The organism is Micromonospora sp. RTP1Z1, assembly GCF_033804685.1.
Classification (GTDB): domain Bacteria; phylum Actinomycetota; class Actinomycetes; order Mycobacteriales; family Micromonosporaceae; genus Micromonospora.
On sequence record NZ_JAPFQV010000052.1, the window covers coordinates 1 to 45,916 of the forward strand.

Consider the following 45,916-nt stretch of genomic DNA (forward strand, 5'->3'; position numbering starts at 1 on the left):
GCAGCAGCGCCTCCCGCGCCTGCGCGCAGCGCTGCGGATCAAGGGTGGCGGCGGCGACCTGCGCCCGCAGCCGCAGCCACAGCGGCGACACCGGCCGGGGGTACCGCGTGCCCGCCGCCTCGATGCCGGCGGTCAGGCGTACGGCAGCCTCGTCGTCGCCGCGCTCGGCGGCGGTGATCGCCTGGACCAGCTCGAAGTAGTGGTGATCGGTCGGGTCCAGCCCGGCGAGCAGCGTGTCGATCTCGTCGAACCGGCCCTGCAGCAGCAGCAAGGACCAGCGCAGGTGGTGGCCCATGAAGGCGTGGTCGGAGTGCTCCCACTCGCCGAACCCGGCCAGCTCGCCGAACAGCTCGTCGGCCTTGGCGAAGTCGCCCCGGAAGGCGGCGATGATGCCGCCGTCGATGGTGCCCGCCATCCGGTTCCGGGCGACGTCGCCTTCCCGGCCGGCCGTCACGAACGCGGTGAGCTCCTGGTGGTAGCGCGGGTCGCCGAGTTCCAGCAGCGCGACCCAGCGCAGCGAGGTTGCCCACAGCTCGGTCTCCCGGTCGCCGGTCCGGCGGGCCACGTCGCGGATCTCGGCGGTGAGCGCCGCCCGGTCGGCAGCTGTGCCCAGCCCCCAGGTGGTGTCGTGCCGGGCCCAGAGGCTGAAGGTGAGGGCCTCGTCGTCCTGCCCGCGGCGGGCGAGCGTCTCGGTGGCGGTGATCAGGTCGGCCACCACGGTGGTCACCGGCACGGCGTCGTCGGGCTCGCCGATGAGCCGCCGGTGCGCCTCCCGCAACAGCACCTCCGAGTCCGTCGAGTGACCTGAGGGGGCCCAGAGGTGCCGGTGGACGGTGAGCGCGACGCGGGCCAGCAGCGCCGGGTCGTCGAGCCTGAACGCCAGCTCCGCCGCTTCGGTGAGGAGTCGTCCAGCCTCCTCCCGGCCACCCCGGTGCGACAGCAGTTGGGCCAGCTCGACCATGGTCTTGACCCGCTGCGCCGGGTCCTCGTCGACCTCCAGCGCCCGCCGGAAGTGGACCGCCGACTCCTCCATGGCCAGCCGCCCACCGGCGTCCCGCGCGGCGGCGACCAGCAACTCGGCGGCCCGGGACGGGTCGAGGTCGGTGCCGGCGAGCCAGGCGTGGCGGGCCAGGTCGGCGGGGATCAGCCGCTCGGCGAGCGCCGCCGAGCGGTCGACGGCCCGGACGACCAAGGCGTGTCGGGCCCGCCGGCCGTCGTCGGGCAGCCCGTCGTAGAGGGTCTCGCGGACCAGATCGTGGGCGAAGGCGAACCGGCCGCCGCCGCGGGCCACAACGAGCCGGGCGATCACCGCGCGATCCAGGAGCCGGTCGACCTGCGCGGCCGGGGCGGGTACGCAGGCGGCGAGGACCTGGCGGTGGAAGTCGCGGCCCAGCACGGCGGCGACGGTGAGCGCCTCGACCACCGGGGCGGGCAGTTGGGCGAGGCGCCGGCGTACGGCTTCCCGGACCCCGGGGGCGATCGTGGTGACCAGGCCGTCGGCGCGCCACAGCCGGGCGGTCTGCTCGACGAAGAACGGGTTGCCGCCGGTACGCCGGTGCACCTCGTCGAGGAGGCCCGGATCGGGCTTCCGTCCGGCCGTGCGGGTCATCAACGCGCCCACCTCGTCGCGGGACAGGCCGGTGAGGGTGACGGTGGTCGCCTTCGCCGTCAGTGGCATCAGCAGCGGGCGCAGCCGGTGGTCGCCCGACTCGACCTCCGCGTCCCGGTAGGTGCCGATCAGCAGCAGCCGCTCGAACCAGGTGTGCTGGGCGGCGAACTGCAGCAGCCGCATCGAGGCGGGGTCGGCCCAGTGCAGGTCGTCGAGGACGACCACGACCGGCCGCCGCTGGGCGACCGCGACCAGCGCGGTGGTCACCGCGTCGTAGAGCGCGAACGCCTCCTGGTCGCCGTCGCCCTCGTCGCTCGTGCCGCCGGTCGCCTCGCCGAGCAGGGCCCCGAGACCAGGCTCGGCGACCTCCCGCGCGAGCGCCCAGTCGTCAGGCGAGCGGCGCAGGGCGCGCAGCACCTGCACCCAGGGCCAGTAGCCGGGCGCGCTGTCGGAATCCCAGCAGGCGGCGCCGAGCACCAGCGCGCCCCGCTGCCGGGCCTCCCCGGCCACGGCCGTGACGAGCGTCGTCTTGCCGATGCCGGCCTCGCCGGTGACGAGCACCAGGCCGCCGTGGCTCGCGGTCGCGCGGTCCACCTCGGCGCGCAGCAGGCCCGCGGGATGCTCCCGCCCGATGATGGTCTCGCCGAACCGCGGCTGCATGGCCCACCGACCGTAACGGAACGGGCCGACATGATGAGGGCAGCGGCCGCCTGGCCGGTCACGAGGTGCGGGTCGGGCGGGCGGCGGTCCGCCGGCGACCCGTGGGCGCATGACCGGTGCGCGGCGACGAGCGCGACCTGCCGGCGCGGGCGGCACAGGAGCTCAAGGCGGCGGGCTGGTCGTCGCGCCGCCGGGCGGACGTGTCCGGGTGGGAGAGCGCGCCGGCCTGGGGCAGAAGACGTGGTTCGACAGTCTCGGCGGGTCGACGGCCGGCCAGCTCTATCCGGTCGGGGAAGAGTACGACGGGCACGCCAGCCTGGCGATCGACGCGGCCGGCACCGTCCACATGCTGTTCAACGACCAGATCAAACGGATTGGCCCCGGCGCGACCGGCCTGGCCCGGCTGCTGGAGGGCGAGGAGGCCCCGGACGGGTCGTGAGCCGCCCCGCTCCACTAAAACTCAACCAATCGGTTTACTAACGGCCCGAGGCCGGCTATTGTCAACCTCATGGTTGAGGATCCGGTGGGGATGGACGCGGTGTTCCACGCCCTCGCGCACGGGGCGCGGCGCACGATGCTGCGCCGGCTCGCCGAACGGGAGCTGACCGTCGGCGAGCTGGCCGAACCCCTGGATATGTCCCTGGCCGCGGCGTCCAAGCACCTGCGGGTGCTCGAACGCGCCGGCCTGGTCCGACGCACCATCACCGGCCGCCGGCACGTCTGCGCCCTGGAACCGGCCCCGCTCGCCACCGCCTCCGCCTGGCTGGACTTCTACCGGCGCCACTGGGCCGACCGCCTCGACGCCCTGGAGGCGCTCCTCACCGACGACGAAGGGACCGACCGATGAGCACCGCCGTACGGCTGCACCGCGACCTGCCCGCCCCACCCGAAAAGGTCTACCGGGCCTGGCTCGACCCCGACCTGCTGCGCCGCTGGCTCGCCCCCGGCGGGCTGGAGGTGGCCCGCGCCGAGGTCGAGCCCCGAATCGGCGGCCGGTACCGGATCTGGCACACCGACGCCGGCGCCGACGTCGGCGGCTTCGACTGCGAGCTGGTCGATTTGGAGCAGGACCGGCGCATCGTCTGGCGCTGGGGTTTCGTCGGTCCGCAGCGCGCCGCCGGCCCGACCTTCGACTCGCTGCTGACCGTCACCCTCGACGGGAAACCGGACGGCGGGACGGCGCTCACCCTCGTACACGAACGGTTGGATGACCTGGCGGCGGCGATGCCGCAGGTGGCCGACGGCGTCGCGCCCGGCTGGACGTCGGTGCTGGACAAGCTCGCGGAGGTGGCGGCGTGAAGCTCGTGGTGGTCGAGTGGATGAGCCTGGACGGGGTGGTGCAGGCACCCGGCGCGCCCGACGAGGACCTCAGCGGCGGCTTCGCGCACGGCGGCTGGCACCTGCGCTGGTTCGACGACACCTCCCGACAGTGGGTGGTCGACGGGTTGAACGACGCCTCGGCCTTCCTCTTCGGACGGTTGACGTATGAGAGGTTCGCCGCGCACTGGCCGCACGTCACCGGGCCCGAGAAGGTCGTCGCCGACCCGCTGAACAACAAGCCGAAGTACGTGGTGTCGTCGACGCTGTCGTCGCCCGCCTGGGCGCACACGTCAGTGCTGCCCGACGTGCCCGCGGTGGCCGGGCTCAAGGAGTCGGGTGACGGCGAACTGCACGTGATCGGCAGCGCCCGGCTGGCCGCGTCCCTGCTGGCGCACGACCTGGTGGACGAGCTGCGGCTGATGGTCGACCCGGTGCTGCTCGGCGGCGGGAAGCGGATCTGGCCGGAGGACGGGCGGCTGGCGGAGCTCGGGCTGGTTGCCAGCCGGCCGACCAGCACGGGGGCACTGCTGCTCACGTACGCCCGCTGAGCGATCGGCCGGACCGGGACGCCTCGGCGGTGGCAGAGTCGAGGGGTGGGCAGCGGGCCGGCTCCGCTGCCCCGGCGAAGGTGAGGAGCGATGCCGCCACCCATCCTGGTCACCGGCGGGACGGGCACCCTCGGCCGGCACGTCGTGGCACGACTGCACGACGCCGGGCGTGACGTGCGCGTGCTGACCCGACACGCCCGCCCCGGCGAGAGCGGAATCGAGTTCATCAGCGGTGATCTGCTCAGCGGTCGGGGCGTCGACGCTGCGGTGGCCGGCGTTGAGACCATCGTGCACTGCGCGAGCAGTTTCAAGGGCGACCCCGAAGCGGCCCGCAATCTCGTCCGGGCCGCGCTGCGGGCGGGGCGACCACATCTGGTCTACATCTCGATCGTCGGCGTCGACCGCATCCCGATGGCCAGCCCGATCGGCCGCACCATGTTCGGCTACCTCGCGTCGAAGCTGGCGACGGAGCGGGTGGTGGCCGAGTCCGGCCTGCCGTGGACGACCCTGCGGTCGACTCAGTTCCATGACCTGATCCTGATGGTGGCCCGGAAGCTCGCGCGGCTGCCGGTGGTGCCGGCGCCCGCCGGCTTCCGGTTCCACCCGGTCGACGCCGACGACGTGGCGGCCCGGCTCGTCGAGATCACCCTGCGGACCCCGGCCGGCCGGGTGCCGGACATCGGCGGCCCGCGGGTGTACGGCGCGGCCGACCTGCTCCGCGGCTACCTCGGGGCCGCTCGGCGACGCCGGCCCGTCGTGCCGGTGCCGGTGCCGGGCAAGGGCGCCCGTGCGTTCCACGCCGGCGCGAACCTGGCACCCGACCACGCCGTGAGCGGGCGTACCTGGGAGGAGTTCCTCGCCGACCAGGTCGGGGATGCGCCGGCCGGCGGATGACTAGCCACCCGCGTACCGGGTACGCGCGGGCCATGGGTAGCCACAAGCCAAACAAGCACGATCCCGGCGGCGAATCGACACGGGGCCGGCGGCATCCGGGCAGCGGCCCCCGGGGCCGGCAGGGCTCGGAGGTGGAGCACTCGCCGGACCGCCGGCACCTGCGCGCGGCGACCGGGACCTCGGGCACCGAGCGCGACCACGGCCGGGCGAGAGTCGAGGGCAGCGAACGGGTCCAACGCCAGGGTGGGGCCTGAGCAGCACGGCCCCGATCCTGGTGGCCAGCCGGCACATTGGGAGGTGATGTGGAGGTGCCGAGATTCCTGTTGACGTCGAACTACTCCGTAAGCGGGCTCCAAGGGCTGATCAGTGACGGTGGCACCAAGCGCGCCGAGGTCGTCCGACACACGATCGAGGCTCACGGCGGGCGGATGGAGTCCATGCACTTCTCATTCGCTCAGCACGACACCTATGTGTTGTGTGAACTGCCGGACCACAAGACCGCGGCCGCACTGGCCATCACGTTCCGGGCGGCGGCCGGCGTGGACACCCGAGTCACGCCGGTGCTGACCGCCGAGGAGATCGACCAGGCGACTCGGCAGAAGGCCGAGTACGAGCCTCCGGGCAGGTAACCAACCGCCCGCGCCACGATGATGCGGGCGTGCCGGTGGCGGGAGTGAACACGCAGAGCCGCCCCGACTGGTGATGCCTGCTCCCGTCTGATCCCGCCCGCTGCCGGCGCCATGCACGGCCAATGGAACAACGCCTTGGACGCCGTCCACACGCGGCGATGGTCGTCGTGTGCGCCGGTTCAGGCGTACGCCAGGGCGTGCCTGCGGGGTCGTCGGTGCGCTCGGCCAGCGCGCGCAACTCCGCTCAAGCGGTGGCGGGGTTGCGTGCGCACCAGGCATAGGGGGTAAGTGGGGCGGCAGTGCCGTCCTTCTCGATCGCGCCGAGCCTGGCCAGTTGGTCGAGCAGGCGGTCGGTGTCGTTGTCGGCGAGCTGGCGCCAGCCCCGCTCCTGCTCGTCGCTGCCGGGGCCGAACGCCAGTCCGTCGCATGCCGCCTGGTAGGCGAGCTGCCGCAACTCGCCGGTTCCGACCGGTTCCGGGGCGATGAGCAGCGCCATGGGCACGGCGAACACGGCCTCGTCGAACCGCCACCGCAGCACCGACTCGGCCCACCCGGCGCCGCAAACCGCCTCGCCGAGTTCGAACAATCCGGTGAACGCCCGCGGGGACAGCGCCAGCGGGTCCGCCAGCACCTTCGCCGCGCTCTGGACCGGCACCAGCCGCCCCTTCACCACCCGTACCACGCGGGCTGCCCGGGCCCACGCGACCAGCACTTTGAGCTGATACAGCTCGTCGCTGCTGCGGGTCTTGAAGACCCGATCGCCGATCACCGGGTCGAGGACGTCGCCAGTTTCCAGCAGCGCGACCAGTTCCCGCGCGTCGGCCAGCCGCAGCCGGCCAGTCGTGGTGAGGGTCTTCCCGTCACCGAGCCACCGCACCAGCTCCCGCAGCCGGCGTACGACAAGCGACTCGGCGGCCAGCCCGCGGAGCGTGTCGCCGTCCGGCACAGCCATCAGCGGCAGCGGCGGGTGCTGGTCGGGATCCTCGCCGAGCAGGTGGTTGGTCATCACCTGGTTCAGCAGCCCCTTGTCGACGGCGACCCGTCCGGCGTGCAGGTCGGCGATGAACTGCTCGGCGGCGGCCTGATCGGTGGGGTCGATGCCCTCGTTCAGCATCCGCATCGCCCAGAACTTCGCGATGCCGTAGCGGCTCTGGTCGGCCATCGCGTCGGCGAACGGCTGGGCGAGCTTGTCCAGAGCGGCGTGCAACAGTTGCTGGTCGGCGCAGAGCCGGTCGGCGAGGTCCTGGTCGAAGAGGAAGTCGACGAACGCGCGTACGGCCGGTGTGACGGCGGCCCACTGCTCCGGCACCAACGGGACCGGGTTGATCCGGGACATGACCTACCGCGAGGTACGCAGGCTGGACGCGGCGTACCACTTCGTGCCGGGCCAGAACGCCGTGCCCGGGGTGCCGCCGGAGTCGTACCCGTTGCGGGGCATCCGGACCCACGACCGGAAGCCACCACGGGCTACCAGGCCAACGACTTCTCCATCCCGTCGCTGCACCAGGTGCTCACCACGTTCCGAGACGTGCCGATCAGCATCGAGATCAAGGGCACCAACGACGCCGACACCGAGTCCTTCCTGCACAACGCGCGGTTGCTCGCCGAGCTGCTGAAGCAGACCCACCGGACCAAGAACATGATCGTGACCTCGTTCAACGATCTCGCGGTAGCGGAGTTCCACCGGCTGGCGCCGGAGGTTGCGCTGGCGCCCGGCATGGCGGGGCTGACCAACTACTTCCTCGCCGGCGTGCCGCCGATCGACGGCACGGTCGCCCTCCAGGTGCCGGTGCAGTTCCAGGGCATCCCGATCGCCACCCCGGCCTTCATCGCCCGCGCCCACGCCGACGGGTACGCAGTCCATGTCTGGTTCAGCGGCACCGCGCCGGAGGACGAGCCCACCTACAACAAGCTCATCGACGCATGTGCGGACGGGCTGATGTCATCGTGGCCGACCTTCATGGAGCGGATCCTCAACGAGCGTGGCATCGCCCGCCCCGGCACCCCTGGCATCGACCGCTGCGCCACCCGTTGACCACCCCACCAGGCAGGAACCTCGCTACTCGAGCGTGACGGCGGGTGAGGTTGCGGCCGGCTCCACCGTAGGGGCCGGCCGCACCCGTTGTTGACCACGGGGCGTGGCCGCTACCTCATCTGCAGGTGTAGCGGATTTCTCCGGCAGGGCTAACCGGACGTCGTGTCGGCGGGGGTGACGACAGCTCACTCTTTCGTGCATGACCGTGCATCTGTGAGCAACTGTCATCATGGGGCCGTGAAGCTTGCCGAGTGGGCGCGCCGCAACGGGGTGCACCCGCAGACCGCGTACCGGTGGTTCCGTGAGGGAACCATGCCGGTGCCCGCTCGGCGGCTCCCGTCCGGCACGATCCTGGTGGACGTTGCCGACACCGCCCCGCAGGACCAGGTTGTCGTGTACGCCCGGGTCTGCTCGGCGGACCAGAAGGCCGACCTGGACCGGCAGGTCGCGCGGGTGACCGCCTGGGCCACCGCCCAGCATCTGAGCGTGTCCCGGGTGGTGACCGAGGTAGGGTCGGCGCTGAACGGGCGTCGCGAGAAGTTCCTGGCCCTGCTCCGCGATCCGGCCGTGGTGACGGTCGTGGTCGAGCACCGGGACCGGTTCGCCCGGTTCGGCGTCGAGTACGTCGAGGCGGCACTGACCGCGCAGGGCCGCCGGCTGCTGGTGGTGGACCCGGCCGAGGTCGACGACGATCTCGTGCGGGACGTCACGGAGATCCTGGCCTCGCTGTGCGCGCGGCTGTACGGCCGCCGGGCCGCCGCGAACCGGGCCAACCGAGCCGTCGCCGCGGCAACCACCGAGGACGACTCGTGATCGTCAACCAGGCGTACCGGTTCGCGCTGGACCCGAACGCTACCCAGATGGCCGCGCTGGCATCGCACGCCGGGGCCAGCCGCAAGGCGTTCAACTGGGCGCTCGGGTTGGTCAAGGCGCAGATGGACCAGCGCGCCGCGGAGAAGACCTACGGCCTTACCGGCGACCGGCTCACTCCTTGCGTGCCGTGGACGCTGCCGTCGCTGCGTAAGGCATGGAACGAGGCCAAGGGCGACGTAGCGCCGTGGTGGGCGGAGAACTCCAAAGAGGCGTACGCCGCCGGGATCCGCAACCTGGTCCGTGGCCTGGACGCTTGGCGCGACTCCAAGTCCGGCAAACGTAAAGGGCCGAAGGTCAACTTCCCGCGTTTCAAGAACAAGCGGTCGGAGACGAAGTCGTGCACGTTCACGACCGGCGTCATCCGGGTCGAGCCGGACCGCAAGCACGTCACTCTGCCGCGCCTGGGCACGATCAAGCTGCACGAGTCGGCCCGCAAGTTGGCCCGGCGTCTGGAAGCGGGCACCGCCCGGATCCTGTCCGCGACGGTGAAACTGGACGGCGGCCGGTGGTACGTGTCGTTTTCCTGCGAGGTCGACCGGCAGATCGCCGACCACGCCCGGTCGGATGCCGTGGTCGGCGTGGACGTCGGCATCAAGCACCTGGCCGTGTTGTCGACCGGCGACGTGATCGACAACCCGCGGCATCTGGCGGGCGGGGCCAAGCACCTGCGGCGGCTGTCACGGCGGGTGTCCCGCCGGGTCGGCCCGGACCGACGCACCGGCCAGGAGGCATCCAAGCGCTGGCAGAAGGCCAACGCGGACCGGTCCCGGGCATACGCCCGGGTGGCGAACCTGCGCCGCGACGGCCTACACAAGCTCACCTCCGCGCTGACCGCCGACTATGCCACGATCGTGGTGGAAGACCTGAACGTTGCCGGGATGGTCCGCAACCGCAAGCTAGCCATCTCCGACTGCGGGTTCGCCACGATCCGCGGTTTGGCGGGTTACAAGACAACGTGGAACGGTGGTCGGCTGGTCACCGCCGGACGCTGGTTCCCGTCGAGCAAGACCTGTTCGGACTGCGGCGTAGTGAAAGCCAAGCTGCCCCTGCGAGTCCGGACGTTCGAGTGTGACGCCTGCGGGATGGTCCTGGATCGGGACTTGAACGCGGCCAGGAATCTCGCGCGGCTGGTTGAGCGTGAGGCGGGTACCGGAGTGGCCGGAGACCCGGAGCCGCAAGGCTTCAACGGACGTGGAGCCGACCGTAGGACCCCGCTTGCGGGGCAGGTGGCCGTGAAGCGTCCACCCCGACTGGGGACCGTCGGCCGGCAACGGCCGACTGCCGATCGCGAACTCACGTTCGCTCACTGAAAGGCAACGGATTGCGGATCCCCCGATGACCCGTCAGCGGCACCGGCGGGCGTTGAGCCGGGCGGCCTGGCGCGTCAGGTGGTCGCGCTCGGCGAGGTTGGGGGCCTTTTGGGCCGCCTCGGCGTACAGCCGTGCCGCCGTGGCCAGGTCGCCGTCGCGTTCGTGGAGGTACGCCGCCACCGCCGTGTGGCGGGGCAGTGAGTCGTCCAGCGCCGCGAGCGCCGCCAGCCCGGCGCGCGGTCCGTCGGCCTCGCCGACAGCCACTGCGCGGTTGAGCCGGACGATCGGGCTGTCGGTCATGCGCGCGAGCTCGTCGTACCACTCGACGATCTGCACCCAGTCAGTCTCCTCGGCGGTGGGCGCGTCAGCGTGGAGTGCCGCGATGGCGGCCTGGGCCTGGAACTCGCCCAGCCGGTCGCGGGCGAGGGCCGCCTGCAGGATCTCGACGCCCTCGGCGATCGACGTGGTGTCCCACCGGCTGCGGTCCTGCTCGGCGAGCGGCACCAGGCTGCCGTCGGGCGCGGTCCGGGTGGCGCGCCGGGCGTGGTGGAGCAGCATGAGGGCGAGCAGCCCCGCCACCTCGGGGTGGTCGATCGCGGCCGCGAGCTGCCGGGTGAGCCGGATGGCCTCGGCGGCGAGGTCGACGTCGCCGGAGTAGCCCTCGTTGAAGACCAGGTAGAGGACGCGCAGCACGGTGGCGACGTCGCCGGGCTGGTCGAACCGCACTCCGGAGACGGTGCGCTTGGCCCGGCTGATGCGCTGCGCCATGGTCGCCTCGGGCACCAGGTAGGCCTGGGCGATCTGGCGGGTGGTCAGCCCGCCGACGGCGCGCAGCGTGAGCGCGACCGCGGACGACGGCGTCAGCGACGGGTGGGCGCACAGGAAGTAGAGCTGGAGCGTGTCGTCCACCGCGGGCGCGGGCCCGGGCGCCGGCTCCTCGTCGACGAGGTCCTCACGCCGGCGGCGGGCGGCGTCCGCCCGGGTCGCGTCGAGGAACCGGCGCCAGGCCACGGTGACCAGCCAGCCCTTCGGGTCCCGCGGCGGGTCGGCCGGCCAGACGCGGACCGCCTCGACCAGCGCGTCCTGCACGGCGTCCTCGGCCGCCGCGAAGTCGGCTCCGCGGCGGACGAGGATCCCGAGCACGCTCGGTGTGAGGCTCCGGAGCAGGGCCTCGTTCATCTGAGTGAGCGTCCGGGAACTCGGTAGGGCGCGTGGTCACAAGGCGATGAAGCACGGCGTGTAGGGGATCGACGTGAAGCGAGCTCCTGGTAGATCGGCGGTTGTCTAGGCCAACCGTTCACCAGGAGCTCGCTGTGTCATTGTCACCTGCGTGTGTCTGCTCGTCGTGCCCAGCCCATCCGGCAGGCGTGTCAGCGCCGCCGACCTGCGGCTTCTACCCGTCCTCCTCGCTGACCGACGCCCAGTGGGCGATCATCGAGCCGTTGCTGCCCGCGCCGGGCAACACCGGCGGGCGGGGCGGGCGGCCGGAGAAACATCCCCGCCGCCTCGTCCTGGACGCGATCTTCTACCTGGTGCGGGGCGGGATCGCGTGGCGGCAACTACCGGTCGGGTTCCCGCCACCGACCACCGTCTACGACCGGTTCCGCACCTGGGCCAAGGCCGGCGTGTGGCAGGCCATCCATGACGCGCTACGCGACCTGGTCCGCGTGTATGAGGGCCGCGACCCGCAACCGACCGCCGCGATCATCGACTCCCAGTCGGTACGCGGCGCGGACACCGTGCCCCGAGCCAGCCGAGGATACGACGCCGGCAAGAAGATCAACGGAACGAAACGACACCTCGCCGTGGACACCGGCGGCCTGCTGCTGGCCGTGATCGTCACGATGGCCGGACTGCAAGACCGCGACGCCGCCCACCGACTACTAGCCGGACTCCGCGAACGCTTCACCACCATCACCCTGGTCTGGGCCGATGCCGGATACGCCGGACGACTGCTCGTCTGGGCCCGCAACGTCCTGCACCTGACTGTCCAGATCGTCAAACGCACCGAGCCGGGCTTCGTCGTCCTGCCCCGCCGGTGGGTAGTCGAGAGAACGTTCGCCTGGATCAGCAAGCATCGCCGCTGCGTACGCGACTACGAGACCAAGCCCGACCACCACGAGGCCATGATCTACATCGCCATGATCATGACAATGTCACGCCGACTCGCCCGCACCGGCAACTGGTGACCGAAGTTCCCGGACGCTCACTGAGAGGTCACTCCGTGATGGTGGGCGGCGCGCCCAGGAACGGGCGCACCTCGAGCCACTCGTGGATCGGCTTCCCGCCGGCCCCAGGGGCGGCCGACAGGTCCCCTGCCAGCTCGATGGCGCGCTCGTAGCTGTCGACGTCGATCACCATCCAGCCGGCGATGAGGTCCTTGGTCTCGGCGAATGGGCCGTCGGTGACCGGCGAACGCCCCTCACCGTCGTACCGGACGAACGTCCCCTCGGGGGCGAGCGCCTGACCGTCGACGAACTCGCCGGTCCCCTCGAGCCGGGCCGCGAAGTCGTGCATGTACTGCATGTGCGCGGAGATCTCCTCCGGCGTCCACTGGTCCATGGGCACGTCGTTGACCGACGCCGGAGCGCCGCGGTAGTGCTTGAGCAGCAAGTACTTGGCCATCGTGATTCTCCTCGGTGCTGGTGCGACCCATTTTGGTCACGTTCACCGTGGGGACGGAGCCAGTCACCAGTTCTCGACATCGCCGTCCGAATTTTTGGCTCTCGTAGATGAGCCTGGGTGAGCCGTCTCGTGGTGTCCGGGTCCACGGCGTGGCGCGAGGGCGAGACGGAACGAGGCCTTCCAAGATCAACAGCGACCAAGCAACTTCACCAACTACAGGATCCGGATCCTGCTCGGGAAGCGGCGGCAGCGCGGCGAAAACCGCGTGCAATCAGATCGGCGAGCCGTACGTGTGGGCGGCCAACGGTCCGGACTCGTTCGACTGCTCCGGCCTGACCCAGTACGCGTGGGCGTCCGCCGGGGTGCAGCTGGACCATTACACAGGTTCTCAATGGACCGCAGGTGTGGCGGTGAGCAGAGCAAACCTTCGCACGGGTGACCTCGTCTTCTTCTACTCCGATCACCATCACATGGGTATCTACGTCGGCAATGGACTGATTGTCCACGTGCCGCATACCGGGGACGTGGTCCGAATGGCCCAGCTGGCGAACATGCCGTACAGCGGTGCTCGCCGCCCCGGGCTGACCGTCCGGTCCCGAGCCACCGGACACCGCTGACGCTTCTGCCGTAGTCAGGTGACGGTGTGCGCGGCGAGGTGGCTGAGCATCGTCTGGTTGGCCGTCCAGCCGTCCGGGAACTTGACCGGCACGTCCAGGTGCACCCGCTCGGTCGACGGGTGCGCGTCGAGCAGCTCGGCGATCCCCGCCCGCGCCACGACGATGCAGGCGTGCCGGTGCCGCGATGCGAGCACGCAGAGCCGCCCCGACTCCAGGTGGAAGGCGGTCGCGTCCCGCCGCCCCGACAGCGGGTGCAGCACGATCGTCACGTCGTACTCCCGGCCCTGGAGCCGGTTGGCGGTGTCGACGGTGATGCCCGCTCCGGCCTCGCCGAGGTGGGCGCGGATGGCCGCGACCTGGTCGCGGTGCGCGGCCCCGACGGCGATCCGGTCCGCCGTGACCGGCACGCCGTCGGGCGCCTGCTCGGAGACCGCGACCGCGCCGCGCCGCAGCACCCGCAGCGCCAGCTCCGCGCAGGCCGCCGCGGCCTCAACATCGGTACGCACTGTGTGCCGGGCCGGCAGCTCGTACAGCGCCCACCCCGACGCGGCCGCGACGTCCACCGCCGCGTCGTACCCGTCCCCCGGCCCGGCCTCGGTCAACGACAGCGCCCGATCGGCCCACTCCGTGCCGGACCGGAAGCCGGTGAACGGGTAGAACGCCGCCGCCACCACCGGCGCCGCCGTGGCCGGCAGCCGCCACGACACCGGCAACCGGTGTACGGGCAGCTCGGGGTTGTGTCGCAGCAGGGTGGCCACCGCGGCCTGCATCGGATCCCAGGTCAGGCCCGTCCAGCGCGCGGTTTCGACCGTGGAGAACGGATCGAGCTGCCCGGGATCGCCGACGAACAGCGCCCGCTCGAACCTGGCGGCCACGCGCAGCAGGGCGTCCGACCGCATCTGGTACGCCTCGTCGACGATCGCCCACGGCCAGCAGCCCTCGGTGATGGTGGCCCACTTAGCGGCCGTACCGATGATGACGGCCGGACCACCGAGGTCGGTGACCTTCGCGGCCACCCGGACGGTGTCGTGGTCCTTGACCCGGTCGGAGGGCCGGTAGTCGGCGGCGGACAGTCGACCGATGCGCAGCTCGGGGGCCTTGCGGGCGAGGCGGTCGATGAGGTCGTCGACCTGCTCGTTGGTCTGCGCGATGATGATCAGCGGCTCGCCGGCGGCGGCCAGCTCGACGGCGGCGCGGACCACGAGGGTCGACTTGCCGGCACCCGGCGGAGAGTCGACCACCACGCCCCGGTGCGCGCCGGAGCGCAGGTCGGCCAGCACTGCCGTGATCACCCGCTCCGCTTCGACCGCGGGCGGCACCGCCAGCCCAGTAAGCATCGACTACCACCTCCTGACAGGGTCTCCGGGACCCTACCGGCAATCCTCCGGCCACCTCACGCCCGCTCTTGTTCCCGGACGGAACCCGTCGAGGAGTGGAACGTGGCCGAGGACGACGGTGTCCTGACGCCTCGGACACCCTGGACGACCGGGTCGGCGATCCCCTCGACACCGGAATCGTCGCCGGAGAACGCTGGACGGGTGCGAACCGGTTCGGCATGACGCCCGCGGAGGAGCGGGCGGGCGAGTCCCTGGAGCAGCTGTTGGCCCAGGAAGAGTCGGACATCGACCCGTACGCCGAGGCCGCCGACGACGAGGACGAGCTGACCCGGCGTGGGTACGAGCGCGAAACGCGCGCGGGACGCCTGGTCGCCTACGACGAGGGCCTCGGCGAGGACGAGGACGCCGACTCCGTGGCGTGGGATGCCGGGATCGACGGGGGCGCGGCCAGCGCGGAGGAGGCCGCGATGCACCTGGTCGACGACCCCAACGGCCCGGGCGACGGCCCGTTGCGGTGAGTCGGACCAGCTCAGCACTGCGCGGCGCTTAGTAGCGGGAGCTGGCCTGTCTCGGCCGGGCGCAGGCACCCGACCCCGGTCAGGATGAGGGGAGCGGGACCGCCGGGACGTACCCGACGGCCCCGAAAGTCGGCTCAGTGGATGAGGACGGGCGTCTTCCCCTGCTCCCCCTGCTGGTCGTCGAGCAGGTGCGACCGCTCACGCCGGCGGGGCAGGAACGCGGCCGGGATGAATGTGACCAGCACCAGCGCGAACGCCACCCAGAACGTCGTGGCGAAGGAGCTGGCGGCGAAGTCGAGCCCGCGCTCGATGAGCGACGGGTCGACCGGGAACTGCTGGGTCAGTTCCGGCCGCTGCTGGGCGGCGATGGCCAGCCCGGCCTCGGTGATCGGCTTGCCGCTCGGATCGGTCACACCGGGGATCGGCTGGGAGCCGTTCAGCTCGTTGGTGAGGATCACCGACATCACCGCGGCGCCGACGGAGCCGCCGATCTGCTGGAGGATGTTCACCAGCGTGGAGCCGCGGGCCACCTCGGGGCCGGTGAGGCTCTTCAGCGCCGAGGTCATGATCGGCATCATCGTGCCGCCCATGCCCAGGCCCATCACGAACAGCGAGCCGCAAAGCAGCACGTACGAGGTGTTCGGGTCGACCTGGGTGAAGGTGAAGAACCCGGCGACGATCAGCACCAGCGCGAACGGCACCGTGCGGCCGACCGGCACCTTGTCGGCCAGCATGCCGGCGATCGGCATGGTGAGCATCGCGCCGATGCCCTGTGGCGCCATCAGCAGGCCGGCGGCCAGCGTCGACTCGCCGCGCACCTGCAGGAAGTAGCTCGGGAACAGCAGGCCGGCGCCCATGAACGCGATGATGAAGACGAACATGGTCACCGCAGCGATGGTCAGACTGCGGTTGCGGAACAGCCGCAGGTCGAGCAGCGGGTGCTGCGGCTTGAAGGAGTAGAGGACGAACGCCACCACCAGCGCGGCGCCGATCAGCATGGTGACCCACACCTCGGGGTCGGCGAACGTGCCGGCCTCGGGCAGCGAGGAGACGCCGTAGAGGAACAGGGCGAGCCCCGGCGAAAGCATCAGCATGCCGAGGAAGTCGAACGACTCCGACGGCTGGGGGTTGTCTTTCGGCAGGGCCAGCTGCGCGTAGATCAGCGCGATGACGCCGATCGGCAGGTTGATCAGGAAGATCCAGTGCCAGCTCGCCACGTCGATCAGCCAGCCGCCGAGGATCGGGCCGCCGATCGGGCCGAGCAGCATCGGGATGCCGAGCACGGCCATCAACCGGCCGATCCGGTGCGGCCCCGCCGCCCGGGTCATGATCGTCATGCCGATCGGCATGAGCATGCCGCCGCCGAGGCCCTGCAGCACGCGGTAGCCGATCAACTGTCCGATGGTGTCGGCGGTGGCGCACAGACCGGACCCGATTGTGAACAGCGCCAGGGCGATCATGTAGAGGCGTTTGGTGCCGAACCGGTCGGCGGCCCACCCGCTGAGCGGGATGACCGTGGCCAGCGCGAGCGTGTAGCCGGTCATTGTCCACGCGACGCGGGCGTAGGACACATCGAACTCGCTCTGGAACGTCGGCAGCGCGACGCTGACCACCGTCACGTCGAGGATCGACATGATCGCACCTAGCACGACGACGCCGGCCACCTTGAGAACCGCGGCGTCGAGCTTGTCCGATGTCGGGACAGGCTGCGGTGCCGCGACAGCTTGCTGTGTCACGAAGTCTCCTGAAGTCGGATCTGACCGAACGGGTGAGCGGTGGTGGCGGCGCGGCGCCGGCCGATGGGCAGGCGCGACGTGCGGAGGGGTGACGCTCGCAGGCAGATTAGCCGCCGCCGCCGACACTCCGCCCTTGGATTAGCTCCCAGCGCCTCGACTTGTGAGGACGATTACGGCCGGCCCGGTGGCGAGCATGACGACAACGGCAAGCCTTTCCTCGAGCAGGCCTTCATTCGCAACCACGGCCGGGGACGGGAGTTGCTCTCGGCCCTCACCCTCTACAGCCGCAGCGGCGGGGTGTTCGAACGTCTGGACGGGCGGCGCATGCCTCCCTCCTCCCAAGGAAAGCTGCACCGCCTCGGTGACGCGGTCCGGCAGACCGTGGGACTCAGCGCGGGCGCCAAGGACGCGAAGGTCACCCGGAACCGGTCGATCACCCTCGTACGCCGGCTCTCCGATGCGGCGACCGGGACGCGGAACCGCACCCGGGCCCTGGAGGTGTTCGCGGCCGCGCTGGAGATGGACGCCGCCACCGGGCACACGGTCCACCGGAAGCTGACCGACGCGATCCGCGGCGCCTGGCCCAACTACCAGGGGACGGCTCGGTCACCGACCGCCCGCTCGAAGACGCCAAGATCGTTCTCGTGCACCGGTACGGCGACGCCGCCCGGCAGCTCAGGGACCAACCCCGGAGGCCACCGGGCCTCGGGGGCAGCAGCCCGAGCCGCAGTACCGGCAGCTGTTCCAGATGATGGCCGACGAGACCTCGTACCTGCCCCGGCTAAGCGCGGCCCGCGAGATCGCCAGCGGCGGCAACGCGGCCGTCCGCGCGCTGCGCGACCTGCTCGACGAGCCGCCCGAGGCGGCCGACACCACGGGCCGGGAGCGCCTGGAGGAGCTGCGGACCTGGATCGCACCGTCGCTGTTCCTCTTCACCGAGGGCGAGCACGCTCGCGACGAACCAGACTGGCGGGAGGTGGCCCGGGAGACCCTGCGGCGGTGGGTGCACCGCCTGGCCACCGACGCCTCGGACGGGGCCCGCGTCTACGAGCTCACGCTCGCGCAGGGGTTCCGGCTGGCGGCCAACTGCCGCGCGTACCCGGCGCACCGCAGCATCCTGATCGAGGAAGCCGAGAAGGCGCTGCGGTACTCCCGCTTCTGGTACTCGCGCCTGATGCTCATCCAGGCGCTCACCCTGCTGGCCCTACCCCGGGACCCCGGCGAGACGTTGCGCGAGCAGGGTCACGGCTCGGACCCGCGCGGGCTGGTCGCCTTCTGGACCTCGATCGTCGGGGGCGGTCACCGCGCCCCGCAGCCCGGCAGCGGTACCGCCCACCCGCTCGTCCTCCAGGTCGCGGACCTGTGCGTCGAGGCGCTCATCGACCGCCACCCGGAGCGGCACTGCTGGGCGGACGAGCGGGAGATCGTCGGGCGGGTGGGGGCGGTCAGCCCGCAGCCCGCCGTCCGCCGGCTCCAGGACTCCTGGCTGCCGCCGTCGCACGGCTGGGGCGTGCTGCAACCGCGGGCCCAACGGCTGCTGGCCGACGTGATGCTACTGCTCAACCTCGCCGACCGGGGACAGGACAACTCCGAGCGGGCGCGTCGGCTCAGCCGGGCCAGCCGGGCCGAGCTGCCCCCGTGCCTCACCATCGACCGCAGCGCCATGCGGGTCACCCTGAGCCGCCGCCAGGCCCACGACGTCCAACCGGGCTCCACCTGCATCGACGACTGCCCGTTCCGGCTGTGCCCGCTGCCGCCGAAGGGGGACGAGTTGCCGTACCAGATGGACGAGGCCTTCTGCGCCCACCAGATCGACCTGGTCGGGCACTGGTTCCGCGCGCCGGGGCGGGCGGACTGGCAGGCGGTCAACCGGGAGGATCTGCGGACGTTCTGGCGCGAGATGTCCGAACGGATGGCCCCCGCCTGGCGGAAGTGACGTTGTTCGCACCGCCGGCCCTGACCCACCCGCTGGCGGCGCCGACACGGCTAGGGCGGCCAATGCCCTGACCGTGTCGTCAGCCGCAGGTGAGCGCGATGGCAAACTCGTAGCGCCCCTCCACCGGCCCCTCGTGCACCTCGCGGTCGACCACCAGCATTCGCATGCCCGCCGCCTACTCAGTTGCACCTGTCGGGCGGACGTGGTTGGGCACCTGCCGGTTGAAGCGCGGTCTCACGGCCAGGATCAGCGTCGTGAGCAAGGGACGCCCGGTCGAGGACGTGATCAGCAAGCTGATAGTTGTGTCCTCGCCACTGCATCGTCCGGCTGGCGAGCAGCGGCATGGCGAGATCACGCGCAGCAGCGGCGAAACGCTCGTCCTCAAAGGCCGGAATCATCTCGTCGTGCCAGCCCCAGATCCTGATCTGGTCAGCGGTGGCGTCCCGGTAGTCCGATTCGTCGGCGTCAAGGCCGGGAAACGCCTCGTCCAGGGCTTCGACTGCCTTCCAGTGCTGTTCCAGGACTGACCTCCGGACGATCACGAACGCCGCCACGGACCCGTCGGCGTCGTCATCCGGGTTCTCGTGAAGGACAAAGGTCTCCATCGTCTTGATGCTGATCGCCGACAACCTGCCGGGAGTCGTGCTGGGCAGGCAGGAGAGCGCCCAGTGCTCTCGTTCGGTAGTGGCCGCTTCGGGAATAGCAACCTCGAGGTAGGCGCGATTAGCTGCGACGACGGCGTCGAAGTACCGACTGCGTAGCAGCCGGTCGAACCGCTCCTGCTTGCCGAGGTCGGCGCGCATCGCTGCCTCATCCGTCAGCGACGATCGGACGTCTCCCAACCTGTTCCTCCCTGGGACATCGAGTCGGTCGATGGGAACCTATCGCCCAACCGCAACCCGCCGCTGCCCACTCACTCCGTGCCGTTCGCGAGGACGCCATGAAGCAGGTCGAAGTTGCTGACGAAACGTACGACCGCCTGGTCTTCGCCGCCAAGGTGTTCGGAGTACCGGTCGCCGAGGTCGTCGATCGCCTCATGAACGCAGGACGAGCCACAGCCGAGATCGAGGCTCGGCGAGCCCGCCACTGCGCCCGCCCTGGATGCTGATCCACGGCCATGGTGGACGATGGTGGCGGTGCAGGTGATAACCGCGGCCCGCCCGGAGCGGATCCCCCCGTTCACAGGGTTGCAGCCAGCCCAGTTGTGCCGGCTGGTCCGCCTCGATGACTGATTCCCAGGTGATCAGTGGTCGTAGGCGATCAGGGACCGTTTGACCGGTGCGTCGATTAGCCAGTTGTGCCAGATCGCGGCCGCGAGGGCGAGGATGCGTTGCGCGACGCGGGCGAACACGGCGGTTGGTGTGCGTGCGCCGTGTTGTTCGAGGCTGAGCTGGCCTTTCATGGTGTCGAAGATCGACTCGATGCGTTGCCGCAGACCGGCGAGGTTGCCATGCCGGCGGGCCTCGTCACGGCGGTCCGGGCGCACGAATGTGATGCCCAGGTTCCGGGCGTGACGTTCGAAGTCCTTCCCGGCGAAGCCCTTGTCACCGATCAGCAGGACACCGCTGTCGAGCAGGGCGTGGTCGTGGGCATGTTCGAGCAATTCGGCGGCGACGTCACGCTCGCCGAGTTTGGGGTCGGCCAGACACCACATGGTCGGCATCCCGTCCGCGGTAGTGATCAGGTAGAGCTTCAGTCCCCAGTACCAGCGGGAGTGCGAGGCGCAGTAGCCGTAGCCGGCCCATCCGGCCAGCGCGGAACGCTTCACGGTCTCGCGGGACGTGCCGAAATGGCACCGGGGTGGCGTCGATGAGGCGCAGGTCGTCGGCGGTCGAGGGAACCTGGGCGGCGAGCATACGGGCCGCGGCGAGCAGCAACGGCGCGGCAGCGGTCAGGCGTTTGTGGTAGCCGGGCTGGTGGGGCAGATAGGGGAACAGGTGCCCGAGCCGGGTACGGCAGAACCTGAGCCAGTGGTGCTGGGACGGGTAGCCCAGCAGGACCTGGGCCACGGCCAGGCAGACCAGCTCTGAATCAGACAGGCGCTTCGGCCGGCCAGGCCGGCGGCGCGGCCGTAGCGGGATGACGTGATCGTCGAGGAACACGTACAGTGCGGTCAGAAGGGTATCGAGGTCTGTCTTCACAAACTGACCATCGATACCCTTCACCCTTTCCTGAGCAACCCGCCACGCCGCGCCACCAACGATTTGGAATCACTCATCTAGTCGCCGAACGCGGCGGTGATGGCACCGCGGAAGGCCGACCGGGCCGGCAGTTGGCCCTCTACCTGCCCGACCGAGTGCTGCAGGTGGCGGCGTGCTGGCGTACCAACCTGACGATGCGGCAAATCGGCCGGCTGTTCGGGGTCTCGCACTCCGCCGACTCCCCTGCTCGCTGAGAAGCCCTTTCAAGCGAGCGGCACCGACAGAGGCCGTCTCGTTTCAGCGGCGTGGCTGGGGTATGCGCCGGTTGAAGCAGGGCACCAGCGCCAGGACCAGTGCGTCCTTCGTGCCTTCTGGGTTGTCCGTCTCACACCAGCTCACCGTGCATCGGCCCAGCCACTCGGCGATCTCCGCCGCCGAGGCGGCAGGCTCACTGCTGTCCAGCAGCTGGCCGACCTGGTCGTGCAGCACCGAGGAGCCCCGGTTGCCGGTCAGGTGCTGCCGGAGCCGCCGCCGCAGGTTGCCCGTCGACCCAACGTAGAGGACCACGTCGCCGTCGAGCAGGACGTGCACGCCGGCGGCGGCCGGGGCGGCCGCCGCCGTGTCGGGGGTGAACGGCTGGGGATCGGAGAAGCCGGCCAGGAGGGCTGTCGGGGAGGTCACGGCGGCAGACTAACGGTGATACTCGCCTTGGCGATCATGCGGTCAGGTGAGGCCGACGCGCAGGGCCCGTCGTGGCGGTCGCTGCGCCGGCAGCGGCCGGCGCCGTCGAGCTTGGCATCGCACCAGATTCGGGCACGCCGCCGAGCCCGTGCCAGTAGACGGAACTCGGCAGGCGGGCGAGCTTCCTGCCCGCGGGTCTGGTCGTCGTCGACTTCCAGCCACAAGATCGTTGACAGCCCAGGGTGGAGGTCATCGGTCCGACCAGCGATGGACGTCGCCGGCTTCCGCCACGAGGAAGGCGTCGATGCGCAGCGCTGCGAGACTCCGCCGGGTCTCCGCGAGGAGATTGCGATAGCGGCCGAAATCCGGAAAGGCCATCGCGACGGTGTCGCGGGGATTCGCATCGCGCAGTCGTACCGCCTTGAGCAGCGCATGCGCGTACCAGTGGCCCGCTTGGGTGCTGGCCTGCGTCGGCTTGGTTTCGGCCGACCGGCGATGGTCGGCGTACGACTTCGACGGGTATCCCTTGACCTCGACGTGCAACCGCAGGCTGCCGTGGCGGGCTTCGATGTCGGTGCCCTGCTGCCTGCTGGCGGTGTTCATCACCTGAGTGAGCGACCACCCCTGCTGCGTCAACCAGCTGCACAGACGCGCCTGGACGTTGCCCTCCCAGAACCACTCCCGGGCGGCGTCAGACGGGTAACTGGCGGGAGCCGGTCCCGCGTCGGGTACGACGGTGTCGGCCGGTCCGGTGATGATCCTGTTCACGATCACTCCGGGGGTGGCGTCGCGAACCAACCATCCTTGTTCGGCCAGCACACGGCACCGCTGATTGATCTGCTGGTGCAGCTTCCCGGTGAGCCGGGCCAGCTCGGCGTCGGTCAGTCCGCTCGGGTTCTGCCGCAGCAGTCCGACGATGTCCTCAGCGATGGTCATGTCGCTGGCCCTCCAGGCACCCAACCCGGCTGTGGTGCCAGATGACGATGTCGGCGATCCGGAGGACCGACAGCTGCCGATCGTCGGGCGTCCTGATCCCGTTACCCAACACGCCCAGCCACTCCTGGTTGGCCTTGAGGTCGCTCAACAGGGCCGCGAAGAAGTCCACCGGTCGATTCTCCGCTGTCCCGTAGAAGTCTCGTAGCACGCTGTCGTAGAGCGGAACAAAGTGCGGACGCAGCCGGTGCAGGACCTTGCAGACGGTGACGGCCGTCCACCTACGTACGTCAGCCGTCAATTCGTTTGCCTTTCGTAGTAACTGGAATGCCTCGTCGTCGATCGAGTCGAGCTTGAGGAATGCCGGAGCAGACAGGTCTGAGTCGGCGGGAACCAGATCCAGGACCCGTTGCATCGCCTCACGCAGCTTCGTCGCAGGGCTCGGTCCGGGCTGAAACAGGGGGATGACCTCAGCGTGACTGAGCCGGAGGCTCAGCAGGTTCGCGGCCAAACAGTCCAGGGGCGTCAACTGGATCGGTGGCGTGTACCAGCGGTCGTAGCTGCCGAAGGCAAACCTGGCCGACGGGTCGGTGTAGGCAGCCAGGTGCTGCTCCGCGCAGGGCCGCAGGGAAGCAATCGTCGTCGCGATCCGATCTGTCACAACTGCGCTCCCCCGCTAGCTGGGACTTCCATGGACCGGCATACCTGGCCCGGCATCTCGTCGGATCATTCGGCTCGTGACCCGCTGACGGGACCGCCCGGAGCCACAGTTGAGGACGGTGACGCCCATCCGCGTCCATTGAGGAATTCTGACCCTCAATCAGGAGTCGCGGAAGACCCGAAAGGACCACGATCGCGCTCACCGGCGTCGCGCGGGTCCTCAAGGCAGGGTTCGCACCAGAGATCCATGCAGACCTCAGCCATGGCGCTGGCCTTTCGGCCGTGGCGACCGGCGATCTGGACGGCCTAAGGTCGGTCGGCATGACGAAGCTACGTGTGCTCGGGGTGGACGCGTGCAAGGACGGCTGGGTGGCCATCGAGCTGCACGACGGCGTCTTCTCGACCGCGCACATCGGGGCCAGCCTGCCGGCGCTACTCGCAGAGCACTCGGACATCGATGTGGTGGGTCTCGACATGCCGCTGGGTCTGGTCGAGACCGGATGGCGGCAGGCCGACATCGCAGCGGCTGGTGCTCTCGGCGCCGCACGCAGCACCGTGTTCCGCATACCGCCGCAATCGGTCTGGCTCGAGGAAGATCACGAGTCGGCGGTAAGGCGCTGCCGGGAGCTCACCGGCCAGGGCCTCAGCCGGCAGACGTGGGGGCTGCGCAACAAGTTGCTGGAGGCCAACGCATACCGGGAACACGGGCGGCCCCGACTGCATGAGATCCACCCGGAGGTGTCATTCCGTGCGATGGCACAGGGGCGGATTGTGTTTTCGTCCAAGAAGACCTGGCGGGGCCAGATGCAGCGCCGGGACCTGCTCCAAGAGGCCGGCATCGGGGTGCCGGCCGAGCTTGGCGAGGCGGGACGAGCCGGGCCGGACGATGTGCTCGACGCCGCTGCCGCCGCCTGGACCGCCCACCGCATCGCGACGGACCAAGCCACCAGCTACCCCGACCCTCCGGAGGAGTGCGCAGCCGGAGGCACCATCGCCATCTGGTGCTGATGATTGCGGGCGAGCAGCGATCCCCGATGAGGTACGGCGCCAGCTCGGCGTCCGCCGCGACGAGGCGCAACCAGCGGAGCGCCAGCCGCGTGCGCCAGCCGGGCCGAGCCAGTCGAACGTGAAGGCGGGCGACCAGCTCCGTCGCCCGGACGCTCATGAGTACGGATCATCGGCGGTCACCTGTTCGTCGATCCCGGGAAGGCCGCACCACGCCCCGTAGCAGCACCCGTTCCAAGTACGGGCTTGCGCCCCTGGTAGTCCGAAGGTTCAATCCGGGCAAGCGATTGGCCGAGCGACATCGGCTGTAACGCCCCATATCGTCAGGACACCTTGCAGTAGACGGGTCGATCAGCGGTGGTTAGTCGCGCCGTCGCAACGCCTGTCAGCACTGGGTGGAAGCAACGGCAACGGGGAGGCCGACATGGATGTGCTCTCGGAAGAGCTCCGTCGCGAGCAGAAGTACTTCGACGCGGCGTGGGATCACCGGGAGCGGATGCGGACCACCCTGAGCCTCGCCCCGGGAGCCGCGGCCAACAGCGGCGCCGCTACCCGCATCAAGCGGGACACCCAGGCTCGGCTCGATCGCATCGGTGGGTCGGACGAGCCCGTCGCGTTCGGCCGCATGGATGACGAGGGCGGCGAGCGCTTCTACATCGGCCACCATGCGATCTTCGACGACGACTCCGAGCTCCTCGTCATGAACTGGCAGGCGCCGGCGGCGGCCCGCTACTACGAGGCCAGTCACGCCGAACCCAGGAGTTTGCGCCTCAAGCGCACCTACGACTGCTCGTTGAACCGGATCGTCTCGTTCAGCGACACGGTCTTCGCTCAGCTCGCCGATGCGGTCGAGGAGCTGGAGGCGTACGAGGAGATCAGCGACGCGCTGCTAAGTGATCTGGAGAGCAACCGCACCGGCACGATGCAGGAGATCGTGCGGACGATCCAGGCCTCGCAGTTCGACCTCATCCGCGCCGATGCCGACCAGCTGACGATCATTCAGGGCGGCCCGGGAACCGGCAAGACGGCGATCGCCCTGCACCGGGTCTCCTGGCTGTTGTTCAACAGTCTCGGAAACCTGGCCGCCGACGACATCCTGATGGTGGGGCCCAGCCCGACCTTCACCCGCTATACCCGGCTGGTGCTGCCCAGCCTCGGCGACACCAGCGTCACCCAGGTCGACGTGCACCAGCTGCATCCGCCGGTGAAGCGGGGCCGCCAGGACGATCCGGCCGCCGTCAAGCTCAAGGGGGACGGCCGGATGGCCGGGCTGGTCCGGCGGGCGCTCTATGGCCGGGTGGGCCCGGCAGAGGGTCAGCAGTGGGTCGAGGTGCAGGTCGGGAATCGCACGTTGAACCTCACCGCCGAGGAGCTGAAGCCGCTGGTCGGCCGCGCTCGCGGGAGCGCCGGCACCTACTCGGAGCGGCGGCAGCTCTTCCGGGATCTGTTGACCCAGCTCGTCGGTTCCCGGGCACGGATGGATCGCAGCCGTCTGCGGGTCGCCCTCGATCCGGTGATGGACCGGCTCTGGCCGTCCTTCACTCCGGCGTCGTTCCTGCGTGAGCTCTACGGCTCTCGTGATCGGCTGATCGCCGCAGCCGGGGACGAGTTCACGGCGCGGGAGGTGTCCGTGCTGCACCGACGGCCGGCCGAACGGCTCTCGGACGAGACGTGGAGCGACTCCGACCTTGCCGTACTCGACGAACTCGACCATCTGATCAACGGCGTCAAGGCGGGTTACCTGCACATCGTGGTGGACGAGGCGCAGGACCTCTCTCCCATGCAACTCCGCGCGATCGCCCGCCGGTCCCGCAACGGCTCGATGACGGTAGTCGGGGACATCGCCCAGTCGACCGGGCACTGGGCGCGCGACGACTGGGAAGATCTGCTGGACCACCTGCCGGCTGACCTGCCACACGTGCTGGAAGAGCTGCACTACGGCTACCGGGTCCCCCGGCAGGTCTTCGACCTCGCGGCCAAGCTTCTGCCGATCGCCGCGCCCGACGTCAAAGCGCCTCAGGTCGTGCGGGACGGGCCGGCGGATCCGACCATCCACCGGGTGGAGGACGAGGATGAGCGGGCCTCGACGGCGGTCCGGGTGGCCATGGATCACGCCTCGCACGGTCGGTCCGTGGCCATCATCTGCCCCAAGTCGGGCCGGGCGGACATCGAACGGCAGCTCACCGTCAGGGACGTCGTCTGGCGGGCGGCCTCCGCCGGCGACCTGGGCCCGGGCGTGAACGTCGTCAGTCCGCAGGAGTCCAAGGGACTCGAGTTCGACGCGATCGTGGTCGTGGAACCGGACGACATCATCGCTGAGGATGATCGCGGTCACCGCCTGCTCTATGTCGCCCTCACCCGCACCACGAGATATCTCGACATCGTTTGCATCCGGGTCCCGGTGGAACTGAGCGACGGGCCCGCCGAGACTGGAGCAGAACCAGGCTCAGCGGTGGCCGTAGCAGAGGATCCGGTACGTGAATCCGCTGCCGCACCCGTTGAGATTGATGCTTCCCACAGCCGACTGTCGAACCAGCCTGTCCCCACTTTCTCCGAGCAGAAGACGTCCAACGGCACACAACCGTCATCGCGTCCGGCCTCGCGGCGCTTCGTCGATCTCGGGGCGGAAGAGGTCGTGGCGCTGCTCAAGGAGACAGTCGCACCGAGCCTCTGGCACGCCGTTCTGAACAGGGCCGGTGAGCTGCTTGATCAGGAGTCGGGACAATGATGCGCTGATCCGGCCACTAGGGAGCGGTCGGCCGCAGACCCGGGCGTCGACTCCTGGTCGCCTCACGCGCCTAGGGCCTGTCCTGTCGATCATGGAAGCCAGATGACGGCGGCGATGAGGACGAGGCTGGCCCGGTAGAGGGATGCGCGTTTGGCGTATCGGGTGGCCAGGTCACGCCACTGCTTGAGTCGGTTGAAGCAGCGCTCCACGACGTTGCGCTTCTTGTAGACGACCCGGTCGAATGCTGGTGGTCGCCCGCCGGCGCTCCCCTTGGCCCCCCGGCGGGCAACCTGGTCCGAGCGTTCAGGGATGACGTGTCGGATACCGCGTTGCCGCAGCGCCCGCCGGGTGGAGTCGTGCGCGTAACCCTTGTCCGCGATCAGCACCTCGGGGCGCTTGCGGGGCCGGCCGGGACCGGGTTCGTTGACCCGGATCGCGTCGAGCAGGGCCAGGAGCTGCGGGTTGTCGCCGGCTTGACCCGGGGTGAGCAGGATCGACAGCGGCCGGCCACGTCCGTCGACGGCGAGGTGGATCTTCGTGCTCAGCCCGCCGCGGGATCGGCCGATGGCCTCACCATCTTGCGCACCAGGCGTCGCCGTACTTGTGGGAGAGCCCCCTTTTTGCGGGCGCCAGCGGAATGCTGATGCGCCCGCACGATCGACGAGTCGACGCTGATCGTCCACTGCACCGGTGTCCCGTCGTCGTGGACCTGCGCCCCGGTCAGGATCCGATCCCACGTGCCGTCGGCGGTCCACCGCCGCAGCCGTTCGTGGCAGGTCTTCCACGGCCCATACCGTTCCGGCAGGTCACGCCACGGCGCCCCCGTGCGCAGCTTCCACAAGACCCCGTTGATGACCTGCCGGTGATCCCGCCACCGCCCTCGACTACTACCCGGTTCCGGAAGCAGCGGCGCGATCACCGCCCACGCCTCATCGGTCAACTCACCACGACGCAGCACCGGCACATCGTCAACGACCCACCGCTACAAGATCGACAGGACACGCCCTAGGCGAGAGACGACCGCCGCGCAGAAGACGTGGCGCCGGTCGGCATCAGACAGCTCACCGATCACCTCAAGGACGTCGACGAGGTCAACGCTCAGGGCCGTACGACGCACCGCGGTAGGGCGGCGCAGCCCGGCGGTCTCGACGTCGAGGAGTTCGACCGGCCGATCGATGCGCCGATGGCGCGCCGGTGAACTCGTGCACGGCAGGATCACCACATCCCGCCCCCGGCAGCCCAGGACGATCGCCGGGCGGATCTTGTACTGGACGTTGTCCTCGAACGGCACTCTCGCCCATACAAGCACGCCAGGGAGCAGGCGGTTCCGCGCGACAAGCCGGACAACCGAGAGGTTCGGCAGCGGAGAGCGCTGTTCCGGACGAGGGGCGACTCGCCACCGGCGTACGCCGACAGCGGAAACCTGACGCTTTTGCAGCCTAGTAAGCTTGTTCACGGGCGTAGTCCTTCTGCTCCAACAGCATGAGGTGCGGCATGAGCAGAATTGTTACGCTGCAAGCGTAGTTGGGTCAACAGCTGTGCGGAAAACTACGCCAGAGGGGCAACCGATGGACCAGCAACCAGGCGGACTCGGGCGGGCCATCCAGGTCAGACGCGCCGAGCTTGGACTCAAGCGCAAGGAGGTCGCCGAGCGATCCCTGCTCAGCTACCCGTATCTGTCTGAGCTGGAGAACGGCACGAAGACGCCATCAGCGAAGGCGCTGCGGCAACTCGCCGAAGCCCTCGAGCTATCGCAGGCCGAACTCCTGGACCGGGCCGACTTCAGCCCCGTTCGCCTGGACCACCGCCAGAACACGGGACATGCACGGGCCGGCCTGCGGCCGAGCTCGATCACCACCGGCGCCCCCGGACTCAGCGACACCCACGGCGGTGGCCCGGAGTTCGAACAGCTAGGGCGGTTGGCCGACATCGTTGCCGCAACGGTGAGGGCAGAGCTGGCCGCATGGGCCAGAACCTCCCTGCCCACCCTCATTCGAGACGAGGTTCGTCGCGCTCTCGACGAGGAAGGCCGGAAGTCACGATGATCAACACCCATGGATTCACCCTGGCACCCTGGCAGGCCGAGGCTGTGCGGGCGTGGGACCGCGGCGGCTCCGCGGGCCCGCACCGAGGGACTCTGGAGATCGTCACGGGCGGCGGGAAGACGCTCATCGCACTCGCCTGCGCAGCCCTCGCCGCCACGAAGGACCCCGAGCTACGGATCGCCGTCGTGGTCCCGACCGAGGCACTGGCGCGCCAGTGGCAGGTAGCCCTCCAGCGGTACACCAGCCTGGTGCCATCCGAGATAGGCCTTCTCGGTGCAGGCAAACAAGAGGACTTCGGCAGTCGCCGCGCGATTGTCGCCGTGCTGAATACGGCAGCGAAGCGACTGCCGGCGCTGGCACAAGCGGCCCAACCGCTGATGCTCATCGTTGACGAATGTCACCGTGCCGGCGCGCCTACCTTCGGCAAGGTCCTACGAACGGAGGCGGCATACAAGCTCGGCCTCTCCGCCACCCCGGACCGAGAGGAGGTCGACGACTCAGGGCAGCTGCTCCGGTACGACGAACAGTTGGTGGGCCAGGCGCTAGGAGCGGTGGTTTACCGTTTCACGTTGCGGGACGCACGATTGGCCGGCTGGCTCCCGGATTACGACATTCACCACCACGGCATTCAACTGACACTCGAAGAACAACGCCAATACGACAAGATCAGCCGACAAATCGACGACCTCGGCGACGAGTTGCGGAATCTCGGGTTCGAATCTGGTCGCGCGCAACACCTTCAGAGGCGCCGGGACGAGGTCGGCCAACTCGCCCGACGGTACATTGCCGCGACCTCTCGCCGTAAAGACCTGCTCTATAGGGCCACTGATCGAAGCAGAGTGACCAGCCGGATCTTGGCCGAGACACTTGGGTCGGGCCAGGCGAGACGGGTCCTCCTCTTTCACGAGCGGGTCGGTGAGGCTGCCGCACTACACCGTAGCTTGGTCTCGTCAATGCCGAACGTATCCATCGCGCTTGAACACTCGAAACTTGGGGATCGCGCGAGAATCGAAGCATTGGATTCGTTCCGAACCGGGGCCACGCAAGTGCTCGTGTCCGTCAAGTCCCTGGTCGAGGGAATTGACGTGCCGGAAGCAGACGTGGGCATCTCCGTAGCGTCCACATCGAGCGTGCGTCAACGCATCCAGGCGCTGGGGCGAGTCCTCCGACGTCGCTTCGACGAAAATGCCCCACGCAAACATGCCGACATGCACCTCATCTACGTAGCAAAGACGGTCGACGAGCAGATCTACGCCAAGGAGGACTGGGCTGACCTGACCGGCGAGGGGGCTAATCGATACTGGCTGTGGACGGCCGACGCCACCGCGGCGCCGCGGCAGATGTCCGGACCGCCAGCCTCCCCGCGGCCGACCGAGGAGCAGGAGTGGGAACGGCTGCACCGGCGGCCCCCCGAGACGCCCGTGCCCTGGAGGGGCACTGTCACGGGCCAGGAGTATTCAGTCGACACGCTGGGGACCGTCACCAACGGCGCGGGCACCATGATCCGCAACCCACAGCACGCCGCGACCCTCGTCGAACAGGTCCGCGGCAGGCGTGGCGGCCGGTTCCGCGTGACGCCGACGCATCGGCTCGTGCTGGTGTGGGGTGAGAGCGCAGAAGGACTCGTCCCCTATGTCGCCGGACAGTTGGCGGAACCTTTCGAGGCGGACGTGATTCAGGAAACCCGACCTGGCACAAGAAACGCTGATCCTGTCCTGCTGGAGCCTGGCACCGTGCTCGTTGACTCACCCGACAAGGGTGGCGGTTCGTACCGGCTTCGGCAGAAGCAGGGTGGAGTCATCGAACGTCGCACGCCCGACGGGACCATTGAATTCGCTCTGGTGGACGAGGACGCCCCCGCCGAGTTGGCGACCAACGCTCGACGGGTGCTGGAGAACTGGCGGCGGCTCTTCGATCGTGGCATCGGGTTCTTCCTCAGCGAGGAGGGGCAAGCCTGGTATGTGGAAGGCGGCAAGAAGTTCCATCTTGCCCATGCTCCCGGCGGCTTCGCCTGGCCCTCCTGATCGGCAACACCCAGGCCCCGGCTCGTCAAGGAACAGACGAGGTGTCTCTGATCCGACAGTAAGGCACCAAGCGCACGAAAGCGCATTAGTCTCACGTGCGACCCTCGCCGCATGTCCCGCGACGTGCAACGCTTCCGCCTGACCCCGATCCGGGCCGCCGAAAGGTATAGATGTTTACCTTCTATCCAGGGCTGTCGCCCTCGAATGTGAACAAGGATGCCAAGTACTCGGTCGTGCACAGCCCAGGGGGCGGCATGGAGGTGCGGCTCGTATACCGGATCAGCGCACGAGAGAAGGAACTCCTCACCAACGATCGCCACGAGAGGCTCGTCGCGATGGTCAACGAGGTGAAGGAAAAGATCAACGGCGCACCGGGCGGGGCCTTCTACATCAACGAGTATCGTGACGTTCTCGTTCCTCACCGTGACGGCGGATGCGTTTACGCTGGGACGTACGAGGAGATTCTCGAATTCGACTACGACGGGCAGAGCATCGGCCCCGTCCCACCACCCAGTCTGGGCCCTGGGGATCCATGGCCCGGTCCCCACGCCGGAATTCCGTACGTGCTGCGCGCCGGCGGGACAGACATCAAGTACGACATGACCACCGGTCGGCGCATCAGGGAAGTACATCTGTCCGATGAGGTCGGTCAAGAGCCGGCACGGTTGCTCGCGCGTCGCCTCGCGGCGGTCAAGGGACACGCTGGGGGGCGTGTCTACATCAACGAGGCGTCTCACTTCTTCGCACCACTAAACACAGCCATGGGGAATGCCACCTACGTCTACCTCGGGGCTCTGGACGACGATGCGTGGTTCACCGTCCCTGACGTCCCAGGACGGTTGTAGCGCAAAGGTTCGCCCGCGGAACATCCCGCGCCACCGGCCAAGCCGAACGTCCGGATCGCCTCACCACCCCGCTCGCGACCGGCGCAGGCAAGGGCCGCCCACCAACTGCCTCGATCAACGCCGGTACAGGTGAGTGAACATCGTTTGGTTGGCGACCTAGCCGTCCGGGAACTTCACCGGCACGTCGAGGTGCACCGATTCGGTCGACGGGTGGGCGTCGAGCAGCTCCCCGATGCCGGCCCGGGCCACCACGATGCAGGCGTGCCGGTGCCGTGACGTCAGCACGCACAGTCGTCCCGACTCCAGGTGGAACGTCGTCGCATCGCGCCAGGACCAGGGCTTCCTTCGTACCCTCCGGGTTGTCGGTCTCCTGCCAGCGGCCTCGCGCCGGCCCAGCCAGCCGGCGACGTCCCCGGCCGACGCCGCGTTGCCCGGGGTGTCGAAGAGCTGACAGACCTGCTCGTGGCAGCACAGACGAGCCTGGCTCGGAACTCCTCGGGAGACAGGCCGCCAGTCGTTGCCTCCTGTTGCGCCGCTGCGAGCACCAGCTGGTCCTCTGCGTACTCGCGCATGCTTCCCGCTTCGTGGAAGACGCGATAGCGGCCGAACCCATCGACGCTCTGAAGAATCTGGATGACCGGCCCGACTCGACTGGGGTCGGCTTGAACGGCAACCATGTCACCGACGTTGAATCCCACGCGCGCCCCTCGAACTCGCCCCACGCGGCCGGCCATCAACCGCCGCCTCGCCCGATGCCCAGAGCATAGGCACGCTTCGACATTCTCGACGGGGCCGTTCAGCCGTATGGAGATCGATCTGCACCGAAGGTCCGCGACCAGAGCCGTTCCGGCTTGGGGCAGTCACCCACGCGCCGCTCCGCTATTCGCCACCGCCCGCGTGACGTGGCTTCGGCACCTGCCGGTTGAAGCGCGGCTTGAGGGCCAGGACCAGGGCTTCCTTCGTACCCTTCGGGTTGTCGGTCTCCTGCCAGCGGACCTCGCGCCGACTCAGCCAGCCGGCGATGTCGGCGGCCGACGCCGCGTTGTCCGGGGTGTCGAGGAGCTGCCCGACCTGGTCGTGTAGCACCGATGAGTCGCGGTCGCCGGTCAGGTGCTGCCGGAGGCGATCCCGCAGACCCCGCCTGGTCCGGCCGACGTAGATGACCAGGCCGCCGTCGAGGACCACGTGCACACCGGGCGCGCGGGGAGCGCCGGCGACGGCCTCCATGGTGTACGGCTGGGAGCCGTGAAGCCGGCCAGCAGGTCGTCGTGCGCGGTGTCGGGCATCCCCGGGACGCTACCGGCGTGGACCCTCATCCGTGGCCCCGCACGAGCCGTCGTGGTCGTCGCGGCGTCGGCAGCGGCCGGCCCCGTCGAGCCTGACGTCACACCAGATTCGGGTACGCAGGAACTGCCGATCCTCCTCGCTGAGGGTGGTCTCACCGAAGTCGATGGCGGTGACGTGGCCGAGCGAGTCGCGTAGGGCTGCGGCCAGGGTCATGGCTTCGTCGAGGCTGGTCAGGGTGGTGGGAAGGTGGATGATCCAGCGGGGTGCGGTCATCGCTGCCACCGACTGTTCGGTGAACCTGGATCTGTGTGGCGACAGCCGGTGTACCGGGACTGCCACTGCCGCAGCGCCTGGCGGATGCGGTCGGCCTCGGTGTTCGCCGTGGTCAGCTCGCGGTGCAGTCGTTCGAGTTCGTCGGCTACCCGGTTGAGGTAGTCGTGCACCTGGGCGGGGTCGAGGCCGCGCCAGCGGGTGTCGAAGGAGGCAATGCGGGCGTGGTGCGGGTGCAGGCGCTCTCCGGTCACGTAGATCATCGCTGCGGTGCCTCCTGCTCGGCGATCAGCGCGCGGATCTGACGGTCGGTGAGGCCGCGTTGGTCGAGGACCCGGCGGCCCCAGCGGTGCAGCCGGCACGGGTGGGGTGCGCGGTCGTTGCGGCACCGCGGACCGTCGGGCCACTGCTCGGCGGCGTGCACGGTGACCGCCTTGACGGCGAAGCCGATGTCTTCGGCGGTGACGTAGGGCGGTAGGGGTAGTTCGCCGAGGATCTCTTCGATCGAGTCCATGGCCCTCCTTGAACGGTTGTTGCGGCGCCGAGGCGGGCGGGGTCGGTCAGTACGACCGCGCGTTCGTACCGACCGGAGCCCAGCACCCACCCCGGGCCTGCTGATACGCCGCGACCGGTGCCGCGGCGGTTCTTCCTCCTGCCACACGTGTCGCTGGGTACGCCGCTGGACGCGGCGCGCTTGCTTCGCGTGCCGGGGCAGCGTCGCCGCGCCGCCCCGGCACTGATCGGGCAAAGGTGCCCGGACGAGCCATTCTGGTGCCAACCCGATCGACTCAAGGGCAACCTATGTCACTAGGCGCTATAGGTCAACCATGAGGACGAGGTGAGAGGATCGGACTGAGGTGCCAGCCCGAAAGGATCTACGTGTCCCCGATCCCGCTCAGCTATACCGACATCGCCGCCGACATCGCGGAAAGGATCAAGACTGGCGAGTACGAGGCCGGCGCTAAGTTGCCGTCGTACTCGCAGCTCGCCGACCTCTACTCCGTCTCCTTCTCGACGGCGGCTCGCGCGGTCGCCCTCTTGCGCGACCGCGGAATCGTCGTCGGCGCACCCGGCCGCGGCGTCTTCGTCGCCGATCGAGCCGGCAGATAATCCGAAGGGTTGCGCAAGAGCGCCTCCGGGCTCATGGCTGCCATCAGCTACCTCGAACGGCCGCCGCCCGATTTACGTCGCGAGGACACGCCTCACGTAGCACGCAGGCCCCGCAGTCCGGAACTCCGGCGCCGCACCATTGCCGACCGACCAGCCAGGCGGGGTAGTCGAGTTCGCCCGGTCGCTCGGGGTGCAGGCGTCGGGCTACATCCACGATGTGGTCCAGGTCGTCGTACTCGGCAAGCTGCGTCCGCAGGAACACCCGACGCACGTGTACGTCGAAGGCGATGTCGCTGCCGGACAGGTCGGCGATCGGCACGCCCAGGTCGCGGGCCAGAATCTCCACTGCCATGGCAGCCTTCTTCTGCCCGATGCCAGGGAACCGGCGGAGGCGGGTGGCGAGCTCCGCAGCTCTTGGCCGGCCAGCCCAGATCAAGCTGGCCTGACCGGCGTACTCCTCGTGAACCGTGCGGGCGGTTTCCACCAGCCAGCCGGGGAGGTTGTTCACGTACCGGTGCAACGCCGGAGCCTGCGCCACGGCGGCCCGGACCCGCTCGGGCCCTGCAGCCATTCGCGCCGGTTCCAGATGGCCCAGACGAAGCTTGAGCTCGTAGGGCGCCCGCCAGGCGCGCTCGGCGGGGATGCCCTGGTCGAAGACGACCGCGAGCAGGAAGGCGAACGGATCCTCGACGACGAGGCGGTTAGCCTCGGCGTGCGGGGTGAACTGAGGCGCCTCGCCGACGCGCTCGTCGACGTGCTCGCGGCCGTACCGCAGAAGGGCGCCCACGATGGCGCTCGGGCCCGCGCTCCGCGGCGCGGGCACGCGGGCCGGCGGCGGCTCTGATGCTGGCACCGAAAGGCCGCGGGTGCGGACCGTCTTGCGGGCCAAGGCAAACGCCGCCCAACCGACGATGTCGTCCTCGCTGAGGCGGGCAGCCAGGCCACAGGGGGTATACGGCCCGGTCACTTCATCGGCGAAGGCGACGAGCGGGAAGCCAGCGTAGGCCTCGGGCACGGTCTCACCAGGTCGAACCATCCGCCCGTCGGCGTCCTTGAGGAGTCCGAGAAGCGTCCGCGAGTCTGGGTATTCGTCCGTGGCGACCGCCTCGGCGACCGGCTCTGAGCCCACGAAGACGACGATCCGGCGGCGTACACGTCCGTAGGCTTCGCGGTCGCACGCTGCGACCTGCACCCGGTGGTTCGCCCCGGCGACGGTGACCGTGAGTTCGGTGGCTGACGCGAAGGCCTCCGCCACGTCCGGCCAGCGGTAGGTGAATCCGGGCACCGGGTATGGCCCGCCGGCGACGGTCATATTCGTGAGCCAGCCGGCCGCTGGCTCGGCCGCCGGCGTTTCCGGATGCCGGTCGTACCAGGACAGCTGCTCACCCTGCCGCATCCCGACCGTCGGTTGCGATGCGGTTGCGCCGGCGGCGCGGAGCAACTGCAGCAAGGGACGGGCGTACGCCTCCCCCGCGTGAATCTCGATGACGCGACCGTGAAGGCTGCCCTCGACCCGCCGCAGCTTGGCCACAATCCAATGCGCCCACGCCCGCCGGTAGTCCTCGCTTTGCTCGGCAAGAGCCACGTCGTACGGCTCCAACAAGCTGTCGGGATGCACCAGGCCATGTTCGGCGCTCAACACGTACCAGGTGCGGCCGCGGGTTTCGGCGTACCGACGGCGCCTCTCGAACAGCGGAGACTGGTAGAGGGTCCGGGCGAGGCTTGCCGTGCTCGCCTTCGTCTTGGTGCAGCCCACCAAGACGATGTCAACCTCGCCGCTGTGCGACGCCTCAGGCGCGGGCTGCGGCGGGGTCGGCCGCGAGGCCGTCCAACGGGTCGGCGACCCTTGGGCGATGAGCCGATAGCGGCCGTGGGCGACACGCTCCAGCGGAGTGCCGCACGGGCTTGGCGGACCGCCCGTCGCGTTGATCGTCATGCCCTGGATCACCGGGCCAAGTGACTGCGGAAGCCGGCTTGGGTCACGGCCCATGACCTCGTCGAGCAGTTGCGCCCTGGTGAACTCCGTGTGGCCGCGCCTGGTCAAATCGCGTGCCGCATCCAGCACCAACTCCCATGCAGGTTGGATCACCGCACGCCCCCAGCCGACCGATCAGAACTGTCGATGCCCGCCAACCTACTCACCTGAGGCGAGCTTGACCCCTTTCATCCGTCAGCGGCCCTTGCCGAAACTCGGCAACCCACCGCTAGACCGTCTCTCAGCCATACACCCGCTTGACCCTCTCATCGCGGTGAGCGGCCACCGCATCCTTGTCCGGCCGAGCGTTGACGGCCACCCGGCGGAGGGAGTGACCGTCCAGCTCCGCGTAGTGGGCCAGACCCTCGGCGATTCGCACCCGGCAACTTCCGTCGATCCAGAGGTAACCCCGGTCGAAAAGGTTGTGCAGGTCGGCGCAGAGCAACAGGCCATTGGTGACCCGGTTCGTCGACGGACCGTCGTACGGGGAAATGTGCGCTGCTTAGAGCACGACCTCGACATCGCAGTCGGTGATGGCGCATCGGCCGCCGTACGCCAGGATGAGCCGGCGCCGGAAGTCGGCCTGGCCCTGGCGGGCAGTGATCTGGGCGAGTCGTCGCCGGCGCCCTTCCGGGAGGCCCTCAGGCTCGGGTGCCCGGCGGTCGTCGAGGATGCTCGTCAGGTTCGCTGACTCCTCCTGCCTCATCGGCCGCACGGTCGGCACCCGCCTCGTCAAGACGTCGGCGGAGACAACGACGTTCGCCAAAGGAAGCGCGTGAGCGGGATATCCCTCGGATGTCCAGCCGCCATTCCATCCCGTCTTCACCGACGGATTCGTATGGATCGGACCAGGCGACGCCGGTGCCCACGGGACGCGACCGCCCGGGAGACGACAGGTGCCCGCTTCAGCGATGTCGGCCTAGTGTGGGCAGCCCTCCGCTTACAGCCCAAACACTGACGCGGTCGATCGGCTGCCGATCGGTTGCCTGTTTCGCCGCTGTAGCCCGAGCCCGCGCCTGCCTCATGTCTTCTTGATCTAGAAGCTTTTCTGCTGCTTTTCTCGCAGCCCGAAGGTCGCTGACACCTGTGATCTCATGAATCCTTCGATTCGACGCATTCCCGGGCTGAAGCAATGCCTGGCGCAGGAGTAGCACCAGGCCTGAGTTCAGAGTGCCACCCTTGTTGCGCCGTCTAGGTTTCGGCGCCTTGGCGGACGACCGACCATTGGCCGCCCTACCAGCCCACGTGTGCTCGCACCGCCCCTGAAGCAGATCGCAGCGCTTGCACCGGACTTCCCGGGAAGGCATAGCTCATTCTCTGCCGGCGGGGACCGGCCCACTACCGACCAGCCGGGGATAGAGGATGACCAAAACGGCTACCGGTTTCCCAACGCGGTAGCTCGAGGCTAGCCGTTGAGTGATAGCGCTGTCGCATCTCCGGTGAGCGTTCCATTAGCTAGCAGGCGGTTGATGATCATCGTAAGCCGAGCGGTGATCCCCGAGCCGAGGCGGTTCCACCCGTATAGGCGGGCGGCAGCAGTCATCAGGTCGTCGTGGTTGACCGTGCCGCCGCTCCGGACAAAGTTGGTGATGGCCAGGTCAAGTTCCCGGTCAGCCACGTGTTCCACCTGGCGTTGGACACCGTCGGCAGGGACGCGAACGCTGGCGACAGGCCGGCCGCCGACGTCGATGAAGTCGCCGTCGCGTACGACGTGGGCGGCCCTGATCGCCGCGTCGATGTTGGCGCGGATTTTGCTCCCGACCCGCCCGATGTCCCAGGCATCCCGTAGGCGTTGCAGGATCACATCGATGTGAACTGGACCTTCGGCGGTGGCGATCTCCTCAATGCCGCTCGCCATGTCGAAGCGGCTTGCAGGATCAGACGGGTCGACCCAGCGACGGAGTGGGGTGACGCTGGCTTTACGGTACGGCGACGTCCACTCAGGTATGGCGTCGCGGTCCACCTCGGCCGTCTCGATCACCGGGCGCTCGATGACGTCCAGCAGGGTGGAGAGCCTGCCACGAATGGGCGCGGCGATGGCAGCGGTGATCGCGGCGAGCAGACGCTCTTCCTCTTGCCTGCGGTTGCGGTACCACGCGGTGCCCCAGATCCGGTGCAGGTTCCAACCCAGGCCACGCAGCACCTGCTCGCGCAGCCGGTCGCGGTCGCGCGCGGCCGGCGAGGAGTGGTACATCACGCCGTCGCACTCGACGCCGAGGACGAAGACGCCGGGCTGAGCGGGATGGCGGACGCCCATGTCGATGCGGTAGCCCGCCGCGCCCACCTGAGGCTCCACGAGATAGCCCCAGGAGCGGATGGCACCAATCACCGAGTCCTCGAACGGGCTGTCCGTGCCACGTCCGCTCGGACCGATGTCCAGGGCGAGGGCTTCCATGCCGCGCTCGGCGAAGTCGAGGTACGCGGCGAGGTGACGGACGCTCTCGTTGGCCGTGTGGGGAACGTTGCCCGCCCGGATGGAGGTGATGATCTCGATGCGCTGCCGCGCTCGGGTGATCGCGACGTTGAGGCGCCGCCAACCCTTGGGCTTGTTGAGGGCACCGAAGTTGCTGGTGATCTTGCCGTTTTCGTCCGGGCCGTAGCCGATGGAGAAGATGATGACGTCCCGCTCGTCACCTTGAACGGATTCGAGGCTCTTGATGAAAAAGCCGTGGAGCCGGTCACCGTCGAAGTGACGCTCAAGGTCGGGCCGCTCGATCAGGGCACGGTCCAGGGCCGCTTGGATGGCATCAGCCTGGGCGACGGAGAACGTGACGACGCCCAGGGTCAAGTCGGGCCGGGTGCTGTAGTGGTGCACGACCCGCTCGACGACCTTCGCGGCTTCGACGAGGTTGTCGCGGCTGGTCCCCCGACGGTAGACGCCCGGCACGTGAAGCATCTCCACGCCGACGTCCGGCCCACCACTGCGGGCACCAGGGTAGGTGACCAACTTTCCTTCGTAGAAGGCGTAGTTGGAGAACGCAATCAGGGCCTCGTGACGACTGCGGTAGTGCCATTGCAGGGCGAGGTTCCGGAACGCACCACAGGCCTTGGACAGTTCGAGGATGGACTGGAAGTCGTTGACGTCGGTGGCCGCGTCGTCACCACTGTCGTCCGCCATCCGATCGAAGAAGGAGGTGGGCGGCAACTGGCGGTCGTCGCCGGCCGTGATCAGGGCCCTGCCGCGGTAGATGCAGTTGACGGCGTCGCCGGGGGTCACCTGGGATGCCTCGTCGAAGATCACCGCGTCGAACGGCATGTCGGAGGGCAGGTACTGACTGACCGCCAACGGCGACATCATGAAACACGGTTTGATCGCGAGCGTGGCGTTGCGGGTCGAGCCGATCAGCTCCCGTACCGGGCGGTGACGAGTCTTCTTCATGCCCTCGCGGCGGATCATCGCAGGCTCTCCGACGTCCACCGAGCTCGGCCGGCGGGTGTTGACGGCGCGAATGATGTCGCTGGTCGCGGCCGGGATGAGTTGCCGGTCGAGCCGCCGGTACTCCTCGATCAGGGCGCCGCGGTCCTGTGCGCGTAGCGGCCGCAGGGCACTGTCGTCCCGGATGATGTGATCGGCCCAGGCCCGGAGCAGGGCCCGGTCGACCACCTGCGGTACCTGTGTCGCCGGAACTGCCTGGTTGATGCAGAAGTCCACAGCGGCGTCGAGGTCGTGGACAGCGAGGTCTTCGCGGGCCTGCTGGTAGGAGAACCATTCGTCTTGACCGCTGCTGTCGTGCCGCAGCTCGTCGAGGAACTCCGCCCCGGCAATGTAGTCGTCCAATTCCGTGGCCAGTTCGCTGTGCCGCGTCTCGGCGAAAGCGGCGGCGATGCTGTCCAGCGCACCCTCCCACCTGGCGTACGCATCGGAGAGGTTCCCGGTGGGCTGGGCGTCGGCGACCGCCTTCACCTGCTCCTCGGTCAGCGCCTGATTCGAGCCGGTGCGGGCGCGGCGGGTCGCTTGCGCCCAGGCGAGCGCGCCGGCGAGCGTGGCTTCGTCGGTGTCCGTGCCTCGGTAGGCGGCATCACCCAACGCCGCCCGGTAGGTGTCCGCGCGGTCGTGCAGCGCCGACTCGGCGTCGGCAGCGGACCGCCGGTAGCCCAGCATCTCGTCTGCTTCAGCCAGGCTCAGTGTGCGCCCAGTGGCCAGGCTGACGGCTCCGGCTCGGGTAGCAGCGCTGCGCAGCGGCGGGACGTGGCCGCGTAGCCAGGCGATCACCGCAGTGAGCGGCTCGAGGAGGAGTTCGGGGCGGGCGGCGGGCGCTGGCGCCGGCGCGAGCGTGGTGCGCCACCGGTCGAGGTCGGCGCGGATGTCCACGATCAGGTCGCGTAGTCCAGCGGACGGGTCGGGGGCACAGACATGGCCGGCTACCCCCCCGAGCGCCCCGGGAGGGGTCAGGCGCAGGATCTGGTCGGCGCACCCGATGGCCTCTTCGATGGCGGCAAAGTCGGTGGTGCGCTGCTTCCAGTAGGATCCGAGGATCTTTCCGTTCTCGGTGGCGGCAGCATTGAATCCGGCGCGGGCCTGCTGCCAGGTGACAGCGAGGCTCAGATGTCTGATCGCAGCGTCTGCGGTGACACCGGTGGCGGTGACCGTGGCCAGGGTCTTCTTGTCGCGCCGGTATTGGCCGCGAAGTTTGCGCAGGCCCCGGTGCACGTTGGTGAACCTGTCGTGCAGTTCGGGCAGTGGCGCGTCGAGCGCGGCGTCGGTGAAGTAGGCGCGGGCAGCTGACTCCGCTGCGTCCAGGGCGGCGATGCACTGCCGAAGGCAGGACGTGGCGAGGGTGACGGTCTGCGGAACGGTCGCGGCGAGCCAGGACCGCTCGGGGCGGTAACGCGCGTAGGCCAGGCCGGCGAGGGTGAGGACGTTGGTGGCGTCCTGGATGGTTCGTACCGGCGGCAGGTGCATCAGGTCGGTGAGCCCGGCGAGTGACCGCAGCCGGGCCTCCAGCCGCTCAGCGTCTGCGGTGAACTGGCCGGCCAGGTTCCGTGCGGTCTCGCCGTCCAGTCCGGCGAGAACCAGCGTTGCGGGGGCGAGGTCCGTGACGGTCGGGGATGGTGGCAGCGTCGCCGGGTCAGGCAGCGACGTCCACTCCACGCTGCAATGTGCCCGTGCCGCCTGGGCGGTGTCGCGGATGGCGGCCAGGTCGAGGGCGAGGTAGTCGGCCACCTCGGTGAGCGCGGCGAAGTCGGGCACGGTCAGCCACGCATCGCGCGCCTCGCCTGGGCGGTTCGCGCTCTGCGCGAGCAGGGTGAGCAGCGCCGGTGTGTCACTCGGTCGAGTGATCGCGAATGCGTCGGCGAAGACCTGGTTGAACCCGGTGATCCCTGCGAGTTCTTCGAGCGCCATCTTGGCCTGGTAGAGGCGAGTATCCAGAGACGCCTTGTCGGTGACGTCGCGCCACAGGTAACTGTGGCCCTGGGATGCGGGCCGCCAGGCACGGGCGGCTCGCTGAGAGGCGTCTCGGATGGCGTTGAGGCCCTCGGGGGTCAGACCGACCGGAGGCAGGTCCGGGGTCGGCGCGGCCGGGATATGATCGAGATTCGCGATCAGGCCGAGGACGTCGTGCAGGCTGTATCCGAGGGGCTCTCGGATCTTGTTCATCGCTTCCGCGTACGCGTTGAGTTGTTCACGCCGCTCAATGAGCACCTTGCGGCTGATGGTGCCCATGCCCGGCGGCGGAACCGGAACGTTGTCGAGGGCCTGCGCCAGGGCGGTCGCCACTTCCTTGCGACTGGCCTTGTGGCTGTGCAGTTCGAGTAGGTAGTTGTCCAGCCCGGCCTCGGCGAGGCGGTTGCGCACGACTTCGAGTGCCGCGGCCTTTTCCGAGACGAACAGGACCGTCTTCCCGGCGTGCAGGAGCGCGCCGATGATGTTGGCAATGGTCTGGGACTTGCCTGTGCCGGGCGGGCCGTCCATGACGAAACTGCGGCCGGCTACCGCGGCGGCGACGCAGGCGCGCTGAGAGGAGTCCGCATCGAGCACGAGCGGGGTGTCCTCCGGCGGAGCGTGTCGGTCGATGTCCTGCGGCTTGATTTCGTCGAAGAGGAAGTTCTTGGTCTGGTCGGCGACGCTCTGGCTGGCCAGCGCGCGCACGACCGGGTGGCCGATCACCTGTTCCTCGTTGTCCAGCAGGTCGCGGTACATCGCCTCCTTGTGAAAGGAGAAGCAGGACAGCACCGATGCCTCGGTGACCTTCCACCCGTCGCGGCCACGAACCACCTGCCGGACCTGGGAGAACAATGCGTCGATGCTCAGGTCGGCCAGGTCGTCGATGGTGGGCAGGGTGATCCCGAAGTCCTGCATGCGCAGGGCGAGGGCCGGGTTGAACACGGGATCACCGTCGCCGATCCGGAGGCGGGGCCTGTCTCGTGGACCGGTCGTGGTCAGCTCAACCGGAATGAGCAGTAGGGGACTGGCCAGGGAGATGCCGTCGGTCTCACGCCAGTCGAGCATGCCGAGGGCCAGGTAGAGAACTGATAGGCCGCGGTCGAGGTATTCCTGCCTGGCCTTGCGCATGAGACTGCGCAGCACCGGCCCCAGGTCCTTGTCGGCCTTTGGGCTGTGCAGCACGCTGCCGGAGGGGAGTGCCACCGGTGTGTCCTCGCCCGCGTGGAATGGCTGGTCGTCGTCGTGAGCACCCCGGAAAGACCAGGGGCGACGGCCGCGTAACCCGTCGAGAATTTCTTGCCCTGGCGGATTGGTGATCTGGATGGTGCCGCTCTTGGTGTGCTTGAAGTTAATCAAGCGGTTGACGCCGGTGAGGTTGACGAGGCTGTCACGCCAAACCTTCAATGCGTTCGCGATGCCATTGTGTTGCGCGTCACCGACGAGCGCGCCGTTATCGATCCCCACGCGGGGCATCGTGGCAGAGTCCCCCCACAGCGCCTATCCGCTCCTTGGCTCAATCACTCACCATACTGCCGGTTGAAGCGGGGCTTCTGGGCCAGGACCAGGGCTTCCTTCGTACCCTCCGGGTTGTCGGTTTCCTGCCAGCAGACCTCGCACCGGCCCAGCCAGTCGGCGATGCCCTTGGCCGATGCCACCTGTCCACGCTTGTCGAGTTCCTGGCCGACCTGCTCATGCAGCGCCGACGAGTCCCGGTTACCCGTCAAGTGCTGCCGGAGGCGATTGCGCAGGTTCCCGGTGTGGCCGACGTAGACGACCGTGCCGCGGTCGAGGGCCACGCGCACGCTGGGCGAGCGAGGAGCGCCGGCGGCGGCTTCCATGATGTACGGCTGGGGAGTGGTGAAGCCGGCCAGCAGGTCGCCGTGCGTGGCGTCGGGCAGGACCGGAGGCTACAGGCACGAGCCCTCCCCCGCGGTCCCGCACGATCCCGGGTGCCCGTCGCGTAGCCGGCAGCGCTGGCCGCCATCGAGCCGAGCGTCGCACCAGACCCGGTGGCGTAGGTGCTGCGTGTCCTCCTCGCTGGGCGTGGTCTCGCCGAAGTCGAAGGCGGGGACGTGGCCGAGGGAGTCGCGCAGTGCGGCGGCCAGGTCCGCGGCGGCGTCCAGGCTGGTCAGGGTGGTGGGCAAGTGGATGATCCAGCGGGGTGCGGTCACCGCCGCCACCGGTTGTTGAGTGACCAGTCCGGTGTGGCGGCAGCCGGTGTGGCGGGACTGCCATTGGCGTAGAGCCTGGCGGATGCGCTCGGCCTCCGTGTTCGCGGTGGTCAGTCGCGGTGCAGGCGGTCGGGTTCGTCGGCGAGCTGGTTGGGGTAGGCGTGGACCTGGCCGGGGTCGAGGCCCCGCCATCGGGTGTCGAAGGCGGCGACCCGGACGTGGTGCGGTTGCAGGCGTTCCCCGGTCACGTAGATCATGGCTGCCTCGCTGTCTGTTCGGCGACCAGGGCCTCGATTTCGGGCTCGCTCAGACCACGGAGGATCATGACCCTGCGACCCCAGCGGTGTAGGCGGCAGGGGTGCGGGGCGCGGTCGCTGCGGCAGCGTGGGTCTTCAGGCCACTGCTCGGCGGCGTGCACGGTGACGGCCTTGACGGCGAAGGTGACGTCTTCGGCGGTGGCGTAGGGCGGTAGGGGTAGCTCACCGAGGATGTCGTCGATCGAGTCCATGACCCTCCCTGGTCGGATGGTTGCGGCGCCGAGTTCTACGGCTGTCTGACGGCGCGAGCGGATGCGTTGTTCGACCTGACGGACGCGGTGTTGTACGCCGACGGGCCGGTCCGGTCGTTGGTGGAGTTGTCGCTGGTAGGTGAGCACCGTCGCGGTCACGGAGCGTTGTATGACGCCCTCGCCTGCGGGCGACTGGACATCGACCGGTTGCGTACCGCCCTCGCGGCGGTGCCGTTGCCACCGGCGGCTGATGGTCGTCTCGTCCTGGCAGTCGACATCACCTGCTGGCTGCGGCCGAACGCGCACACCTCACCGCAGCGGATCCTGTGTCACACCTACGGCTGCGGCAAAGACCAGACCATCATGATTCCGGGCTGGCCGTATTCGATGGTCGTGGCCCTGGAATCGGGCCGAAGTTCGTGGACCGCGCCGCTTGACGCGGTGCGGCTGGCGCCTGGTGATGACGCGGCGACGGTCACCGCTGGGCAGCTGCGAGACATTGTGGGGCGGCTGATCGCGGCCGGGCAGTGGCGGCCCGGGGACCTGGACATCCTGGTCGTGGCCGACGCCGGCTACGACGCGCCCCAACTGGCGTTCCTCCTGCGTGACCTGCCCGTGCAGGTCCTCGCGCGGATGCGTTCGGACCGGGTACTACGCCGGGCCGTGCCGCCCCGGCAGCCCGGGACGATCGGCCGGCCGCGCAGGCACGGCGGCGAGTTCGTCTTCGGTGATCCGGCCACGTGGGGTGAGCCGGACGCGGCCACCGTTGCCGACACCCGTCTCTACGGCACGGCGTGGGCCCGAGCCTGGGACCGGTTGCATCCACGGTTGACCCACCGATCCGCCTGGATCGACTCGGCGACGGTGCTGCCGGTCATCGAGGGAACCGTCATTCGTTTGGAGGTTGGGCATCTGCCCAGCGGCGCGACCCCGAAGCCGATGTGGCTGTGGTGGTCCGGCGTCGACGCCACCGCCGCCGACGTCGACCGGCTCTGGCAGACGTTCCTGCGCCGCTTCGACATCGAACACACGTTCCGCCTGTTCAAACAGACCCTCGGTTGGACCTGCCCCAAGATCCGCACCCCACAAGCAGCCGACCGCTGGACCTGGCTGATCCTCGCCGCCTACACCCAGCTCCGTCTCGCCCGCGCCCTCGCCGCCGACCTGCGCCGCCCCTGGGAGAAACCCGCACCACCGCAGCGTCTGTCACCCGCCCGCGTCCGCCGAGGGTTTCGGCACCTCCGCGCGAAGGCCACCTGCCCGGCCGGTGCACCCAACCCTCCCGGCCAGGACCAGGGCGGCCACCCGGCCGCCGCAACAACCACCCCACTCCGCGCTACGACGTCCACACCGCGACCATCACGACCGCCAAGCCTGCGTTCCGCAGGTTCGCGTCGATATAGTCGGCGCCCGGGCCTGAAGGTGCAGGTCAGGGCGTTGCAGACTGGTGGAAACGGCGAAAACCCCTAGTGACACGCCTGACCGTGGATGACTTCGTCT

General features: G+C 69.3%; 42 protein-coding genes and 5 pseudogenes. 21 read left to right on the forward strand and 26 right to left on the reverse strand.

Annotated elements, in window-relative coordinates:
- On the reverse strand, window positions 1–2,269 hold a 2,269-nt coding region (locus SLP03_RS22945), incomplete at its 3' end, for an ATP-binding protein (protein ID WP_319462694.1).
- 208 nt (window positions 2,270–2,477) lie between these two features.
- On the opposite strand from SLP03_RS22945, the gene SLP03_RS22950 reads away from it, so the two are divergent.
- The 6 genes from SLP03_RS22950 to SLP03_RS22975 all read left to right on the forward strand — a co-directional run bounded on the left by SLP03_RS22950 (window position 2,478) and on the right by SLP03_RS22975 (window position 5,660).
- The gene (locus SLP03_RS22950) at window positions 2,478–2,708 is read left to right on the forward strand and encodes an SUKH-3 domain-containing protein (RefSeq protein WP_319462695.1); all 231 of its coding nucleotides are present in this window, start codon (window positions 2,478–2,480) and stop codon (window positions 2,706–2,708) included.
- 69 nt (window positions 2,709–2,777) lie between these two features.
- Entirely contained in the window at window positions 2,778–3,116 is a 339-nt protein-coding gene (locus tag SLP03_RS22955) for a metalloregulator ArsR/SmtB family transcription factor (protein WP_319462696.1), read from the forward strand.
- On the forward strand, window positions 3,113–3,568 hold the full coding sequence (locus tag SLP03_RS22960) for an SRPBCC domain-containing protein (RefSeq protein ID WP_319462697.1): 456 nt from the start codon (window positions 3,113–3,115) through the stop codon (window positions 3,566–3,568). Before SLP03_RS22955 ends, SLP03_RS22960 begins: the two co-directional genes overlap by 4 nt.
- Window positions 3,565–4,137, forward strand: a complete 573-nt coding sequence (locus SLP03_RS22965; protein ID WP_319462698.1) for a dihydrofolate reductase family protein — start codon at window positions 3,565–3,567, stop codon at window positions 4,135–4,137. Before SLP03_RS22960 ends, SLP03_RS22965 begins: the two co-directional genes overlap by 4 nt.
- Window positions 4,138–4,227: 90 nt before the next feature.
- Window positions 4,228–5,031: an SDR family oxidoreductase gene (locus tag SLP03_RS22970; RefSeq protein WP_319462699.1), complete on the forward strand. Its 804-nt coding sequence runs from the start codon at window positions 4,228–4,230 to the stop codon at window positions 5,029–5,031.
- 308 nt (window positions 5,032–5,339) lie between these two features.
- Entirely contained in the window at window positions 5,340–5,660 is a 321-nt protein-coding gene (locus tag SLP03_RS22975; protein ID WP_319462700.1) for a GYD domain-containing protein, read from the forward strand.
- Window positions 5,661–5,904: 244 nt separating this feature from the next.
- Here SLP03_RS22975 and SLP03_RS22980 read toward each other — a convergent pair whose 3' ends face one another.
- Window positions 5,905–6,996, reverse strand: coding sequence for a hypothetical protein (locus SLP03_RS22980; RefSeq protein WP_319462701.1), 1,092 nt, complete (start codon window positions 6,994–6,996; stop codon window positions 5,905–5,907).
- 192 nt (window positions 6,997–7,188) lie between these two features.
- Between SLP03_RS22980 and SLP03_RS22985 the strand changes: the two genes are divergently transcribed.
- From SLP03_RS22985 to tnpB, 3 genes are all read left to right on the forward strand, one after another.
- The gene (locus SLP03_RS22985) at window positions 7,189–7,695 is read left to right on the forward strand and encodes a hypothetical protein (protein WP_319462702.1); all 507 of its coding nucleotides are present in this window, start codon (window positions 7,189–7,191) and stop codon (window positions 7,693–7,695) included.
- A 237-nt stretch (window positions 7,696–7,932) separates the two neighbouring features.
- Window positions 7,933–8,508, forward strand: coding sequence for an IS607 family transposase (locus SLP03_RS22990; protein ID WP_319462703.1), 576 nt, complete (start codon window positions 7,933–7,935; stop codon window positions 8,506–8,508).
- Window positions 8,505–9,878 carry an IS607 family element RNA-guided endonuclease TnpB gene (tnpB, locus tag SLP03_RS22995; protein WP_319462704.1) on the forward strand — a complete coding sequence of 458 codons (1,374 nt, stop codon included), beginning with the start codon at window positions 8,505–8,507 and terminating at the stop codon, window positions 9,876–9,878. Before SLP03_RS22990 ends, tnpB begins: the two co-directional genes overlap by 4 nt.
- Before the next feature lie 33 nt (window positions 9,879–9,911).
- Here the strand turns inward: tnpB and SLP03_RS23000 are convergent, their stop codons facing one another.
- Window positions 9,912–11,057, reverse strand: a complete 1,146-nt coding sequence (locus SLP03_RS23000) for an RNA polymerase sigma factor (protein WP_319462705.1) — start codon at window positions 11,055–11,057, stop codon at window positions 9,912–9,914.
- A gap of 188 nt (window positions 11,058–11,245) precedes the next feature.
- On the opposite strand from SLP03_RS23000, the gene SLP03_RS23005 reads away from it, so the two are divergent.
- Window positions 11,246–12,067: an IS5 family transposase gene (locus tag SLP03_RS23005; RefSeq protein ID WP_319462706.1), complete on the forward strand. Its 822-nt coding sequence runs from the start codon at window positions 11,246–11,248 to the stop codon at window positions 12,065–12,067.
- Between the two features lie 28 nt (window positions 12,068–12,095).
- Here the strand turns inward: SLP03_RS23005 and SLP03_RS23010 are convergent, their stop codons facing one another.
- Entirely contained in the window at window positions 12,096–12,503 is a 408-nt protein-coding gene (locus SLP03_RS23010; protein WP_319462707.1) for a YciI family protein, read from the reverse strand.
- A 107-nt stretch (window positions 12,504–12,610) separates the two neighbouring features.
- Here SLP03_RS23010 and SLP03_RS23015 point away from each other — a divergent pair, with 107 nt between their 5' ends.
- Complete coding sequence (locus SLP03_RS23015) at window positions 12,611–13,120, forward strand: C40 family peptidase (protein ID WP_319462708.1); 510 nt, start codon at window positions 12,611–12,613, stop codon at window positions 13,118–13,120.
- Window positions 13,121–13,134: 14 nt separating this feature from the next.
- On the opposite strand, the gene SLP03_RS23020 is transcribed toward SLP03_RS23015, so the two are convergent.
- Window positions 13,135–14,457, reverse strand: a complete 1,323-nt coding sequence (locus SLP03_RS23020; RefSeq protein WP_319462709.1) for an AAA domain-containing protein — start codon at window positions 14,455–14,457, stop codon at window positions 13,135–13,137.
- A 95-nt stretch (window positions 14,458–14,552) separates the two neighbouring features.
- Here SLP03_RS23020 and SLP03_RS23025 point away from each other — a divergent pair, with 95 nt between their 5' ends.
- Window positions 14,553–14,975, forward strand: coding sequence for a DUF5709 domain-containing protein (locus SLP03_RS23025; RefSeq protein ID WP_319462710.1), 423 nt, complete (start codon window positions 14,553–14,555; stop codon window positions 14,973–14,975).
- Window positions 14,976–15,109: 134 nt separating this feature from the next.
- Here SLP03_RS23025 and SLP03_RS23030 read toward each other — a convergent pair whose 3' ends face one another.
- Entirely contained in the window at window positions 15,110–16,711 is a 1,602-nt protein-coding gene (locus tag SLP03_RS23030; RefSeq protein WP_319462711.1) for a DHA2 family efflux MFS transporter permease subunit, read from the reverse strand.
- 748 nt (window positions 16,712–17,459) lie between these two features.
- Here SLP03_RS23030 and SLP03_RS23035 point away from each other — a divergent pair.
- Window positions 17,460–18,647, forward strand: a complete 1,188-nt coding sequence (locus tag SLP03_RS23035) for a hypothetical protein (protein WP_319462712.1) — start codon at window positions 17,460–17,462, stop codon at window positions 18,645–18,647.
- Between the two features lie 179 nt (window positions 18,648–18,826).
- On the opposite strand, the gene SLP03_RS23040 is transcribed toward SLP03_RS23035, so the two are convergent.
- From SLP03_RS23040 to SLP03_RS23050, 3 genes and pseudogenes are all read right to left on the reverse strand, one after another.
- Window positions 18,827–19,450, reverse strand: a complete 624-nt coding sequence (locus SLP03_RS23040) for a hypothetical protein (protein WP_319462713.1) — start codon at window positions 19,448–19,450, stop codon at window positions 18,827–18,829.
- A gap of 110 nt (window positions 19,451–19,560) precedes the next feature.
- The gene (locus SLP03_RS23045; protein ID WP_319462714.1) at window positions 19,561–19,734 is read right to left on the reverse strand and encodes a hypothetical protein; all 174 of its coding nucleotides are present in this window, start codon (window positions 19,732–19,734) and stop codon (window positions 19,561–19,563) included.
- Between the two features lie 156 nt (window positions 19,735–19,890).
- Window positions 19,891–20,788, reverse strand: a pseudogene (locus tag SLP03_RS23050) (IS982 family transposase).
- A gap of 116 nt (window positions 20,789–20,904) precedes the next feature.
- Here SLP03_RS23050 and SLP03_RS31705 point away from each other — a divergent pair.
- Window positions 20,905–21,024 (forward strand): annotated as a pseudogene (locus tag SLP03_RS31705) (IS5/IS1182 family transposase); the annotation flags it as partial.
- A 61-nt stretch (window positions 21,025–21,085) separates the two neighbouring features.
- On the opposite strand, the gene SLP03_RS23060 reads toward SLP03_RS31705, so the two are convergent.
- From SLP03_RS23060 to SLP03_RS23070, 3 genes are all read right to left on the reverse strand, one after another.
- Window positions 21,086–21,469, reverse strand: coding sequence for a GIY-YIG nuclease family protein (locus SLP03_RS23060; RefSeq protein ID WP_319462715.1), 384 nt, complete (start codon window positions 21,467–21,469; stop codon window positions 21,086–21,088).
- Window positions 21,470–21,718: 249 nt separating this feature from the next.
- Window positions 21,719–22,405 (reverse strand): hypothetical protein, encoded by a 687-nt coding sequence (locus tag SLP03_RS23065; protein WP_319462716.1) that lies wholly within the window; start codon window positions 22,403–22,405, stop codon window positions 21,719–21,721.
- On the reverse strand, window positions 22,392–23,063 hold the full coding sequence (locus tag SLP03_RS23070) for a DUF6308 family protein (protein WP_319462717.1): 672 nt from the start codon (window positions 23,061–23,063) through the stop codon (window positions 22,392–22,394). The genes SLP03_RS23065 and SLP03_RS23070 overlap by 14 nt, the downstream gene beginning before the upstream one ends.
- Window positions 23,064–23,344: 281 nt before the next feature.
- Between SLP03_RS23070 and SLP03_RS23075 the strand changes: the two genes are divergently transcribed.
- On the forward strand, window positions 23,345–24,070 hold the full coding sequence (locus SLP03_RS23075) for a DUF429 domain-containing protein (RefSeq protein WP_319462718.1): 726 nt from the start codon (window positions 23,345–23,347) through the stop codon (window positions 24,068–24,070).
- Between the two features lie 421 nt (window positions 24,071–24,491).
- Window positions 24,492–26,795: a HelD family protein gene (locus SLP03_RS23080; protein ID WP_319462719.1), complete on the forward strand. Its 2,304-nt coding sequence runs from the start codon at window positions 24,492–24,494 to the stop codon at window positions 26,793–26,795.
- An 89-nt stretch (window positions 26,796–26,884) separates the two neighbouring features.
- Here SLP03_RS23080 and SLP03_RS23085 read toward each other — a convergent pair.
- Window positions 26,885–27,750, reverse strand: a protein-coding gene (locus SLP03_RS23085; RefSeq protein ID WP_319462734.1) for an IS5 family transposase whose coding sequence is annotated in 2 segments (ribosomal slippage) — window positions 26,885–27,417 and window positions 27,417–27,750 — 867 coding nt in all. Because the reading frame shifts where the segments join, the coding sequence is not laid out codon by codon here.
- A gap of 27 nt (window positions 27,751–27,777) precedes the next feature.
- Window positions 27,778–28,086, reverse strand: coding sequence for a hypothetical protein (locus tag SLP03_RS23090; protein ID WP_319462720.1), 309 nt, complete (start codon window positions 28,084–28,086; stop codon window positions 27,778–27,780).
- A gap of 277 nt (window positions 28,087–28,363) precedes the next feature.
- Here SLP03_RS23090 and SLP03_RS23095 point away from each other — a divergent pair, with 277 nt between their 5' ends.
- The 3 genes from SLP03_RS23095 to SLP03_RS23105 all read left to right on the forward strand — a co-directional run bounded on the left by SLP03_RS23095 (window position 28,364) and on the right by SLP03_RS23105 (window position 31,709).
- Window positions 28,364–28,840 carry a helix-turn-helix transcriptional regulator gene (locus SLP03_RS23095; protein WP_319462721.1) on the forward strand — a complete coding sequence of 159 codons (477 nt, stop codon included), beginning with the start codon at window positions 28,364–28,366 and terminating at the stop codon, window positions 28,838–28,840.
- The gene (locus SLP03_RS23100; protein WP_319462722.1) at window positions 28,837–30,864 is read left to right on the forward strand and encodes a DEAD/DEAH box helicase; all 2,028 of its coding nucleotides are present in this window, start codon (window positions 28,837–28,839) and stop codon (window positions 30,862–30,864) included. The genes SLP03_RS23095 and SLP03_RS23100 overlap by 4 nt, the downstream gene beginning before the upstream one ends.
- 170 nt (window positions 30,865–31,034) lie before the next feature.
- Window positions 31,035–31,709, forward strand: coding sequence for a hypothetical protein (locus SLP03_RS23105; RefSeq protein ID WP_319462723.1), 675 nt, complete (start codon window positions 31,035–31,037; stop codon window positions 31,707–31,709).
- Window positions 31,710–31,865: 156 nt separating this feature from the next.
- On the opposite strand, the pseudogene SLP03_RS23110 reads toward SLP03_RS23105, so the two are convergent.
- The 5 genes and pseudogenes from SLP03_RS23110 to SLP03_RS23130 form a co-directional block, all read right to left on the reverse strand.
- Window positions 31,866–32,036, reverse strand: a pseudogene (locus tag SLP03_RS23110) (helicase); the annotation flags it as partial.
- A 552-nt stretch (window positions 32,037–32,588) separates the two neighbouring features.
- Window positions 32,589–32,936, reverse strand: coding sequence for a GIY-YIG nuclease family protein (locus SLP03_RS23115; RefSeq protein WP_319462724.1), 348 nt, complete (start codon window positions 32,934–32,936; stop codon window positions 32,589–32,591).
- 69 nt (window positions 32,937–33,005) lie between these two features.
- A complete protein-coding gene (locus SLP03_RS23120; protein WP_319462725.1) occupies window positions 33,006–33,269 on the reverse strand; it encodes a hypothetical protein in 264 nt (87 codons plus the stop codon).
- Window positions 33,266–33,529 (reverse strand): DivIVA domain-containing protein, encoded by a 264-nt coding sequence (locus SLP03_RS23125; protein ID WP_319462726.1) that lies wholly within the window; start codon window positions 33,527–33,529, stop codon window positions 33,266–33,268. The genes SLP03_RS23120 and SLP03_RS23125 overlap by 4 nt, the downstream gene beginning before the upstream one ends.
- Window positions 33,526–33,780, reverse strand: coding sequence for a hypothetical protein (locus tag SLP03_RS23130; protein WP_319462727.1), 255 nt, complete (start codon window positions 33,778–33,780; stop codon window positions 33,526–33,528). Before SLP03_RS23130 ends, SLP03_RS23125 begins: the two co-directional genes overlap by 4 nt.
- 365 nt (window positions 33,781–34,145) lie before the next feature.
- Between SLP03_RS23130 and SLP03_RS23135 the strand changes: the two genes are divergently transcribed.
- A complete protein-coding gene (locus SLP03_RS23135) occupies window positions 34,146–34,376 on the forward strand; it encodes a winged helix-turn-helix domain-containing protein (RefSeq protein ID WP_319462728.1) in 231 nt (76 codons plus the stop codon).
- A 43-nt stretch (window positions 34,377–34,419) separates the two neighbouring features.
- On the opposite strand, the gene SLP03_RS23140 is transcribed toward SLP03_RS23135, so the two are convergent.
- The 7 genes and pseudogenes from SLP03_RS23140 to SLP03_RS23170 all read right to left on the reverse strand — a co-directional run bounded on the left by SLP03_RS23140 (window position 34,420) and on the right by SLP03_RS23170 (window position 44,416).
- The gene (locus SLP03_RS23140) at window positions 34,420–36,441 is read right to left on the reverse strand and encodes an endonuclease III domain-containing protein (RefSeq protein WP_413644706.1); all 2,022 of its coding nucleotides are present in this window, start codon (window positions 36,439–36,441) and stop codon (window positions 34,420–34,422) included.
- 151 nt (window positions 36,442–36,592) lie between these two features.
- On the reverse strand, window positions 36,593–36,844 hold the full coding sequence (locus tag SLP03_RS31710) for an HNH endonuclease (RefSeq protein WP_413644707.1): 252 nt from the start codon (window positions 36,842–36,844) through the stop codon (window positions 36,593–36,595).
- A gap of 912 nt (window positions 36,845–37,756) precedes the next feature.
- A complete protein-coding gene (locus tag SLP03_RS23150) occupies window positions 37,757–43,201 on the reverse strand; it encodes a DUF3320 domain-containing protein (protein WP_319462731.1) in 5,445 nt (1,814 codons plus the stop codon).
- A gap of 53 nt (window positions 43,202–43,254) precedes the next feature.
- Window positions 43,255–43,575 (reverse strand): GIY-YIG nuclease family protein, encoded by a 321-nt coding sequence (locus SLP03_RS23155; protein WP_319462732.1) that lies wholly within the window; start codon window positions 43,573–43,575, stop codon window positions 43,255–43,257.
- Between the two features lie 69 nt (window positions 43,576–43,644).
- Complete coding sequence (locus tag SLP03_RS23160) at window positions 43,645–43,908, reverse strand: hypothetical protein (RefSeq protein WP_413644709.1); 264 nt, start codon at window positions 43,906–43,908, stop codon at window positions 43,645–43,647.
- A 33-nt stretch (window positions 43,909–43,941) separates the two neighbouring features.
- Window positions 43,942–44,165: pseudogene (locus SLP03_RS23165) on the reverse strand (cell division protein DivIVA); the annotation flags it as partial.
- On the reverse strand, window positions 44,162–44,416 hold the full coding sequence (locus SLP03_RS23170) for a hypothetical protein (RefSeq protein ID WP_319462733.1): 255 nt from the start codon (window positions 44,414–44,416) through the stop codon (window positions 44,162–44,164). The gene SLP03_RS23170 and the pseudogene SLP03_RS23165, both read right to left, overlap by 4 nt.
- Before the next feature lie 45 nt (window positions 44,417–44,461).
- On the opposite strand from SLP03_RS23170, the pseudogene SLP03_RS23175 reads away from it, so the two are divergent.
- A pseudogene (locus tag SLP03_RS23175) lies at window positions 44,462–45,819 on the forward strand (NF041680 family putative transposase).
- Window positions 45,820–45,916 lie beyond the last annotated feature (97 nt).

Coding starts and splice junctions, on each gene's coding strand:
- SLP03_RS22955 (WP_319462696.1), top strand. CDS start 2,778: ATGGTTGAGGATCCGGTGGGGATGGACGCGGTGTTCCACGCCCTCGCG.
- SLP03_RS22960 (WP_319462697.1), top strand. CDS start 3,113: ATGAGCACCGCCGTACGGCTGCACCGCGACCTGCCCGCCCCACCCGAA.
- SLP03_RS22970 (WP_319462699.1), top strand. CDS start 4,228: ATGCCGCCACCCATCCTGGTCACCGGCGGGACGGGCACCCTCGGCCGG.
- SLP03_RS22980 (WP_319462701.1), bottom strand. CDS start 6,996: ATGTCCCGGATCAACCCGGTCCCGTTGGTGCCGGAGCAGTGGGCCGCC.
- SLP03_RS23000 (WP_319462705.1), bottom strand. CDS start 11,057: ATGAACGAGGCCCTGCTCCGGAGCCTCACACCGAGCGTGCTCGGGATC.
- SLP03_RS23010 (WP_319462707.1), bottom strand. CDS start 12,503: ATGGCCAAGTACTTGCTGCTCAAGCACTACCGCGGCGCTCCGGCGTCG.
- SLP03_RS23015 (WP_319462708.1), top strand. CDS start 12,611: ATGAGCCTGGGTGAGCCGTCTCGTGGTGTCCGGGTCCACGGCGTGGCG.
- SLP03_RS23020 (WP_319462709.1), bottom strand. CDS start 14,457: ATGCTTACTGGGCTGGCGGTGCCGCCCGCGGTCGAAGCGGAGCGGGTG.
- SLP03_RS23035 (WP_319462712.1), top strand. CDS start 17,460: ATGATGGCCGACGAGACCTCGTACCTGCCCCGGCTAAGCGCGGCCCGC.
- SLP03_RS23040 (WP_319462713.1), bottom strand. CDS start 19,450: ATGCGCGCCGACCTCGGCAAGCAGGAGCGGTTCGACCGGCTGCTACGC.
- SLP03_RS23065 (WP_319462716.1), bottom strand. CDS start 22,405: ATGACCATCGCTGAGGACATCGTCGGACTGCTGCGGCAGAACCCGAGC.
- SLP03_RS23080 (WP_319462719.1), top strand. CDS start 24,492: ATGGATGTGCTCTCGGAAGAGCTCCGTCGCGAGCAGAAGTACTTCGAC.
- SLP03_RS23095 (WP_319462721.1), top strand. CDS start 28,364: ATGGACCAGCAACCAGGCGGACTCGGGCGGGCCATCCAGGTCAGACGC.
- SLP03_RS23100 (WP_319462722.1), top strand. CDS start 28,837: ATGATCAACACCCATGGATTCACCCTGGCACCCTGGCAGGCCGAGGCT.
- SLP03_RS23105 (WP_319462723.1), top strand. CDS start 31,035: ATGTTTACCTTCTATCCAGGGCTGTCGCCCTCGAATGTGAACAAGGAT.
- SLP03_RS23115 (WP_319462724.1), bottom strand. CDS start 32,936: ATGGAGGCCGTCGCCGGCGCTCCCCGCGCGCCCGGTGTGCACGTGGTC.
- SLP03_RS23120 (WP_319462725.1), bottom strand. CDS start 33,269: ATGACCGCACCCCGCTGGATCATCCACCTTCCCACCACCCTGACCAGC.
- SLP03_RS23125 (WP_319462726.1), bottom strand. CDS start 33,529: ATGATCTACGTGACCGGAGAGCGCCTGCACCCGCACCACGCCCGCATT.
- SLP03_RS23130 (WP_319462727.1), bottom strand. CDS start 33,780: ATGGACTCGATCGAAGAGATCCTCGGCGAACTACCCCTACCGCCCTAC.
- SLP03_RS23155 (WP_319462732.1), bottom strand. CDS start 43,575: ATGGAAGCCGCCGCCGGCGCTCCTCGCTCGCCCAGCGTGCGCGTGGCC.
- SLP03_RS23170 (WP_319462733.1), bottom strand. CDS start 44,416: ATGGACTCGATCGACGACATCCTCGGTGAGCTACCCCTACCGCCCTAC.